This is a genomic window from Acinetobacter sp. AG3, assembly GCF_022343575.1.
Taxonomy (GTDB): domain Bacteria; phylum Pseudomonadota; class Gammaproteobacteria; order Pseudomonadales; family Moraxellaceae; genus Acinetobacter; species Acinetobacter guillouiae.
The window spans coordinates 2,940,120-2,997,790 of the sequence record NZ_JAKQZD010000001.1 but is presented as its reverse complement, the minus strand read 5'-3'; the positions used below and the strand labels follow the sequence as shown (position 1 = coordinate 2,997,790).

The window sequence follows — 57,671 nt, the reverse complement described above, 5'->3', positions numbered from 1 at the left end:
TATCATTTAAAACTATTGTTTAATTCAAATTAATAGATTTTTTAATCAAATATTCACTTTTTTATATTGCAATAGCAAAAAACCGTGCATAAGCACGGTCTTTATACTCATCAAAAAATTATTTAAACTGGATCGAACCATTGGCATTGACCGTGATTTTTGATTCACCAGCGGCCATGTTCTGACCACCGACTGCATCGGCAGCTTCGAACTTAGCCATAGATGCACGCGCTGCATATACTGGTTGCGGATAAGAGTTGCTGGTATTGATGTTGATATTGACCAAGTTATAAGACGATTTATTCCATGCTTGCGTTAAAATTTGCGCACGTTGTTGGAAGTTCTTTGAAGCCTCAACCATCAATTCATTTTCAACTTTTTTACGTTGTTCATCAGACACTGTAAAATTAATCGATTGTGTTTGGAAGCTGGTTTGCAACTCGTTGATTAATTGGCTTGCTGCTTTAAAATCTTTACTTTCGATTTGAATTTCTGCACGACCACGCCATTCTTTCAATTTTTGGTTGTCATTGTCATAAACAGGATAAGTGGTTTGTGAGCCTGTTTCGACTTTAACTTGTGGATACTTTTTCGAAATGCTAATCGCTTGATTCATTAACTGAGTAATTTGAGAAGATAACTCAGCAGGTTGCTTGTTGTTTTTCTCAATAAAAAGTACAGCATGCATTTCATCATTAGACACTTGACGTGTCGCATCTGCTTGAACATTGACAATATTGTAGTTTAACGGGTCATTTTCTGCTGCCATCGTCATTGTGCTCAGTGTGGTTCCCAAGAGTAAAGTAGTTAAAGCTAAATAACGCATAATGAATCCTTAAAATTGTTTGACTAAATTTTATGACCGAAAGATATATTGTATAAATTGAATCTGTTTTTAATCATAAATCTGGTTTGCGGAAAACTATGGCAGATTTTGTGGTGCATTTGTAATAATTTGCATATAAATTGCAATTTTGTTTTGATTAAAATATTTTAAAAATTAAAAGCTTATCGAGATTGGTTGTGATAAAAAGTGATCAGAAGGGTTAAGATTTATAAAGTGATTTTAATTATCGGCTTTTCTTTGCTTTGTCACATAGTATGATGATAATAACAAATTAGATTTAGCTAAATGTTTTTTTCGATAAATGGAGTGTGGATAAGTACATAAAAGATATTTATTTTCTTGTAAAAAACTGTATTATCGCGCTCCTAGTTATGAAGATTAAAAGCACTCTAACTAGATTTCTATAAAGCACCGAGTCAAAGGACCACAAGTCACCCGACTTATTTCTTTCAACCCATATCAGAGATGGTAATTCGATATGAGCGTTACTTCTGTAAATCCTGCTGCCACTTCCACAAACGAATACTACTTGACTCGCCAAAGTCAGATGGAATCGAATGTTCGTAGTTATCCACGTAAATTACCGTTAGCGATAGCGGAAGCACATGGTTGTTGGGTTACCGATGTTGAAGGTACAAAGTACCTCGATTGTTTAGCTGGGGCAGGAACATTGGCATTAGGCCATAACCATCCTGCGGTGATTAAAAGTATTCAAGACACTTTAGCGAGTGGTCTCCCTTTACATACTTTAGATTTAACAACGCCTTTAAAAGATGCTTTCACTGAAGCACTGCTTGCACAACTTCCGGGTGGGCAAGAAGAGTATTGCTTACAGTTCTGTGGCCCATCTGGTGCAGATGGTACAGAGGCAGCGATTAAATTGGCGAAAACCTATACAGGTCGCAATACAGTTATCAGTTTCTCTGGCGGTTACCATGGGATGACTCATGGCGCGTTAGCGATGACAGGTAACTTATCTGCTAAAAATGCGGTAAATGGCTTAATGCCAGGCGTACAATTTATGCCATACCCGCATGAATACCGTTGCCCGTTGGGTGTTGGCGGTGAAGCAGGTGTTGATGCCTTAACTTATTATTTCGAAAACTTCATTGAAGATGTCGAAAGCGGTGTAACTAAGCCTGCAGCTGTGATTCTTGAAGCAATTCAAGGTGAAGGCGGTGTGGTTACAGCACCTGCGAAATGGTTGCAAAAAATCCGTGAAGTGACTGAGCGTCATAACATTGTGTTGATTTTGGACGAAGTTCAAGCGGGCTTTGCACGTTCAGGCAAAATGTTTGCTTTTGAACATGCTGGTATTGAACCTGATGTTGTGGTGATGTCAAAAGCAGTGGGTGGTAGCTTACCATTGGCTGTTTTGGGTATTAAACGTAAGTTTGATGCTTGGCAACCTGCAGGTCACACAGGTACTTTCCGTGGTAACCAACTTGCAATGGGTACTGGTCTTGCAACGATCAATACCATTAAAGAGCAAAACCTTGCACAAAATGCGCAACAACGTGGTGATTTCTTACAAGCTGAATTGAAAAAATTAGCGCAAGAATTCCCATGTATTGGTAATGTTCGTGGTCGCGGTTTAATGATCGGTATCGAAATTGTGGATGAGCGTAAGCAAGCGGATCATATGGGTTCTCTTCCTGCGGATTCACAATTGGCTGCTGCAATTCAAACGGCATGTTTTAACAATAAATTATTGTTAGAAAAAGGCGGCCGTAGCGGTACGGTGATCCGTTTACTTTGCCCATTGATCATTACTCAAGAAGAATGTGAAGAAGCTATTGCGCGCTTTAAGAAAGCGGTTGCAGAGGCTCTTATTGCAGTTCGAGGCGCTTAATTCATGGTAGATTTTGCAGAACATCGTAAAGCGTTACTCTGCAATGATGCTCAATCTATTGCTGACTATGAGTCAGCAATGGGTGAGGCGACTAAAGCGGTCGCAGCATGGTTGCAAAATGACAAAATGTATACAGGTGGGAGCATTAAAGAACTTCGTGAAGCGATTTCTTTTTCACCGTCTAAACAAGGTCTAGGTTTACACCAATCGCTTGAGCGTATGGTTGAGCTTTTTCTGAACAAAAGTTTAAAAGTACATCATCCGCACTCTTTAGCACATTTGCATTGCCCAACCATGGTGACAAGTCAAATTGCTGAAGTCTTGATTAATGCGACCAACCAATCAATGGACTCATGGGATCAAAGCCCAGCAGGTTCTTTGATGGAAGTTCAATTGATCGATTGGTTACGTCAAAAAGTAGGTTATGGTGCAGGTCAGGCAGGTGTATTCACTTCTGGCGGTACTCAATCTAACTTAATGGGCGTATTGTTAGCGCGTGACTGGTGTATTGCCAAGAACTGGAAAGACGAAAATGGTCTGCCTTGGTCTGTGCAGCGTGATGGTGTTCCAAGTGACGCCATGCGTAATGTCAAAGTGATCTGTTCTGAAAATGCACATTTTTCTGTGCAAAAGAACATGGCGATGATGGGCATGGGCTTCCAATCTGTGGTGACTGTTCCAGTCAATGAAAATGCACAGATGGATGTTGATGCGCTCGAAAAAACCATGGCGCATTTACAGACTGAAGGCAAAATTGTTGCTTGTGTCGTTGCGACTGCCGGGACAACCGATGCAGGCGCGATTGATCCATTAAAGAAAGTGCGTGAAATCACCAATAAATATGGCGCGTGGATGCATATCGACGCAGCATGGGGTGGTGCACTGATTTTATCGAATGACTACCGTTCAATGCTTGATGGTATTGAATTGTCTGATTCGATTACATTGGATTTCCATAAGCATTATTTCCAAAGTATTTCATGTGGTGCGTTCTTGTTGAAAGATGAAGCGAACTATCGTTTTATGCATTATGAAGCTGAATATTTAAATTCTGCTTATGATGAAGAACATGGTGTACCGAACCTAGTGTCTAAATCTCTACAAACTACACGCCGTTTTGATGCGTTGAAATTGTGGATGACGATTGAAAACCTAGGTGAAGAGCTTTATGGTTCAATGATTGACCATGGCGTTAAGCTAACTCGTGAAGTGGCAGATTACATCAATGCTACTGCTGGTTTGGAAATGCTGGTTGATCCACAATTTGCATCGGTATTATTCCGTGTAATACCTGACAATTATCCAGTTGAATTACTTGATACTTTGAATCAAAACGTTGCAGATGAATTATTTGCGCGCGGTGAAGCCAATATTGGTGTGACTAAAGTTGGACAGGTTCAATCTTTGAAAATGACGACTTTAAGTCCAGTTGCAACTTTAGAAAACGTGAAGAATCTTCTTGCCTTGGTATTAGAAGAAGCTGATCGTATTAAAGATGCGATTGCTGATGGTACCTATACGCCTGCAATTGACTAGATTGATATCCAGTTGATTGACGTTTGAAATAGATTAATTTTATTTCAAAAAACGCCCGATGAATTTTATTGGGCGTTTTTTATTTAAGGCTGTTTTGATCTAAAATATAATCAATGATCAAATGCTTGGTCATAAAAAAAAGAGATCTTATTGATCTCTTTTAAATTGAATATGGGGTATTAAAAATTACACATTGAGCTATTACGGGTGAGATCAGGTCCCCAAGTACGATATCCTTGAGTATCAATATGGATTTGCCCTGAAGCATACAGTCCCAAGCCCATGTTTAAGCTTTGGCCATACTGCGACCAGAACTGGCATAATTTGAATTTGGTATGTTCAATATACGCATAGTCTTGAGGTTGCGGATTTTCTGGCCCAATACGGAAATCAATGGCTGAATTGAATAAGTGACGTGAAGATCCAGCACCACCGGCACATTGGTTTAAAGGTAAGTCTCGATATACCGAGGTTACAGTAAAATCAGTCAGAACTTTAGAGGCAACCAAGTATTTAAATACTTTTAATGTTGGTAATTGATTACTCCAAAGCTCACGGCTTGGAATCATATATTCAGACTTACCACACTTGTCCCAATCACGCGCAGTTTTAAATAACTCAAAACTAGGAATAATATTTCCAGCATTATTTTGTTCAAGAAAACGTTCATAATCACGTGCACGTGACTGATTGTCTCCATAGATCAGCCATTGGCGATAAGATGAAGGCATCGTTTTAGGAGGAATGGGTCGCTCAATCGTAATTTTTTCTTCGGGGATGTAAATACGCTGACCATGCGACGTGCTAATTGTTGGATTCTTTTGAGGGGAAGATGTACATCCAGCCAGAATCATTGTAGTAACACCGACAGCAAGTAAACCTTTCAAAATAAATTTCATTCTCAATATTAGCTAAAGCAAGTAACGGGCTATTTTAGTCTAGTTTGGCGCGTGTATTATGGATAAATTGCAAATAAATGTACAATTTACATATTAAAATGCAAAAAGATCAGCCTAAGCTGATCTTTTTTATACAATACTTATTTTTCTAAGTATTGTAATTTATCGGCTTTACCATTCCACTCTTCACGATCTTCAGGTTGATCACCAATTTGAGTAATGTTTGGCCATTTTTGAGCAAGTTCAGCATTTAGTTCAATAAATACTTCTTGACCTTCAGGGAGTTCATCTTCAGAGAAAATTGCATTTGCAGGACACTCAGGTTCGCATAGCGCACAGTCAATGCATTCATCTGGACTAATGACTAGGAAATTTGGACCTTCATAAAAACAGTCTACTGGACATACTTCTACGCAGTCTTGATATTTACACTTAATACAATTTTCAGTGACAACAAAGGTCATGGCGTCAGCTACCTAAAAATATGGTTCTAATTAATAATGCTGTATTTTAGGGAAAACGCCGCAAACTAACAATTGCTTTTATTGATATTTAATATAGAAGAACCTGCTAAATCAATTTTTTTTATAGAAAATTCTCCTAACTTGTGAAGAATTATGCATTTTTTAAAATATGCGCTGTTATTTTGATGTGGCCATAGGTGAAAAAATGCTAAACATATTCAAAAAAGAACATAAATATAAGACTAAATCACAGAAGCGAAATGGGGTTATTACCTTCGTGTGCTGGTTTTTTAGTCAGCCATCATCTTTAGAATTATTTAGACCTGTATTTTTAGTATCCGTTAGATCATGACAATGTATAGATAAGATGAATATCTTCGGGTTCTAATTCCCATAATTGCTGATCAGGTTTTTCTAAGACCTGCGCGCCTTGTTTAAGATAAAAGTCGACAGTACGCTGGGTTGGTGTTGCTGAAATATACAGTTGTTGTGCACCAAGTTGCCCAGCTGATTTTATCGCAGAGTGCATGAGCTGTGTACCAAGACCAAGACCTTGATGATTTGCATCGACATAAAAATATTGTAATAGCTTCGCATCTGGATAATCTCTGATGACTTGATTGGATACCAGTTGCACACCAATTAATCGATTCAATTGATTGAATGCACCCACACATAGTCCACCTTGAATAAGATGCTGCTTTAACAACGGGGGATCATTTTCTAAATGATATTCACCCCAGCTTTGCACATCATAAAAACAATCGACCAAATGTAATTTTTGCTTTTGTTGTAGATACATTTGAGTGATTAATTCACGTCGATCAATATGTTGCCAAATGAGATCTATATCGGAAAGCTGCAGGGGCTTGAGTGAAATATTGATATTATTCTCCTAAAACTTAGCATTCAATTACTCATTATGGAGTGCTTTAAATTATCGTCTAGATTGCTATTTAAAGATCAATAGACTCAAGTTATTTCCAGCCTAAGTAGAGAATTTCAAACTTACTTAGACTGGAAAGCTGTTACTGCTTATGCATTTAGTGCTGCTTTTAATGCATAGAGGTGATCTAGCGCTTGGCGAGGGGTTAAATCATCGACATCAATATTTGCTAAAGCATCGAGTACAGGTGATGATTTTTCAACTTCAACGACTTTTTCAATCTCAATGATGTGTTCAAGCTTTTCAGGTTCAACGGTTTCAACTTCTGCAAATAAGTCATTTTGCACAACGGATTGCAATTGTTGCTGTTGTTGTTTCTCTAAAATTTTTAAACGCTTTTGCGCTTCTTTAATCACCCCCGCAGGGATCCCCGCAAGTTTTGCAACTTGTAAACCATGACTTTGACTGGCAGGACCTTGTTGAACTTTATGCAATAGAATCAAATTACCATTTAACTCTTTGGCCGTCACATGGTAGTTATCAATTGCCACTTCTTTTGAAAGCTCAGTTAATTCAAAATAGTGTGTGGCAAAGAGGCATAGACATTTGATTCGTTTGGTTAGATCAAGCACACATGCCCAAGCTAGAGATAGTCCATCATAAGTACTTGTACCACGACCAACTTCATCCATAAGCACCAAAGACTGATTGGTTGCATGGTGCAAAATTTGAGATGTTTCGGTCATTTCCACCATAAAGGTAGATTTACCCGTAGATAAATCATCAGCAGAGCCAATTCGAGTAAATATACGGTCAATCGGTCCTAACTTCGCTGTTTTAGCAGGGACGAAACTGCCGCAATACGCCAGCAAACTAATCAGTGCAGTTTGACGCATAAAGGTCGATTTTCCGCCCATGTTTGGCCCTGTAATGATCGCCATACGATGATTGAAATCGAGTAGGGTATCGTTGGGGGTAAATGGCGTTTTACTGAGTGATTCAACTACAGGGTGTCGACCAGCGGTAATTTTGATCCCGATTTCTGGGCTGTATTCAGGTCGGTTCCAATTATTCAAACGGGCTTGATGGGCAAAGTTTGCCAATAAATCGATATGGGCAATCGATGCACTCATCATTTGTAAATTGGCAATATCTGCTCTTAATTCTTCCAGTAACATTTCAAAGAGTAGTTTTTCTCGCGCAAGTGCACGTGATTCACTGGAAAGTACTTTATCTTCAAAAGATTTTAATTCTGGGGTGATATAACGCTCGGCATTTTTCAGTGTTTGACGACGGATGTAATGATCAGGCGCTTGTTCAGCTTGAGCACGGGTGAGTTCGATATAGTAACCACTAACACGGTTATAACCAATCTTCAGGGTATTGATGCCCGTGTTTTCTCGCTCTTTGATTTCTAAATCAATCAGAAATTGGCCTGCGTGATCACGGATTTTACGCAGTTCATCGAGCTCATCATCAAAGCCTTCTGCAATTACATTGCCATCACGCAATAATACAGGTGGGTGTTCAACAATCGCAGACAGTAAACGTTGGTGTAATCCATTAAAATCGCCCAATTCTTCATTCAATTGTACAATCAATTTAGATTGCTGAGTCTCAAGAATCGGTTGGATTGCATGTCTTAAGAATGGGATTTGTGCACATGCTTGACGAAGCTGCACCAAATCACGAGGACGTGCACTGCCAAGTGCAACACGGCTTAAAACCCGTTCAATATCGCCAATTTCTTTTAAGACTAAGCGAACAGGACTTTCATGGTAGCCTTTGAGTAAAGTATCCGTTGCATCTAAACGTGCATCTAAGATTTGAGTATCACGAATGGGCTGCATCAAGGTACGTGCCAGTAATCGTCCGCCCATTGCGGTTTGGCAGTCATTGATTAAGCTAAACAGCGAAGTGCCGTGCTCGAATAATGGATCAATAATTTCTAAATTACGGCGTGTAACAGGATCAAGTGCAATAAAATCTGAGCTTTGTTCTAATTTAATTGAACGAATATGTGGTAACGCAGTTTTTTGAGTTTCTTTGGCATAGTGAATCAATGCAGCGGCAGCTGCTTTAGCCAAGGGGAGATGGTCAATACCAAAACCAGAAAGTGTGGAAACTGCGAATTGGTCACATAAGGTTTTTTGTGCGTTATTTAAATTAAAATCGACATTAGGTCTTTTGGTAATTGGACATTCAATTTGTCGTTTAATATCTTCAATAATATTCGGGTCGACTATGTCTTCATCGACCAATATTTCGCTTGGCATTAAGCGAGCTAATTCAATCGCCAAGCTTTCAGATTTAAACTCTTGTTGTTGAACTTTAAAAATACCCGCACTTAAATCCAGCAGTGCCATACCAATTTGGTTTTGTTGGAAGCAGATCGCAACAAGATTCGATGCTTGTGTTGCGGTTAACAGGGCATCATCGGTCAATGTTCCAGGGGTAATAATTCGTACTACACCGCGTTCAACAGGTCCCTTACCTGTGACTTCACCAATTTGCTCACAGATGACAACCGCTTCGCCTTTTTTAACCAAACGCGCCAAATAACCTTCTGCAGCATGGTATGGAACACCCGCCATTGGAATAGGTTCACCATTGGCTTTACCACGATGAGTGAGGGTAATACCCAAAAGTTTTGCGGCTTTTTTTGCATCGTCAAAGAATAGTTCGTAAAAATCGCCCATGCGATAGAACATTAAAGAGTGTGGATGCTGCATTTTTACTTTTAGATATTGCTGCATCATAGGGGTGTGGGAGGATAAGTCAGCCATTGTTTCCATGCTATTCATGTATATTAAATCTCTAAATTTAAATAATAAATAAGTTTGTTTTGAAAGTTTGGCAATCTAACCAATTCTAACAACTTCTGTGCAAATCTGACCTAAGCAAAGGAAAAAGCATAGCTTTAGTGTACTTTTGTTCGTGCCAAAATTGAGTCAACAATGTGTGAGGAAACAAATTGGTTTCTCTCGGTCGCCATCTTAACAAATTGAGGCTGATTCACAAAAAGGAATCCGAAGATGAGTGCGGAAATTAGCAACAAAAAGAAAATGGCATGATCTGCTCGTGCTATTGATAAGATGAAGAAGGGGGATATCTTAAAAAGTGATATTGTTAAAATTGAGACTTGGACTGCTCAGTTTTATCTTTATATAAGGGCTAAATAACCATATATTGCTCTTTCAACTCGTCGCTGTAGATCTTCTACATCAAATTCACCAGTCATACCCGCTGTATTAATCATCCCTTTACTGATGGCGATAATGTCTCTTGCAGTCTTGAGTGCATTAGTAATTTGAAATTTAGATAGAAGATTAGACAATATTTCCTCTAATTTGTATTGAAAAGACTCTTCTTCATAATCTTTTCCGATAAATATTGAGGCAGATTCAAGTATTAACGCTAAATTAGGACGACTCAATTGATGAAATACTGCTCTTTCTATAATCATTTTCAATAGCGTTTTTAAATCTAACCGCTCATTTTGTTCAATAATTTTTAAGACACTATTATAAAGTTGATCTCTTTCTCGTCTTATGAGTTCAACAATTAATGCATTTTTTGAAGGAAAGTATTGATACAGACTACCAATACTCACTCCAGCAGTATCTGCCACAATATTGGTATTAAATCCAGAGAATCCATCTGATTCAAGAATGCGAGCTGCTGCCTCCAGAATTATATCAAATGTGATTACTGAACGCGCTTGTCGCGGCCTTTTACGTGGGTTTGGAAAGGTTTCTGTCATGGTAAAAAATGCGAGTATTAAATGTGAGTAATGACTCATATAATGATTTGGTCACTCACTCATTACAAGCAAAATCATATATCAATTGAAATCAATAATTAATGGAGAAACTATGTCTAAAATATTTACTTTTTTTATTCATTTAAAGGCATTGCCCACTTGGCTTGCACTGCCCAGAGAATATCGTAATAACTTAGGTGAAAAGACAATTCAAGAAATATTGAAAAAATATAAATCTGTTAAAGTCCGTTGGTATGATGCAGAGGCATTTAATGCTCGTGCTAGCGATATTGCAGTTTTCGAGACATCATCTTTACAGGAATACTATTTTGTAATAGATGCACTTAGAGACTCAGAAATATTTTCGACTCCATATTTTGAGCTTGTAGAAATTATTCCTGCAGTAGAAGATGGCTATATAGAATATGGAGAGTCTTTGTAACTGCCTAAAAAGCCCTTAAGTGAGGGCTATGAAGTTTTTACTATATCGATTGTTTGATTAATCTCTATCACCTAGCGTGATTCTTAATCTATTTAATGCTCCCATCAAAGAAATGCTTGCCGTTAGGTCAACTAGCTCTTTCTCATTAAAATGATCAGTTAAACTCTCTCTAACCGTTTCAATTTTTTCAGAAAAAAATTAATTGCTTCCGCATATTCTAAAATAAGTCTTTGTTTGTTGGTAAAGGCATTCGAATGTTTATAGCCTGGAATATTGTCAATGATATCTCTTGGGTGAATCCAATATCTCTTAATTCCTTGGAATGAAAAGTGCAGCAATCAATTTATCATTCTACGCACTTTGCAAATGGTCGAAATCATTTTTATGGAATCGAAAATTATTGGAGTTAAAATCAAAGGTTAGTATGAAAATAATGGTATACCGAAAAAGGTTATTTCCCTTATTTTTGAAGGAAAAGGATCAAGATTTACTACGGAAGTCCAAAACCACTATTGAGAATTTTGAGATCATGGACTGGAATTTAAAGCTCATCTAGTAGGACTCCGTTTTTATTATTAGATGATCAATATTTTTTAAAAACAATTAATTACGCTAAATTAAAGCATCTATATTTATTTATGTTTGGAAGTTAAACAATTGATTACTTAATTTGAAATGGTAGTATGATTAATGGTTTTAATGTAAGGTATTTATATTTATAGAATTTTTCTGATTATTTAGCATTTTTGTTTTAGATGATAAACAAAATGTTTAAGATGTAAAGAAAACAATAATCAATAATTTTAAACTTTAACGTCCAGTTTTTTTAAGTAATTATTGTTTTGTCAAAATCAAGCACAAAGGTTAAACGAAAATATAATCGAACTTATCTAAGGAAAGGTGATCATGCATTTATTCTCATTTCTATCTTCTTAACGAGAGTTAAATATCAAGGTTGGAATGATGGACAAATTAAAAAAGTATTGAAAGAAGCGACAAGTAAAGATTATGAATATTTATATTTTACTTTAAAAATGAGTTTAGATAAGGAAAATATTTAAGGTATATTGGAAATTCAGTTCAAAGGAACTGAATTTCCCTTTTTAATTATTGAGATTTTAATGTTTTTATTTCATTTTCTAAGGCTTCAATTTTACGTTCTTTCTTTTTAATCTTATTTAAATTTCCAGATTTTTGCTCTAGTTGTATTTCTGATTTAAGTTTTTGTATTTTAATTTCTTTTTCTTTGATTTTAGTGTCTGTTTTTTGCTTTAATGTCACATTATTGCAATGTATCTGATTTTCTTTTAGTGCTTTTTTAAGACCATTTATTTCGTATGTATTATTATGTTGTATTGCAATTTTTAATTTACTTTCGATTTCTTGTTGTTTTGATTCGCATGATTGAAAATTTTGAGCATTTGAAGTGTTAATTGATACGAAGATTATTGAGGCTGTAGCAATAGATTTATAAAAATTCATTCAGGTTATTTCCTTTTTAGCGTTTGATTGTTTTTATTTTAGTTTGAAAAATATTTATTTATCAAGTTATTTGATAAATAAATTTGAATAATAAACTGATAAATATGATTGATTTCATTTTATTTCTTTAAGTCATTATTAAAATTCAATAATTTGTCTTGTATTGGGTATTTTATTATTTTTGTTAAACTTATCACTCTTTTTCTTGTGGGTTTTGAGTAAATTTATCTAGTTGAATTAAATAAATAATTTTTTAAAATAATAAATTTATATTTAAATTTTTAAGAAAATTTGTTTTAAATGTATAAGTAATTTGTGTGAAATGTAAAGAATTGTTTGTCGCTTAAAGATTATTATCCTCATAGTTTCATTTGGTTTTATTTATCATTTAAAGGTGTATTTATGAAATTAGTAAATCGTTTTCTAGCAATAGCAACTATGAGCATTATGGTTACAGGCGTTGCAAATGCTGCGCCTACAGTAACATTTCAAGGGGAAGTTACAGATCAAACTTGCCAAGCTTCAATCAATGGTGGAACCAATGGCGTGGTTTTACTACCTACGGTATCAGCAAATACGCTAACTTCTTCTGGTGCCACAGCAGGTTTGACACCTTTTACGATTAATGTCACTGGATGTACTGCACCTAGCTCAGATCTTGATATTAAAACAAAATTTTTAGGTCACTCAGTAACTACGAGTGGCAATTTAGGCAATGTAGCAACAGTTAATCCTGCTACTAATGTTGCGATTCAGTTGACTAAAGAAGCTGCTGGAACAACTTCAGTTGTTCTAAATGGGCCAACAGCTGTTGAAGGTCTGAAATTACTCAATGGTGCAACAAGTGCCAGCCATGATTTTGGTGCGCGTTATATTTCTGAAGCTGGTGGTGCAACACAAGGTGCTGTGACCTCAGTTATTGAATACACCTTAAGCTATCAATAAGGTTTTATCTGATCTGCTACTTAAGTAGCAGATCAATCAATTTTTTGGTTGGAGTGGTAAAAATGAGTAGGTGGATCGTCAATATTATAAAAAGTCATATTTTGATTGGTGGCTTAACCATAATGTCCGCTGCCTTCTCAGGTGTAGTTCTTACAGGAACACGTGTAATTTTTCCTGATGGCCAAAATGAAAAGACGATTTACTTACAAAATAAAGATCAATATCCAAACCTTGTACAAATTTGGCTAGATGAAGGGGATGAAGATTCTACTCTTGAAAAAAGCAAAGCTCCCTTTGTTGTTAGTCCGCAAATTTTTCGGATAAATCCAAATACTGGACAAACTGTGCGCTTAATATTTACGGGTGAGGAAAACGTCTCAAAGGATGTTGAGTCACTGTTTTATTTAAATTTTTCTGAGTTTCCTGCACTAAAAAAACAAGACAGCGATAGTAGCCGTTTAATGATTGTATTTAAGAATCGTGTCAAGGTTTTTTACCGTCCTAAAAATTTGAAAGGTTCTACAGCAGATGCTTATAAAAAAGTTCAATTTGCCTTGGAAAATGATGGAACAAAAAAGCAATTAAACATTCAAAATTCGTCTGAATATTATGTGAATATTAAAGAATTAAGTTTAGTTGCTGGAAATAGCGAAATCGTGGTGAAAAAAAATGACTTAATTGCTCCAAAAGCTAAAGTTAATTGGGTAATAAATAATAATACGCATAGTTTAAAAGATTCAAAAATTAAACTTACCCTTGTTAATGATTATGGTGCTTTAGTCGTCCACGAGATTCCTCTGAATAAATAATAAGCGAGTATAATATTATGTTTGCTGAATATTTTGGCCGTAGAAGCTTATTGTCTATATTTTTAGTAGGTTACTTGATTGGTGGTAATAATTCTGCCGATGCAAATGATCATGTTAATAACGATGGTGAATATATATTTGATCAAGCATTATTCCGTGGACAATCTGATCATCAAATTAAGCTATTAGAACGTCTAAGTGAAAAAGAAGATATATTGCCAGGCTTTTACAAAGTGGATGTTTTTGTTAACAAGCAAATTATTGAACGTATGGATTTAAAGTTTGTAGAAGACCAACAAAAAAATATTTCACCATGTTTTGATTTAGTTGCTATAGAAAAATTAGGAATTTCAGAGCAAATTTTGATAAATATTAAAAAACAGCAAGATCAATGTGTACTCTTATCAAATTATATTCAATCCAGCTCAATAAATTTTAATTTTGAAAAGCTTCGACTTGATATTAGTATCCCTCAAAATGATATGCATAATATTCCACGGGGCTATGTTAATGCATCCCAATGGGATGCGGGTGAAAGTATTGGCTTTATCAATTATCTGGGTAATTATTATCATACTTCATATCAATTACAGGATCATTCGCAGACTCAATCTGCTGCATATGTATCATTAAATGGTGGTGTAAACATTGGAAAATGGCAATATCGTCAACAGTCTAATATTAATTATAGTCCAGAAATAGGGACAAAATGGACCAATATTCGTAGTTATATTTCTCGCCCTATAGAACCTATTCAAGGTGTACTGACTTTAGGGCAGACCTATAGTTCTGGAAAGTTTTTCTCAGGGTTAAGTTTTAATGGATTGAGCCTTAGTTCCGATGAAAGGATGTTACCTGATTCATTACGAGGCTATGCACCAACGATTCAAGGTATAGCTAAAACCAATGCAAATGTTTCTATATTGCAAAATGGAAAGGAGATTTATCAGTCAACAGTAGCGCCAGGCGCGTTTAAAATTTCTGATTTATATCCTACAAATTTTAATGGTGATTTAATCGTTAAAGTTAGAGAAGCTGATGGAACGATTTCTCAGTTTAGTGTTCCATTTTCAGCTGTACCTGAGTCTCTACGTTTAGGTGCTTCACGTTATAACTTAGATGTAGGGAAAACTCGTGATATTGGAGAGGACACTTTTTTCTCTAATCTTACTTATCAACGAGGAATAAGTAATAGCGTCACGTTAAATTCAGGATTACGTTTAGCAGATGGTTATCAAGCTGGCCTCTTAGGCGGAACATATGCATCAAATATCGGTGCTTTTGGTGCTAACTTAACTTACTCTAGAGCAAGTTTACCTGATGAAAATATAATAACAGGTTGGATGACTAACCTCACCTATAGTAAGACTTTTCAGCCTACCAACACGACAGTATCTTTAGCAGGCTATCGTTATTCAACTGAAGGATATAGAGATCTAGGCGATGTTATTGGGCTGAGGAATTCTTATAAACATGGTTATCGTTGGGAGTCATCGACTTACCAACAACGCTCCCGTTTTGAAATTACGCTGAACCAAAGCCTTGGTGATTACGGGATATTATTTTTATCAGGGTCAGCACAAAACTACCGTGATGGTCGTGATAATGATGTGCAGGCACAAATTGGATACGGCAAAGCATTTCAAAACGGTTTGACGCTCAATCTGGCTGTAATGCGACAACGTTATGCTTATGACAATATCATCAACAATAGATTTGATGAAATAGATTCAAAACTACTTGATAATCGTCAAGATACCTCAGTGAATCTTTCTTTGAGCTTTCCTTTAGGACGATACAAAAAAACAAATTTACCGAATTTAGATTTAGCTTACTCACATGCTGAAAACGCTAAAGAGTTTTATCAAAGTACATTGTCTGGTTCCTTAACTCAGGATCAATCACTGAATTATGCAGTAGGTCTCAGCCATGATCGAAATATGCAAGTGACGACTTGGAATACAAATCTCAATAAACGTCTAGACAATAGTAATTTAGGTCTAAATGCTTCAATGAGTGATAACTACTGGCAAGTTTCAACTAATCTGCAAGGCGCATTAGCGGTGCATTCTGGAGGGATCACATTTGGTCCATACCTTGGTGAAACTTTTGCTTTAGTTGAAGCCAAAGGTGCTGAAGGTGCAAGACTCTTCAATGGTCAAGGTACACGAATTAATCATCAAGGTTATGCGCTGATTCCTGCAATTACACCTTATCGCTATAACAATATTTCATTAGAACCAAAAGGCATTTCTGATCGTGTTGAGATTGAAACAAATGATCAACGTATTGTTCCCTATGCTGGTGCAGCGGTAAAAGTAAAGTTTAAAACCAGAATGGGTTATCCATTACTCATCCAAGCAAAATTGGATGCTGATGAATTTGTTCCTTTAGGTGCTGATGTAATTGATTCGCAAAATAATGTGATTGGAATGGTGGGGCAAAGTGGTCAAATGTATGTTCGTACTTCAGCAAAGCAAGGGGTTCTAACTGTCAAATGGGGCGAAGAATCAGATCAGAAATGTGATGTTCATTATCAGCTGAATGATGAACTTCTTAAACAAACGATTATTCGTCTGGAAGAAACGTGTAAATCTGGAGAGTTGAAATGATCCGCACACAATTCAAAATATTAATTTTATTGGGATTCTTTTTATCTATCTTTGCCCATGCTAACTGTACAAAAGTGGGAAATTTTCTAGCAACTGATGGTACTACTGCGCCCATTGTGTTTGGAAAAGTAAACTTAACAAGTTTATATTTACAACCTGTTGGGAGTTTAATGGGGAGTGCTGTTGTCCCTCCAACAAGTTATACCTATGGTGGAGCGAATGCCTCGACAGTATTTTGGGAGTGTGACCTTACAGATTTACCGAATATCCAATTCTTGGTAGCTACAAATGGCGATGATCGAGTAGGGGGCTATTGGGATTTGGGTGGACTCTATGATGGGCTTCCCAATGTATATGCAACTTACTATAAGTATGTTGGTCTTAAACAAACAATGGATGGGGTAGTTTTAACTCGCTATTGGAAATCCTTGCCGGTCAAAAATTATCAAACTGTCGGAAGTAAAATACGAATTAGACTACAAGATATCCCATCGCTTTATGCAGAACTCTATAGAGTTAGCCGTTTAGCACCTCAGTCTGGTTCAGGTAGCGCTTATTGTGGAACTGGTATAGACAATCAAATCACGGTGGGTTCATATACTTGTATACAGCCTAATGCATATATTCAATTAAAAGGACCAGGTTTAACCAGTGATAATGTTGGAGAAGATTCGAATACAAATTATAGATTTTGGGGAGTAAATAATGGAATAGGCTATGGAATGCGCACTGGAAACTCACTTTCGAATCAGCCAACTTGTGTTGCTCGCAATGCGACTCCTATTGTTTTTTTCAATACGATTAATACTCTAGCGCTTGGTGCAAATCAATCTGTACAAGAGAACTTTAATGTATCTATTGAATGTTCCAATCAAGTTACTTCAGGTACAGCAAGTAATCAGACTGCTATTGGAATACAGACTTCAAATGGTGCATTTGCAGCAGCACAACAATTAGGTTTAGTAAATGCCCAAAATGGTGTGACTGCTTTACTCTCAGATAATTATACTGATGCACAATCAGCAAAAGGTGTAGGAATTTTCTTAAAAAACACAAATACTGGGACAGATATGAATTTTGTTGGTCAGCCAGGTTTAGCAGGTGGGGGTACAGCTGCAGGTTGGTATCCTGTACTAAGTGGAGCACAAACAGGGGCATCAACAGAATCAGGCTATACGCATTATCTACATAATTTTACCGCAATCTTAAAAAAACTACCTGGAACTGAACCGATTAAAGCTGGAAAAGTTAATTCCACAGCATATGTATTAGTTAAGGTGCAGTAATGAAAATAACAAAATTTACACTATTATGTATTTGTTTGTTTTATTCATTTCTATGTCAAGCTGGGGTATTGGCTGCTAAAACACGGATAGTTTTTAAGGACGGTGAGCATGAGCAAAGTCTAATGTTAGCAAATACTAATGACTATCCTATTATTCTACAAACATGGGTTGATCAAGGAGAAGGGGATCCTGATATTAATAATATGCCGTTTCTAATATTACCACCTTTTGTAAAACTCGCATCAAATGACATTCACGGGCTTAGAATTTTGTATAATGGCAAGGCTCTACCAAACGATAGAGAGACTGTTTTTTGGTTAAATCTATATGAAATACCAATGATTAAGCGCCATAGCGATCAAGCTGCGTATATGAATTTAGCAATGAATACTCAGCTTAAATTATTTTATCGTCCTAAACAGATCGCAAAAATGTTGCCTGAAATGATTGTAGAAAAAATACATTTCAAAATCGTTGAACAAGATAAAAAAAATTATATCGAGTGTGAAAATCCCACGCCTTATCATGCTTCATTGATCAACTTAAAAATTGAAAGTTCTTCTCAAAAAATATATATACAATCAGAAATGGACATGATGTGCTACCCGTATTCAACTAAACGTTATGAAATAGCTGGTGAACTTAATAAAAATGATAATTTATATACACTTAGCTTTGATTTCCTTGATGATGATGGTAATGCAATTCACTTTCAGAGAAATCTGAACCCATTTAGCTAATGATATAGAACCTTGGTATAGTTCTATATGTTCTAATAAAATCTGATGCTTAGCGATTAATCTTTTTTAGATGTACAGGGAAAATTAAAGATGAAGCGTATTTATAGTTTAAAGTCTGTGACGAGCGGTTTAATTGATTTGTTAGAGCTTTTTATTTTAAAAAAAAATTTAAATGTCGCTAAAATTGCAAACAATTTGTATGAAGACAAACGAATTCCATTCACTGAATGGTTAGCAATGTTGAAAGCAATTGAAGAAAAATATAATAGACCATCTCTAGGATTAGAAATTGCTAGATATGTAAAACCTTCACATTTAGGTATTTTAGGATACATCGGCTTATCATGTGAAAGCTTATATGATGCACTGCCTTTTTTTATTAAATATCAAAGGCTTTGTTATGATTTTATGCAAATGGAAGTTTCTATTGAAGATGAAAGCCTTGTTGTGTCATGGGAGTTTGATGCAAACTTTAAAGCAGGTAAGTTAGCGGATGAGACGATGATTGCTATATTTTTTAATATTGTAAACATCATTGTAGCACCCAATGTTGTGAAGTTGAACAAAGTGGAGTTTGTATTCGATCGACCCAAAAATCCACGTACTTATGAAAAATATTTTGATTGTAATATTGAGTTTTCGAAAAATAGAACAAGAATGCTTTTTGCGAAAAGTAATTTAGAGTTGCCCATAAATAAGGCTGATCCTGTTTTAAAAAATATTTTAAATAGGCAAGCAGACATTTTGTTGATTGAGCTACCAGAAGTGAATTCATTTGATGAATTGGTGCAACAAAATATTATCAAAGCTATTCATCAAGGTAATATCAATATTGAATATGTTTCCAAAAAAGTAGGTCTTCCTACGAGAATTTTTCAATACAAATTACAAAAACAAGGTTATACATTTAAGCAACGTCTTAACCAAGTTAGAAAAGGACTGGCATTACAATACCTTGAGGACAGGTCATTGAACATTAATGAGATATCAGCTTTGCTCGCTTATAACGAACAAAGTTCTTTCAACCGAGCATTTAAAACTTGGTTTGGTATGAGCCCAATACAATGGAGAAAAGATTTTAATAAAGATGCTATTTGAAATAGGTAAAGTTAAAGAATTATATTTGTTTTGTTAAATTCACTAAGTTTTATTAGAAATGGCTCAGAAATTACTTCTGTTAAATTTACATGTACTCGCTCAAACCTGATCTGACAGTTACCCTTTTTTAGTGTGTCTGTCAGGTTAAATTTGAGCTAGATTCTTTTCAGGCTAAATTCGCTTCCCTTCAAGTAATCTTTCTAGTGGTGTGTGACCACTGCACATTTTTCTCCTGATAAGTTCGTTCAGTATTATAGAATTTTGCCAAACGTCTAGAGCCGCTTGTAATTCCTCTAATGTACTATATAGCTTCTTCCTAAATGTAATTTGATAAAACTCTTGCAAGATCGTCTTTATGGAAACGCTCGCATATTCCATTCGTTTGTGGGAGTGCTGGTTTTGTTTTTGTGTGATCAATATCATTGATGGCTAAACATAGCTCATAATTATGTTGTTCAACCTTACCGCAATATTCAGTACCTCTATCTGTCAGGATACGCAGCATTGGTAGATCCTGTGACTGATAAAATGGTATACAGGATCATTTAAAAAGATCTGCTGCTGTAATCGGTATTTTCGTTGTATAGAGCTTACGAACGACTTTGCTGTAGGTGTCGATGAAAGTTTGTTGAAAGATTCGACCAACACCTTTGAGATTGCCAACGTAAAAGATATCTTTTGCTCCAAGATATCCTGGATGGTGTGTTTCTATTATGTTTGCCTTTGCGTTGGTAAATACGACCACGTTTTGGATCAAAGAAGATTAAAAGATTTCATCGATTTATCGGGGCTTGGCAGTAGAAGATGAATGGCTTGTATGATAGGTTTTAGGTACGAGTTTGTTGATCTGTGAATGATATTGCTGAACAAGGCCATACGGACTGGTTTTACAACAAAGTTCAATAAGAAAGGTTGATTAGGCTTTGAATGAGCAAGTGTAGGGTACTTAGATTAGGCGTTATTGCTGGTTTTATCTATTTTTGCCACGCAACTTTAACGAAGCAAAACTGTTTTTAAGTGCTGAGAAATAAAACGATGAAGGTATCAAAACAAAGCTCTGTAAGCATAAGCTCTGAAACAAAAAGCCAGTTTGAATCTATTTTATCAGCACATTTACCTGAATCGAAATTAGTTGATCAGTTTCAAAGACACAAAAGAAAACTAAGAATTTCGTTGACTGATCGATGTAATTTTAAATGCAGTTATTGTATGCCTGATCATCCGACCTGGTTAGCTAAACAGGATATTTTAAGTTTTGAAGAACTTTATAGATTTTGCGAAGTGATGATTAAGCTTGGCATCACTCAAATTCGCTTAACGGGTGGCGAGCCGTTGATGCGAAAAGGGCTCGTTAATTTTATTTATACGCTCAATACGTTAAGACCCTTAGGTTTACAACGTGTCTCAATGACGACGAATGCTTATTATTTAGAAAAATATGCAGTTGAGCTAAAACAAGCTGGGCTTGATGATCTAAATATAAGTTTAGACAGTATTGATCCAGACACTTTTTTAAAAATGACTCAAAAACCCTTAACACCCGTATTAAAAGGAATTGAGGCGGCAAAAGCTGCAAATATCCCAATTAAACTCAACTGTGTTTTAGTGTATGGACAGAATCATCAGGAAATATTGTCATTAACTGAGTGGGCTTATCAAAATGACTTTGAACTACGATTTATTGAATATATGCCATTGGATCAACCTGAGCATTGGAAGCCTGAGAAAGTCGTGGTTGAGGATGACATTATCAATATACTTTCGCCACATTTTCGCATCGATAAATTAGAGCGAAATAATGACCCAGCCACAATATATACACTCAATCAAGGTTTTAAACTGGGTATTATTTCCACAATCAGTAAGCCTTTTTGCCAAAGTTGTGATCGTTTGCGTTTAACCGCGACAGGTGAGTTATTTACATGTTTGTTTGCCAATACAGGTATTTCTGTTCGACATTTATTGGCTAAAGCTCAGGGAAAACAATTGATAGCAACAATTCTGGAAGCCGTTTGGCAAAAAAAAGCAGGCTATATTGCTTACCAAGCTGCACCCATTCGTAAGATTAGTATGCATTCTATTGGAGGTTGATTTTATACATAGATATAGAATTGTATCTGCTTATTTTATTTGAAATGAATCGCTTATTGTGAAGCTGTATATTATTTAAATTGACAGGATTTTTTATGAAAAATGTAGGCATGAAGCCTGAGAGTTATCGTATTGCTACAGCAAGTTCAGAGTTATTCGCGCCTCCGCATTGTTTACAATTATTAGCAGAGGGCAATACTGAAAAAGGCGATGCACTAAAAACAGCACGAATTGCGGGGATTCTTGCAGCCAAACGTACCGATGAGCTTATTCCGCTTTGTCATCCTTTACCTATTTATCGAGCTGATGTCGATTTTGAAATACTAGCAGATCGCGTCAAGATTACGGCAACCGTAGAAACGATTGCACCAACTGGTGTGGAAATGGAGGCTTTAACTGCCGCAAGTCTGGCTGCGCTCACGATTTATGACATGTTGAAACCGCATTGTGAACCAGATGAACTGATGATCGGTCATTGCAAGCTTGAATTGAAAAAAGGTGGGAAATCGCACTATAAACGCCATCTTCGACAAGCTGTATCAGCTGCGGTCATTGTGTTATCAGATAGTGTTGCTTCTGGTAAAAAACCTGATACTGCGGGACGTTCTGTGGTTGAAACCTTAACTGAGGCTGGGTTTGATCCAATTCACTATCAAATCATCGCTGATGAGCCTTTGCAATTAAAACAATTGATTTTAGAATTGGTGCAATCTTATGGATGCATTATTACGGTGGGTGGGACAGGCATAGGTAAGCGCGATATTACTGTCGATACGATAGAACCATTATTGGAACGAGAACTGAATGGCCTGATGGAAGCGGCACGTGCTTTTGGGCAAAGACGGACACCTTATGCTGCAATGTCTCGTGGTGTAGCTGGTTTTATTGACCGATCATTAGTCATTACTTTACCAGGCAGTCGTGGTGGCGCATCTGAATCTATGGCAGCGATTTTACCTGCCTTAGTGCATATCTTTGATGTATGTCGAGACTTACCACACCCAGGAGGTTATGAATGAGTTGTTCTGGTCAAGGATTAATAGGTTTAGATCAAGCATTGGCAGCTTATTCTACGGTTGAATCGCGAGCGGTTCAGACTCTGCCACTGGTAGAAGCACATCAACATTATCTGGCACAAGATGTTCTGTCTGAGATTGCATTACCTCTATTTACTCAGAGTGCAGTAGATGGCTATGCCTTAAAAAGTGAAGATATTCTTGCTGGTATTACCGTGTTTGAATTGGTTGGAGAAATACGCGCAGGTATTGAAGAATATATCCAGATCGAGTCTGGACAATGTGTTCGAATTTTTACAGGCGGTAAATTGCCAGATTCGGCTGATACAGTTGCCAGACAAGAAATAGTATCTAAACTAGATAGCCGAATCAGCTTAAATCAAGCGCTTAACAAAGGGACGGATATTCGTTATCAAGGCGAAGAATTATCTATTGGGACAATATTGGCAAAGCAGGGCCAATATCTAAAAAGTGGCTTAGTTGCATCACTAAGTATGGCAGGGGTAAAAGAGGTCAGTGTTTTTAACCGTCCTCGTATTGCTGTATTGATTACAGGCGATGAAGTCAGCAAAAGTCTTGATAATAGCGCTCAGGTTTTTGATGCGAATTCGCCAATGGTTTTAACATGGTTGAAGGAAAGAGGTTTTTACTCGATCCATTTAGAACATGTGATAGATGACGAAATTGTCTTGAAAAAGGCTTTAGCAAATGCATTAGATCATTACGATTTAGTTATCACGACTGGTGGGGTTTCAGTTGGAGATTATGATTTGATTCGTCCTGTTTCTCTTGCATTAGGGGCAAATGAAATTTTTTGGCAAGTTGCTCAGAAACCAGGCAAACCGATTTATTTTGCTGAATATAAAAAACCAAACCAGACTTCCTATTTATTAGGGTTACCGGGTAATCCAGCAGCAGTATTTGTTTGTTTAGAAATCCACGTGTTCACTTTGCTTAAAGCGATGCAAGGTTTAAAAGAAGCCAAACCAGAATGGGAGAAGGCAAGCTTAAGTGAGGCTGTAAAAGGTGATAGTCGGGAGCAACTGTTGCGTATGAAATTGAATGTTAATGAGCAAGGGCAACTTAATGTTTCAAAACTCAAAAAACAGCAATCGCATATGTTAAGTAACTTAAGTGAAGCGAATGTTATTGGTCGAATTCCAGTGTTTAACAATACTGAAAATTGCCCCAAATTCATTGAGTTCATTCGTCTTTAGTATTTTGAGTCTAATACGCTTGGGTAACAATAAAAATGTCTCAATATCCAAATACTGACTTAGTCATTTTAGCTGGTGGTCAAGCTAGACGGATGCAAGGTAAAAACAAACTTTTGCAGCAGTTTGATCATGAAATGCAACTGCTTAAAATCTATCATCAATTTTGTGATGAGGTTGCGAAAATTTGGGTAAATAGTCATCAGGACTGTATTGTTTATCAGGAGATCATCGCTGAAATAGCCTGTTTTTCAGATGATCAGGCGGGATTTTTAGGGCCATTAATGGGAATGAAAAGCGCATGGGCACATGTAACTACAGATTATATTCTGTTCATTCCCTGCGATATTACTTTTATCCCTAAAGATGTCTTATCAAAAATGCATCAAACTTTATTGGAGGCAGAAAATTCTCAAGCTGTATTTATCTCTATAAACGAACAAAACCTTTACCCCTTTTGCTTGTTGAAAAGAGACAGCTTAGCTACGCTTGAAAAGCATTTGGCTAACGAGCAATTAAGTATTCGAAAGTGCTTTGATGATTTAAAGCCACAAGTCGTTAAATATGAAAACCCTATAAGTTTCCATAGCATTAATTCAGAACAGGAGCTAAGACTATACCGTGAAGAATTACACATATTCAGTCGTTCAAATTCAAGTTAGTTCGCCCTGAATATTCACTGTGGCGCTATGCTTAAGCAAAGGTGTTAAATGGCAGAGATTCAAATTAAGATTGAAACTTATGGTGCAATTGAAAGGCTGTTACCTAAAGATTTAATTTTTTCTTGTGTTGAAAGTAGTATGGTCTTAGAAATTTTGCAGCAAATTTCTGATCAATATCCTGATTGCGCTAGTCTTTTAGAGAAGTGCGCATGTGCGATTGGTGAAGAAATTATTCCCCGTCGACATCGATTAACAAACCATTGTACATTGGTTTTATTATCCCCTGTAGCAGGAGGCTAACATGACAAATGGATCTCGGATTAAGGAAACGGATCTGAGTTTAGATGATTTTAAAACCATCGATGATTTTCCTGAATGTGGTGGTATTGGAATTTTTATTGGAACTGTTCGAAATCACCATGAAGGTCGCAGTGTTAAGGCACTAAAATATACTGCTTATACGCCCATTGCTGAAAAAATGATTCGTGTAATTGAGCAAGAAATACAAAACAAATATGCAGTATCATATATTCAGGTCATTCATAGAATTGGCGCTCTAGAAATCGGAGGCAAAGCAATCATCGCAGTGGCTTATGCGCCGCATCGAAGAGAAGCTTTTATGGCGTGTGAAGAGGCTGTAGAACGTGTAAAACATGAAGTTCCAGTCTGGAAGGAAGAGTTTTACTCAGATGGTTCTAGTGAATATGTCGCTGGCTGTTGTATCCGAAAAGATGACGATGTTTCGCATAAACATCTTCATTTGAATTCACATTCTCATTAAGTCGTTGTAAATTAAGCTGCTTAAGTTATAAGAATGATTATTATGAAAAGTTACCATGTAAAGTAAATGAATTTTTTCTTGAGCTGATTTTTTAATCAGATAAGCCATTAAAGAGGGCACTCAAATGAACGATTTAGAACAAAATAAACCTGAAACAGAAGGCCAAGAACGCCATATTCAGGAAAATACCAATTTCGCGCGTATCGAACCCTATACGCACCCAGCTGGTGGTTGGGGCGCTTTGTTGAGTGTTGCCAGAAATTTAAAAAGGCAAGAAGTCTTTGCCAAAGGCTCAATTACATTAATGAATATTAATCAGCCGACAGGTTTTGACTGTCCTGGTTGTGCATGGCCTGAAAAAAAAGATACGCACGCATTTAACTTTTGTGAAAATGGTGCAAAAGCTGTTGCATTCGAAGCAACCAGTAAGCGAGTTACTCCAGAATTTTTTGCGCATCATACGGTAAGTTGGTTAGCTGAGCAAAATGATTTTTACCTCGAAGATTTGGGGCGACTCACAGATCCAATACGTTATGACGCGGCTACAGATAAGTACGTCCCAATTTCTTGGGATGATGCATTTAAGCTTATCGCTCAACATCTTCAAGCTTTGGATCATCCAGATCAGGCTGCATTTTATACATCTGGCCGGGCAAGCAATGAAGCGGCTTTCTTGTACCAGTTATTTGTCAGAAGTTATGGAACAAATAACTTCCCTGATTGTTCAAATATGTGTCATGAAACCACCAGTATTGGTTTGAAAGATTCAATTGGGCTCGGCAAGGGGACCGTTACTTTAGATGATTTTGATCAAGCGGATACGGTATTTAGCTTTGGGCATAATCCTGGTACCAACCACCCTCGAATGTTAGGAACTTTACGTGAAGTATCGCGTAGAGGTGGAAATATTATTGCGATTAATCCAATCAAAGAACGTGGGTTAGAGCGTTTTCAGGATCCTCAAGCAGCAATTGAGATGATGACGAATGGCAGCACGCCCATTAGTCGCTTTTATTTTCAGCCGAAAATTGGTGGAGATTATGCGCTTCTGTTAGGTATGATGAAGCATCTTCATGAATGGGATAAGCAGGCAATATTCGCAGGTAAAACGGGGGTATTTGATCGGCAGTATATTGCTGAGAATACCGTTGGTTTTGATGAAATGTTAAAAGAAGTTGACCGAACAGAATGGCGTGATATTTATCAGTATTCAGGCCTCTCTCCAGAAAACTTAGAATCAATTGCTAAAATGTTTTGCGAGTCTAAGCGTTCAATTTTTTGTTGGGGAATGGGCATAACACAACATAGACACGGCACTGCGAATGTTCATATGTTGGCTAATTTACTTTTGGCGAAAGGACAGATTGGTCGTCCGGGAGCAGGCCTATGTCCAGTTCGTGGGCACAGTAATGTGCAGGGTGATCGGACCATGGGGATCAATGAATTACCAAGTGAAAAAATGTTGGATGATATTGATCGTGTTTTCAACATTAAATCGCCACGTAAACATGGCTATGGTGTGGTAGAAACGATTAAAGCGATGTATGAGGGCGATGTTAAAGTCTTTATTGCTTTAGGTGGGAATTTTGCAGTTGCGACACCTGACACCCCATATACTCAAGAAGCGCTAAAACGCTGCTCGCTGGTGGTAAATATCGCAACAAAACTCAATCGTAGCCATCTCGTGTGTGGTAAAGACGCCTTGGTTCTTCCATGTTTGGGTCGTACCGAACTTGATAAGCAACTGAAAGGGAATCAGGCGATCTCAGTTGAAGATTCAATGAGTAATGTTCATTTGTCCGCTGGGCGCAATGAACCTGCATCAAAGAACTTGCTTTCTGAACCTGATATTGTTGCACGAATGGCTGACGCGACGTTACCTGACTCTAAAATTAAATGGCGTTGGTATGTTGAGGACTATGATCGTATTCGTGATTCTATTGAAGAGGTTTTTGAGGAATTTAAAGATTTCAATGGGCGAGCCTATCAACCGGGTGGTTTCCATCTTATTCATCCTGCCAATGTTAAAGTTTGGAATACCCCCGCGGGTAAAGCACAATTCCTGATTACGCCATTAACCCAAGTCTATAACGATCAAGAAAATCAATTTTCTGCCCAGTATACAAAGAGTAAAGTCTACACTTTAATGACGATTCGTTCGCATGATCAGTACAATACCACCTTATATGGCCTAGATGACCGCTATAGAGGTGTGTTTGGCCAGCGCCGTGTATTATTTATAAATCAACAAGATATTGAAGAAGCTGGTTTTGTTGCTGATCAATGGGTTGATATTGAAAGTGTATTCTCTGATGGGGTAAAAAGAGTCGTGAAAAGTTTCCGAATCGTTCCCTATAACATTCCACCAGGAAGTCTGGCCGCCTATTATCCTGAAACCAACCCACTGGTTGCGCTTTCAAGTCATGATCAATATGCCAAGATTCCAGCTTCAAAAAGTGTTCCTGTTATTTTACATGCTGGCGATGCACCTGAGCACTTCAATTTATTTACTGAAGTCGATCCTGAGAATGCAGAAAAAAAGGTTGAGATTTAATTATTTACTGGTTTAGTGCAGGAAACGTGAAATTGGATAGTAACCTATGGTTGCTATCCTGAATGGTAAGGAAAGCTCAAGTTGGAACCACAATTTTCAGGTTATGCGTCAGTTCAAATTACACGATTTGATCAAGATAAAACAGATGTTCAGTTTGATCAGGTTGTTCAAGAATATCCGATTGCATTGGTTTATAACGGTATATCTCATGCTGTGATGATGGCTACACCAACTGATATCGCAGAGTTTGCAAAAGGATTTAGTCTTTCTGAAGGAATAATTGCAAGTTTAAAAGAACTTTACTCGCTTGATATTATTCACAACAATTTTGGTATACAGGTTGAGATGAAAATTTCATCAAAAGCTTTTATGGCATTAAAAGTACATCGCAGAATGCTGATTGGTAGAACAGGATGTGGTTTATGTGGTATAGAAAGTCTTCAACAACTTCAATTTTCATTACCAAAAATTAGTTCTACAATTCAATCAGAATGGTTAAGAGAAATTCCTAACGCAATCAAACAATTAAAAAACCAGCAAAAGATTACCGCTGTGACTGGTGGAGCGCATGCTGCTGCTTGGGTTGTGGAGGGGATCATTCATGCTATTTTTGAAGATGTTGGACGACATAATGCGCTAGATAAATTACTGGGTCATATCTCAGCAGAGAACTTTGATTTGTCAAAAGGATTTGTGGTGATGACCAGTCGAGCAAGTTATGAACTGATTAGAAAATGTGTTGTATTAAATATCGCATTACTTGCAACAATTTCTGCGCCTACCAGTCTGGCAATAGAGATAGCACAAGCTTCAGGTCTCACATTGGCAAGCTTTTGTCGGGGTGACGGTTTCGTCCTTTATAGTCAGTAATGCTTAGCGAACAATTTTTTGTTATTCAAAGGAAGATGTCGATGAAAAAAATTTTATTTAGTTTAAGTTTGCTTGCCATGGGCCATACTTATGCAGAAGATACAATCACAGTCTACGCTGCAGCCAGTTTAACCAATGTTCTAGCAGAACTAGATCAAAAATATGAAAAGAAAAATAATATAAAAATTAAAACATCTTATGCAGGTTCATCGACACTGGCAAAACAGATTGAAGCAGGGGCACCAGCCAATTTGTTTATCTCTGCCGATGAGCAGTGGATGAATTATTTACAAGATAAAAAATTGATTGATCCTAAAAATAGAAAGAATCTACTTGGTAATCGTTTGGTATTGATTAGCCCGAAAAATCAAAACATAAAATTCAAAATGACCCCGTCATTTGACCCAACTACCGCATTTAAAGGCAAGCTTTGTACAGGCGATACCAAAAGTGTTCCTGTTGGAAAGTATGCGAAGCAAGCTTTGACCTCATTACAGTGGTGGGAAAAAATTCAGCCGCGTTTAGTGCAAGCAGAAGATGTTCGTGTCGCACTTAATTTTGTGGCACGTGGTGAATGTAATGTGGGAATTGTTTATTTAACTGATGCTGCAATTAGTCCAAACGTTAAGGTTATTGCTGAGTTTCCGTTAAACACGCATACACCGATTGTTTACCCAATGGGGATGGTAAAACCGACCCCTGAAACTGTTAAGTTTTATCAATATTTACAAAGCAATGAAGCTAAAACTATATTTAAAAAATATGGCTTTAGCGTTCTCAATTAGAAATCGGTTATGTTTGATGTACTGTCACCAGCAGAAATTGAAGTCTTAAAACTCTCTTGTAAAGTTGCTGGTTTTTGTCTGATTTTTAGCTTGATTCCAGCCATTATCGTTGGCTGGATTTTGGCACGTAAAGATTTTTTCGGAAAATCATTATTTGAAACATTGATTTTTTTACCTTTGGTGTTACCGCCAGTTGTGCCAGGTTTTTTACTTTTACAAGTTTTTGGTAATCGAGGCTTCTTAGGGAAATATTTAACGGAGTTCGGCCTAGATTTTGCATTTAATTGGAAAGGTGCAGTCTTGGCTTCGGCAGTGATGGGATTTCCATTATTGGTACAATCGATTCGTCTGGCGATTGAGCTTGTTGATCAAAAGCTAGAAATGGCTGCAAAAACTTTGGGCGCATCTGCATTTTCAACTTTTATGCATGTGACCTTGCCTTTAGCGAGTAGCGGTATTTTAATTGGTGCAATTTTATGTTTCTGTCGTAGTTTAGGAGAGTTTGGCGCAACCATTACCTTTGTGGGCAATGTTGAGGGTGAAACCAGAACTTTGCCGCTTGCGATGTATAGTTTGATGCAACAGCCTGATATGAATCATGCATTACAACGTCTGATTATGATTTCATTGACTGTGGCATTTTTGGCATTATGGTTTGCACAGTGGTTTCACCGCTATCAAAAGAAAAAACAGAGTTAACGTAATGCATTTTGATTTTAAAATAACCTTGAAATTTGATAAATTTAATTTAAATCAGCAATTTAAATCTGATGAAAGTGTTGTGGGATTATTTGGACATTCTGGTTCAGGTAAAACCAGTATTTTAAATGCGATAGCTGGCTTACGTACGCCACAACAAGGCTGGATCAAAGTGAACCGAGATACTTGGTTTGATCATGAAACAAAAATAAATATCCCCACTCAAAAACGCCGTGTGGGGTTAGTCTTTCAGGATGCCCAATTATTCCCACATAAAAATGTTATGGGGAATTTAAAGTTTGGATATAACCGAATTGATATTGATCGACGTCAGTTTGAGTTGGACTATATCATTGAATTATTAAAGCTGAGCCATCTACTTGATCGAATGCCAATACATCTGTCTGGTGGCGAAAAACAACGCGTGGCATTGGGGCGTGCGATTTTATATTCGCCGAATATTCTGCTATTAGATGAACCTTTATCAGCCTTAGATGCAGAGCATAAAGCTGAAATTATTCCATTCTTTCAACAAATAAAGAATGAGATTAAAATTCCTATGTTATATGTGACTCATGATATCGAGGAAGTCAAACTGTTAACAGATACCATTTGGCATTTATGATGATTATCGATTGAGTTTAATTTAATTCATCCTTTGAAATTTTGGTGATTTAAGTGGGGGATGTGAACGAATCAAACAAGAACTCTTATGACTCTTCTAAACATCTAAAATATGGTGTTATGTCATTTTAGCGCTTTGAGTACACTGTAATTGGCTGTTTTACAAGACGTTATACGGAATCAATTTATCCTGTGTATTCAGTTGCTAAAAGTAATTCTGATCTACTAGAATAGCTATAAACTTAATTTCTATTTTCATTAAAATACCAGATAACAATGACAGCATTAAAACCCTTAATAGCAATAGATCTTGGAACGAGTAATTCCTTAGTCAGTGTGTTTGAGAATGGTCAAGCACGAATTATTGAAAACGTTTATGGCACTAAATTAACACCCTCAGCAATTGCACTGGATGAACAGGGGCAGATGCTTATCGGTCAGGCTGCACTGGAACTGAGAAGTAGTGGAAGGGAGGTTCTCACCAGTTTCAAACGATTGATGGGAACAGCAAAACGGCTGAAGCTGGGGCAGCAGGATTTTTCTGCGACTGAACTTTCTGCGCTTATTTTAGGATCTTTAAAACAGGATGCTGAGCAGGTGTTACAATGTGAGATTGATGAAGCGGTGATCTCAGTGCCTGCATATTTTAATGATATCCAGCGACAGGCAACTATTGCCGCAGCAGAATTGGCTGGTTTAAAAGTCAGTCGATTAATCAATGAACCAACAGCAGCAGCACTTGCTTATGGACTTGGACAGACTGATGACAGTTGTTTCCTGATTTTCGACTTAGGTGGTGGCACATTTGATGTATCCATTGTTGAATTATTCGATGGTGTCATCGAAGTGCGTGCCAGTGCAGGAGACAATTATCTTGGTGGTGATGATTTTGTCCAGCTGTTGATAAAGCAGTTTTGGAAGCAACATGCGCATGTTTTTAATTTTACAGAAAGTACCATACCTCATGATATTGAGATCGCTTTAAAGGCGAGAGCGCAGCATACCCTCCATGTACTGAGTAAAGAGAGCCAAACCCAACTCACTTTTAAATGGGATGGTAAGGAAGCGAGTCTGGATATTAGCCAGCATGATCTGACCAATTGGGCTGAATCATTATTAATGCGGTTACGTCGACCACTTGAACGGGCTTTAAGGGATGCGCGGATTTTACCACAACAGGTTGATCAGATTATCATGGTTGGTGGAGCAACTCGAATACCTGCTGTTCGTAAACTTGTCACCAAACTTTTTGGTCGATTTCCATCCACCAGCATACAGCCAGATGAAGCAATTGTGCGTGGCGCTGCGATACAAGCAGGGCTAAAGGCTAAGGATCAAACGCTCAAAGAAGTTGTGTTGACAGATGTCTGCCCATTTAGTTTGGGTATAGCAGTGGGATCAGATGATCAGTTTTCTCCAATTTTGGAACGTAATATTGTGATTCCTGCGAGTCGAGTCAATACTTATACTGCAATGAATAAAGGACAGCGCGAGATATTCGTAAAGATATATCAAGGTGAGCATCGGCTATGCAGTGAAAATATTTTCTTAGGGGAATTAACAGTTGCTTTACCAGCCAATGATGAGTGCTTATCCATTGAGGTGCGTTTTTCCTATAATCCCAATGGTGTTCTTGATGTAGATGTTCATATCCCAGCCACAGGTGAGAATTTACAGAAAGTGGTTGTTAATCATCAGAGTACTATGTCTAAAGAACAAGTCGAAAAGGCCCGTAAACAGTTGCAGGATTTAAAGATTCATCCGCGTGAAAATTTAGTGAACAAAAGCCTATTACTTCGTGCCGAACGCTTGTATAGCGAACATACTGGCGATCTGCGTTTACAGATTGGGGAGCGCACTCAGCATTTTCACCAAATACTGAACCAACAGGATGATAGGCAGATCAGAGAAGTACGTCAGTATTTCGAGAAATTTCTCAATGAAATTGAAGACCTGAAGCTCTTTGATGAGTATTGATGATCAATCTTGTATGACATCAGCCAATTATACTGATGTCCTGTATTTCCTTATGAAATATTCTGTTCCCGTTTAGTTTTTATACTAAGAAACAGATAAGAACCTATGACCAAAGGGATAATATAGGTCATAAGGGTTAGGTACATTATCCCGAGATAGGATAGGTATTTTAAGCACGAAGAGAATTTTCTGGTGTTGAGGGTTGTTAGGAGTAAAGCAGCGAATCCGATACAACCTAAATACATATAGGGTTGGGATTGAGCAGATACGAGAAAATAGGTAAAACTAAACATCCAGATTAGGCGTAGACACACAATACCAATGCTTCTGTAGAAAATAGCCTTATCCGTTAAATTATGCTGTTGCTTGCGGTAACCAAAGATAGCGAACAGTGGTCTAAAAGAGTCTGGTAAAAGTAAAAAACCAACAGGAATTAAGCTATATACCAGTAACCAAGGATAGTTCGGATGCCCGACGGTATAATATATAAATGCGAAGCCACCACACAGAGTAGCCAGACCAGCCAACATCATCCATCTGTCGAAATGAATATAGCTACTTTGCAGCAGTTGATTCATATCAGGCCTTGCGACCAGTTGCAGGCAACCAAATAAAAAGACAGAAAGAAGTATCCAACCATAGCTCAGAACCTGATGTAGGGTAGGATTAAACCAATGGATAAAGCTGCACAAAACCAATCCGGTTAGAAACCAGATTTGACTGAATCGGATTAGTCGTGTTTCTTGATCTGAATCTGTCGTCATGATTGCATGAAAAGCTGGCTGAATCAGAAAAATAAAAAGTAAACTGAAGACTGCTGTGCTCAGTAAAATGGCTGCTCCTGTGAGCTGCTTTCCCCAAAATGTCTGCAAAAATACAAAGGTACTCATCGCAAATATTAGATCAATAACAATAAATTTTTTGTTTACAGCTAAACTTTTTAGAAAACTGAAATTAATATTCTGCTCAGTATTTGATAAATGAAACTGGTTAAGGAGATCCATTATTTTGAGCTGAGGATGATCTTTGCGAAGCTGTCTTTGCAATTTAAGCATGCGGAAAGGCTGAAATTTCTGTGTGCCTGACAGTAGCTGTAATAGTTGATTTCGCTCAGATGGTAAACTTTGCAGCAATAATTTGTTGCTCTGATAAGTATCCAATTTAGACTGCAAAACATTGCTATAGTAAGCATAATCGTAATGATGAATATCATCTGAATAGATAGTATTCCACAGATCAAGGAAGCGTGAATATTCGGGATTTAGCACATCAGCTTCAATTTCAGCAAGAGGTCCGAGGAGCTGATCCTTGATTTGAATCTGCTGGGCCAGCGTCAGCTCAGATTGCTCAGTGAGTAATTGGGTAAATTTATCAAATACAGTATCACTAATATTCTGATCCCAGAGTGCATCGCTAACCTGATGAAGCTGAGCTAAAGGTGAAGCACTTTCATGATCAGGGATATCCGTATCTGCTGAGGTCTGGTGATATGAGTATTCCTGATCATGATGAATTACAGTATCTTCTAAAGCAGATGGATCTGTAATAGCGGTACAACTGGCAAGCTCAAAGAAGTCTTCCAACTGAAACTGCTGTAATAAATATTTTAATCGTTCCAGATATTCTGTCTTTACACTTTGATCACTTACAGCCTGTAAGGCGATCCCAAATTGTATAATTGCATCCGTTATATTAAATTTAATATTTTGTGAGGTAATCTGTTGTTCAAGATCTACAAATAATATTTCAATTTGAGTAGATGTAGTTGAAGATATGTCGGTATCCGTCGTTACATTGACATCATAAATAATTGACGGTGTTACATCTTCTTCGTATTCAGATTCATAGGCCATCATTTCTGCTTCAGCCTGTGCTTCCTGAAGGGCTTCTCTTAGTAAAATGAAAGCCTCAGCTTGCGTATCCTGATCAATGGTTTTCAGTTGTCTTGCATAAGCCCGCTTTATTTCCCGTTGATCTGAAGTGGGTTCTATTGCCAGTCGTTGCCAGGCTGTCATTTATTCTACTCATTTTTCTAGTTAAGTATGCATCTTGGACCCAGATAAAGTAGGGGTAAGATGATTTTAGTTCAAACATTTTAATCATATTGGCTGAATTTACAATTAGTGTGGGCCTTAGAATAATGAAAAATAGATGATTGCTAAAAAAATACTCAAGCTCATTAGACGAAGGCTTCTGGTCGCTTAAAAATTATACATCTCAGGGTATTCTTTAAAAATTTTTAAAAATTACTTTGGTTCATGGTTTTAATATGTATTTAACTCAGCTATGTATAGAACTTAAATACTTAAAATTATTACAATCACAATGCGGCTTACCTCAGCGTTAAAAGAGTGGAAAAAACTAAAATTAAAAAAAATGAAATTGTTTAAATTTTTGATAAATAATAAATATTTAAAATAATGCTTAATCTTTATTTAAAGAAGAGCGAGAGGAGAAGCTTAATAGGTCTAGGTTTTTAATTACTCAAATGAAGTCAAAGTGAAAAAAGCATAAATTAAGCTAATCTATACAGCTTGTCCTATTTACAAAATGTCATAATTTCGAAATAATAAAACGTGAAATACATCACAATTACTATTGACATGAAAAATTTAGAATTAAATAAAGTTTCTTTAGCTGTTTTTTTAACGATTTTAGCAACAACGACTCAGGCTGCGGAACCACCATCAAATCCAACTTTGACGTTAAATCCTACTCAACGTCAGCAACAACGTGATGAAGCATTACAAAAGCAATTACAGCCCGAAGCTGTAGTGCAAACGGGACTAGAAAAACAACTTCAAACCCAAGCACAACTGCAATATCTAAAATCAAACAGCGAAGACGTGTGTTTTAAAATTAAAAAATTTGTATTGATTGGGGATGATGCACGTCAATTTACTTTTGCGATGCGTCCCGTCACGCAAGGCCAACATAATCTCATTGGCCGATGTATTGGGGTACAAGGCTTAAACCAAGCCTTAGATCTAATTCAAAACAGTATTATTAGTCATGGTTATGTCACCACCCGCATGCTGTTACCTCAACAGAACATTGCTTCAGGTGAGATTAAACTGCAAGTGATTGCTGGGAAAGTAGATCAAATTCAATTTGTTCAAGGGACGTCTAAGCGTGCTCACAAATTTAACGCCTTGCCTGTTCAGTCTGGGGATATTTTAAATATTCGGGATATTGAACAAGGTTTAGAAAACTTTAAACGCGTGCCGACTGTTGAGGCTGACTTTAAAATCAAACCCTCAGAACAGCGTAACCAACCTGGCTATAGTGATTTAGAGTTGGCATGGCAACAATCAAAACCCTACCGGATTCATTTAGGTGTTGATGATGCAGGCTCAGATTCAACTGGGAAATACCAAGGCACAGCAACCTTATCTTTAGACCATCTGTTTACTGCAAATGACTTGTTTTATGGCAGTTATAACCATGATTTGGGTGGGGGAGATCAAGGTAAACGCGGAACGGACGGCTATTATTTAAGTTATAGCATTCCACTCAAATATTGGTTACTCAGCACCAGTTATAGCCAGTCTGATTATAACCAAACGGTTGCAGGTGCCAGTGAAAGTTATAGCTATAGCGGCAAAAGCAAACTGATTGGGGCCGATTTATCTCGGGTACTTTACCGTGATGCCAAACGAAAAACCACCGCCAGTGTGGGAGGATGGTATCGGGAATCACAAAACTTCATCAATGATGTAGAAATTGAAGTACAACGTCGAAAAACCGGTGGCTGGAAAGCCAGTTTGGATCATACAGAATATCTAGCCAATGCGACTTTAACAGGCAATTTAACCTATAAACGCGGTACAGGTGCATTTAATGCAATGCATGCACCTGAAGAGCAATTTGGCGAAGCCTATACCCATGTCGGTATTTTACAAGCCAATGCCAGTCTGCAAGTGCCATTTAAAGTCGGTAATCAATCGCTACAGTATCTTGCTGAATGGCGAACACAGTACAGTAAAAAACCACTGACCCCACAAGATCGATTCTCGATTGGGAATCGCTATACCGTAAGAGGGTTTGATGGTGAACAAACTTTATTGGCAGATAATGGATTTTTAGTCCGTAATGAAATCAGTGGCTCGATGTTTAAGCTTCCGATGCAATGGTACACAGGAATTGACTATGGTGAAGTGGGGGGTAAAACCGCACATGAACCAAATCCATTGCTGGGAACAAGTTTAATGGGTGCTGCCTTTGGATTACGTGGGCAAGTCTTAAAATCGGTCAATTATGACGTTTTTGTTGGGACGCCGTTAAAAAAACCAGACCACTTTAAAACAGACAATGTGACTACAGGATTTAGCCTGAACTGGATGTATTAATCCATTACATCCCATGTCCATATGCAACTTTCAATCTTGAAAAAATATTAAAACATTTAGGTAAAACATTATGAATAAGAATCGTTATCGCATTATTTTTAGTCAAGCACGTGGCATGTTTATTGCGGTTGCTGAGATTGTAAAAAGCCGTACAAAAACAGCGGGGCAATCACATAGCATTGGTGAAATTGAAATAAAGGATGTCACGGGTGCATCTTCAATCACCTATAAAAAACTCAATCCTGTCAATTTTGCTGTGGTGAGCCTATTAGGTGCAGCAATTTACACCTTGCCGATGGTGACCATCGCTGAAAGTCAAATTGTGGCAGATCGATCAGCACCAAGCTCACAACAAGCCACCATTCTAAACAGCAGTAATGGTTTGACCCAAGTTAATATTCAAACCCCAAGTGCCGGTGGTGTATCACGCAATACCTATACCCAGTTTGATGTGGGTCAGGAAGGTGCGATTTTAAATAATGCACGAAATAATACCCAAACCCAATTGGGTGGTTGGGTACAAGGTAATCCATGGCTCGCCAAAGGTGAAGCCAAGGTGATCCTGAATGAAGTGAACAGCAGTAATCCGAGTCAATTAAAGGGTTATTTGGAGGTTGCGGGTAAACAAGCGCAAGTGGTAATTGCCAACCCATCTGGCTTGATCTGTGATGGTTGTGGGGTGATTAACGCAGATCGTTTTACCTTAACCACAGGTCAAGCAGTAATGCATCAAGGTTATCTTGATTCATTCCGAGTACGTGAAGGGCAAGTCACGATTGAAGGGAAAGGCTTAAATGGAAGCTTAACCCCTTATACCGATATTTATGCACGTGCTTTAAATGTCAATGCGGGTCTATATGCCAATGAGCTAAAAACCGTGTTGGGTCAAAACGACATCAATGTTCAAGATCAGAATTCAGTAAAGATTACTGCAACGACAAGTACCACGTCTTCACCTACACCGAGCTTTGCTCTTGATGTTGGAAAATTAGGTGGCATGTATGCTGGAAAAATCTATTTGGTTGGTACTGAAAAAGGTTTAGGGGTGCGTAACGCAGGGTCACTCAATGCCACGACAGGTCAGATGCGTTTAAATGCCAATGGTGACTTAACCAATACAGGCAATATGATTGCCAATAAAGATCAAATTCTAATTCAGGCAAGCAATGTAAAAAACAGCGGTAATATCAGTAGTACACAACAACAAATACAGATTCAAGCCGACAATATTCAAAACACTGGGCTGATTGCGACTCGTGATGAAATTAAACTCAATGCTCAAGGCAAGATTGATAATAATGAGGGGGTGATCAACGCAGGACGAATTGATTTTACTGCGCAAAACTTAACCAATAACAAAGGTAAAATCGAGCAAACAGGTCAGCAACAACTCAACATTGCTGCAAAAAACTTAGACAATACTCAGGGCTTAATTGGTCAGGCAACCGTCGATCCTAGTGGGACAGGGCAAACACCGGGTGGAACCACATCGCCAAGTGTGACTGATCCAGAGCAACAGTCTTCAGCGCAAGACTCAAGTACGGTTGAAGTTGCACCCACAGACCTGACACCAAAAACTTTTGAAGCAGGAAATATTCAGATTGCTCAAGATATTGCCAATGTAGAAGGTGCAATTGTCAACAATGCTGAAATCAATCTTAGAGTTGAAGGCAGTATTAAAAACAATGGTGGTGAAATTCAACTGCCTGAATTGCAATTTAATGGGCAATACTTTGACAACCAACAAGGTAAACTCACTGCGAATGTGGTGAATATCACTGCACAACAGGTGGATAATCAAAAAGGTGTAATTAATGCCAATCAAAGCTTTGATTTAACCGCACAACAATTAAATAACGATCAAGGCCGTTTACAAAGCGCCAAGACACTCAACTTAAATTCAGCTGAGATTGATAATCGCCAAGGTCAAATTCTTGCTGCGGATGCATTAACTCTAAATTCTGCGAATACTAATAATACCCAAGGCGTAATTGGTTCAGTCAATGCGGATGCCAAGCTGTCTATTCAAACTTTAGACAATACTAAAGGAGAGATTTCGGCACAGAATGTACACCTGACAGGTCAGAGTTTAAACAATCAACAGGGTACAATTCAATCTAAAACTGCTGATTTGAACATTCTGGTCGAGCATGTTGATAATGGTACGATGCAGGATTCAGCAGGTAATCTGATTGCTGCGCAAAATCTTAAATTGAATGCTCAGCAGTTACAAAGTACTGGGCAAATCTATGCTGGCAATAGTGCTGATTTAACTGTGAATCAGTTACAACAGCATGGTCAATTAGCGGCACAGAACAAAATCAAGGTTCAAGCAAATACCATTGTCAGTGATAAAAATGCAGTATGGGTCGCAGGTCTTGATCAAGATGGGAAACTAAGCAATACAGATGCCACACTGAATATTGATGCGCAACAGGTTCAACTGGCAGGGAAAATTTTGGCAGGTGCTGAGTTGCAAATTAAAGCAGCTCAAACAGCAGACTTAAGTCAAAGTGAAAGCCAAGCCAAAAATATCAACATTGCAACAACCCAACTGAATACCAGCAATGCAAAAATTATTGCAGATGAGCAACTGGATTTAACCGCAACACAAAGTATTGTCAATGAAAAAGGGCAATATAGTGCAAAACAGGTCAATCTTAATACAGCACAGTTGAATAACAACCAAGGTTTAATTCAACACACAGGTAAAAATGATTTTATTCTGGATGTGGCAAATCAGATTGATAACAATGCAGGGCAGATTATCAGTAATGCTACAGGTACTGTAATCAAGACCAATACACTGAACTCGGTTGCAGGTGAGATTTTACATGCAGGTGATCAACAGTTAAAAATCACAGCACAAAACCTACAAGGACAACAAGGCAAAATCCAAAGTAACAGCCATCTACAACTCGATCTAGGCATTGCTAATTTAGACCAAGCGCTTACATCTGCACAAAATATTGATCTGAATGCGGTTGAACTGAGCCATCAACAAGGACAATTGCTTCAAAGTGATGCCAATGGGCAGTTGAAAGTGAATGTTGCACAAACATTGAATAATAGCTCAGGTGTGATTAGTGCTGCTGGTAGCGCTCAGCTGAATGTTACTCAACTGAATAACAGTGCAGGTAAGCTTCTTGTAGATAAACAACTGGGGATAAAAGCTGATGATATCAACAATACACAAGGTACTGTATATACAGACGATTCGCTTAATATCATTGCAAAACATGGCATTAATAATCAGCAAGGTATCTTAGCAGCCAAACAAGCGGTATATGTAAAGGCGCAATCATTAAATAATACAGAAGGTACAGTTCAATCCGAACAGTCAAATCTTGATCTCAGTATCACTGGGGCGCTGGATAATCAACGTGGAAAACTGCTGTCTAATCAAGATATCAGTATTCAAAGTCTAAGTTTAAACAATGCATCTGGAACAATTTTTTCTAATCAAGGCTTAAACTTAGATATAGACGGGGGAATTGAAAATCACTCTGGTACAATTGCTGCCAATAACAATATCTCAGTTAATGCTCAATCATTAGATAATACTTCAGGGCAAATACGCTCTGAAAAACAACATTTAAATATTATTACTCAGCAAAATTTAAACAATGATTCAGGCATTCTTGTGGCAGCAAAAAATGTTGCGATCACTGCACAGGATCTATCTTCTCAAAATGGACAAATTCAAGCAGGTCAACATGCTGATTTAACCGTTCAATCTTTGGATAATACTGCTGGTACACTCTATGCAGAGGGTCAATTAAAATTAAATGCTTTAGCGCATATTAACAATCAAGATGGTGTGATCGCGGCTAACCAAGGATTTAATTTAAATGCAGCTTCATTATCAAATAATGCTGGTAAATTAATTGCACAGCAATCTGCAATGCAGCTCGATATTGCCAACGAATTAAGCAATATCAAAGGCGAGATTTCAGCCGCGCAAGACTTAACAATGAATAGTGGTCATTGGAATAATGTTGAAGGTAAAGCTGTAGCGGGTCAAAAATTACACCTAAATACCGCTACATTAGACAATCATCTTGGTGTGATTTATGCACAAGACCAGTCTAAGATTGTAGCCACTGGTCAAGTGAATAATACTTCAGGGGTTATTGCGTCTAAACAGATTGATTTAACCTCACAGTCATTGCTTAATGATTTGGGTAAAATCAGAGCAGAACAAGGTTCGTTAAATTTATCTGTAGACAATGAGCTGAGTAATCTGTCAGGTGAAATATTTGCGCAACAAGAAGCGAATTTAAAAGCGCAGCAAATCAACAATCAAAAAGGTAAAATACAGAGTATTTTAAAAACCAAGATTGAAACAAACACTTTAGATAATCAATCTGGAACAATCTATAGCCAAGATCAACTACAACTGTTGGCACAGTCAGCAATTCAAAATCAGCAAGGTACAATCGCTGCACAAAAAGATCTACAGATAAACAGTACAGATTTAAATAATGAGCAAGGCATTATTCAATCAGAACAGGGACGCGCAGATTTAACTGTACAAGGTGCATTGAATAATCATCAGGGCGAATTATTTGCAAGTAAAGGATTAAATGTTGTTGCTCAAGGGATTGATAATCGCTTAGGGCAAATCTCATCACTAGAAAAATTGAATTTAGACAGTCAATTACAAACATTGAATAATGAATCAGGTAAAATTTTAGCAGATCAAATTTTGCTAAAAACTGGCTTACTTAACAATAATTCAGGTTTGATCCAATCTAATTCTGAATTAAGCATCGATACCAATCAGCATGATTTGTTGAATCAAAATTCTGGTGCTCGTGGTGGAATACTCAGCCAAGGAAAACTTAATTTAACCCATGTCCAACAGTTATTAAATGATAACGGCATTCTTGCTTCAGCAGATGATGTAGAAATCAGCGCACAGCAATTATCCAATCAAAAAGGACAAATCAATAGTCAAGGCAATCTAACAATTGCTCAACAACAGTCAGGCGGGGTACTGAATAACCAAGGTCAAATTCAAGCATTAAAAAATATTCAAATTCATACCGACCAATTGAACAACAGTGGTCAAGGCAGCCATATTGTTGCTGCTGAGGATTTATCAATCCAAGCGCAAGTGATCGATAATCGACAAAATTTAGATGATACGATTTTGGGTGGTTTAGATGCTCAAAATATCCAATTAAATGCACGTGAGTTAAAAAACCAATCTGGTGGAATTAGAGCAAGCAAAGATGCATCACTTTTGATTCAGCAGAACTTTGATAATCAACAAGGCAGTGTGACCAGCCTAGGGACATTATTGATTGGTGATTCTCAAAAAACCTTAAATATTAATAATACTCAAGGGGAACTCATCGCGCAAAATCGGTTAGTAATCAGTGCGAACAATTTAATTAATCAAGGTAAAATCATTAGCCTTGGTGATGCTGAGTTGAATTTAAAGCAAAGTTATACACATCAGCAAGGTGATGAACTGAGTGCCAATGGTTTACTCAAAATCAATAGCGAACACGATTTCATCAATCAATCTGTCTTAAGTGCAGGCAAAGGCCTTACCGTAAATGCTCAGAATATTTTAAATCAAACTGGGGCGAGTATTAGCAGTATTGAAACACATTTAATCGCCAACGATGTGCTACATAATCAAGGTTTAATTAATGGTGAGTTAACCCACTTAAAAGCAAATTTAGTCTGGAATGATGGTGCTAAAATTTATGGTGATCATATTGCTATACAAGCACAGACTTTAAATAACAAATCGAACGGATCTTGCGTCGGAGCAGAGCAGTGCTCTGCTCGTTCCTCCTCAGGCGCAGTTATTGCTTCACGTGGAGATATTGATTTAGGGATTGATATTTTAAATAACCAAGCAGGAGGTTTGATCAATAGTGACTCAAAAGACAATGCTTGGATATTGAGTATGGGGCAATTAAATGTTGGGGGCTCACTGGATGGTAATTATCAAGCACAAGGTCAAGCCCAACTGATTAATAATCGTAGTGCAACCATTGAGTCTCAAGGCAATATGCGACTCACTGCAAAAGAAATTCAAAATTTAAATGATAATTTTTCAGTACATCAAGTATTAGAGTCATCCAAATTTGTACATAGTTATGAGGATAATCGACATCCTGGGATTGATGTTGCGGATTTGCTTGTTGAGCTGGAGAGAGACGGCGGTTTTTACTGGCTTGTGTTAAGTGATGGGCGACGTTTACGTACCTATAATATTTTTGAATATGATAAAGAAACCTATGTTCCCGAAGTATTAACCAGTACTCCTGGTCAAATATTGAGTGGGGGCAATATGTTGCTTCAATCTGATCATATCGTAAATGATCAGAGCCAAATACTTGCAGCAGGAGTATTAAAGGTAGAAGGAACCGATATTGATAACAAAGCCTATTTAGCAAATAAACTCATTCAATTTAAAAATCCAAAAAAATGGTTTTATGATTCTGGTCGAAAGAGTTCAATGGCCTATGCGCCTGCTGATGAGACACAGCCATATGAGTTAAGTGGCCTTTATGGTGGCAATAAAGTTATTGCTGTTCCAACGACAGAGATTAAAGACAAGACCAATGACACTGTTCAAGTGCATGTAACAGGTTCCAAACAAGCGCAAGCACTTGAATATGCCAAACAACAGGCTCAACAAAAGCAAGTTGCAGTGGATGCTGGACAACAGGTCAATGTTAAACAATCAGAAAATGCACAAAATCAGCAGCTTGGTGAGCTAGATCCGAATGGTTCACAACAGCAAGTCCAACCAACTGAAAATCAAAAAGTTGATTCAGCTCAACAGCTAAATGCTTTAGACAAGCAGGTGTCTGGAGTAGACAAAGCATCTGACTATGAAGTGCGTAGTGTAGAACAAAAGACAATTACCTTACCAAGTAATGCATTGTATAGCACAACCAAAGATAGCCAAGCGCAGTATTTGGTAGAAACTGATCCAGCATTTAGCCAATATAAAAAATGGCTATCATCCGATTATATGCTGAGTGCACTTGGTTTAGATCCAGCAAATCAACAAAAACGTCTAGGTGATGGTTTTTATGAGCAACGTTTGGTGCAAGATCAAATTGCACAGTTGACAGGGCATCGTTTTTTATCTGGTTATGGTAGTGATGAAGAGCAATATAAAGCTTTAATGAACAACGGCTTAACCTTTGCTAAAAGTTATAATTTACGTCCTGGAATTGCTTTAACTGCTGCTCAGATTGCACAGCTTACCAATGATATTGTGTGGTTAGAAGAAAAAACTATCACATTGGCAGATGGGACAAGCAGTAAAGTATTGGTTCCACAAGTTTATGTTCGAGCAAGACCTGGTGATTTAAAAGGTGATGGTACTTTGATCAGTGCTGATCAAGTGCAAATGAATATGAACGGTGATGTGCTTAATCAAGCGACGATCGCTGGCCGTGAAGCACTGATCATCAATGCAAATAATGTCAACCAATTGGCTGGACGAATGGAAGCCAATCGTGTTGGGATTAAAACGCAAAATGATTTAAACAATATTGGCAGCCAGATTGTTGCAAAAGAAGCAGCATCTTTTGATATTGGCGGAAATTTAAATGTAAATAGTACATTGACCAGTAATAATAAACAAAAAGGCCAGAGTAATTATGGTTTTACCGCTATAGATCGCAAAGCAGGGATCTATGTGGGTAATAACCAGACTAGCTCAGTGGAAGGCAGTGATAATTTCAAAACGACTTTAAATATCAAAGTGGCTGGTAACACCACATTGAAAGGCGCAGAAATTTTAAATAGCAATGGTTCAACCATTCTACAAACGCAAGGGGATGTAAATTTAGCGACATTACAAACAGAGCGGATTAACAATAGTTATAAAAATAATAAAAATTATGACTTTAGTACAACGCAACAAGATGTAGGTAATCAAATCGTTGCAAAAGGTGACTTAACCCTGACTGGGAAAAATATTGATATTACAGGCTCTCAGGTCAGTAGTGTGCTAGGTCGGACGACTTTAAGTGCTGAAGAACAACTGAATATTCAAGAAGGGCGTGCTCGTAGTACAGTTGAACATGCAGATGAAGTGAAGAAAAAGAGCTTTTTAAGCAGTAAAACGACTCAAACTTACCGAAAAGATAAGTCAGATGAGGGCATAGCCAGTACTGTTGATGGTAAGCAAGTCATTTTAGATGCCAAAAATATCAAAATACAAGGCAGTAAAATAATTTCAGATGAATTAACGCAAATTCAGGCCAAAGAAAATGTCAGTATTACTGCTGCTGAAAACCAATACCTAAATGAGTCAGAAAAGCGTGTTAAAAAATCTGGTTTTACTGCAAGCCTCTCAGGTGGTGTAGCCAGTATTGGTTATGGTAAATCAAATGTAAAAGCTCAGCAGGATAATCAATCAACTGAGTTACTGCAAAGTAAAATTATAAGTACGCAAGGAAATACCAATATTCTAGCAGGCAAGGATTTAACTGCAGAAGCCGCTATTTTGGGTGCAGGCAAAGACCTGAATCTACAAGGTGCTAATGTTAGTCTAAATGCAGGATATGAAAGTAGTAAGCAACATACAAACGTACAGAGTAAAAACTCAGGTTTTTCTGTTGGGTTAACCTATTCACCTGCAACAGCAGCGGCTTCAACCTATAAGAAAAATGCCGATAATGGTCAATTTAGTGATAGTGCTGTAGGTCAGGTGATGTCACGAGCGGATGCTGTTGATAAAGCATTGATGGCCGCACAAACGCCTATTGTGCTGACTGCAGGAAATCAAAAATCCAATCAAAGTAGTAACTATACAAATACTCAAGCCGTTGTGACTCAAGCAGAAGCGAAAGGTAATTTAAATATCATTGCAACAGGCGGAAATATAAATAGCCAAGGTGCACAACTCGCTGCTGAAGGCGATGCACTGTTACATGCTAAAGATAACATTAACTTGAACTATGTGACTGATCGTCAAGATCAGACTGCAAATAGTAAACAAAGTGGGTTTAGCGTTGATACACGAAATTGGACTGCGCCTGCAGGTGTTTATAATAATAAAGACAAAGGTCAAGGAAATGTAGATAAGGTTACAGGTACCCAACTTTCTGTGGGTGGAAAAACCACATTACAAACAGAAAAAGGTGACATCAATATCCTCGGCAGTTCAGTCGCTTCACAAGGTGATGTGAAGATCAATGCTGCGAATGATGTCAATATTAAATCAGCACAGAGTAGTCAAAGCCAAAGTCAAAGCAGTTCCAATAAAGGCATTGGTAGTGCTCAGATTTCAGATACTGAACAATTTTATGGCTATATGAAGGGTAACAACCAAAGCAATAGTCAAAGTATTGAACAGCAACGTAGCCAAGTCGGAAGTTTAGAGGGCAATGTCAATATTCAGGCAGGGAATCACTATAATCAGCAAGTTGCAGATATTGTTGCCAATAAAGATATCAATATTACTGCAAAACAAATCAGTGTATTGGATGATTACAATACTGGAAGCTCAGACAGTTCATCGAAAGATTTAAAAGTCGGTGTATTTAAACGGATAAGTTCACCAATTTTAGATTTGCTGGGTTCGGTAGACAAAGCCGCTAAAGGCAATGCTGCAGATGATCGTACCCAAGCTTTACAGGGATTGGCAGCGGGTGCGCAAGCCTATCAAAGTTATAGTGACATCAAAGGCGGTTCAGTTGCTAAAGCTGAGGCTGGTATAGGTTTTAGTACCAGTAAAAATCAACAAAGCAATAGCTATGCAACTTCACAACCAAACCAGATCAGTGCGGGTGGTAATGTTAATCTCACCAGTACAGCAGGTGATATTCATTTACAGAATACTCAAGTCAAAGCGAAAGAAACAATAAGCTTAGATTCGGCTAAAAATATTCTTTTAGAATCAGGACAAAGCCAAGAAAAGGCACAGGGTAAGAACAGTAATGCTGGATTAAGTGTCGGTGTAGGTGCATCGGTCGGAGCTCAAACAGGTGCGTATATCTATGCTGAGGCAGGCTATGGTAAAGGCAGTAATCAGCTTGATCGTAATACGCATAGTCAAACAACATTAGAAGCCAATAAAGTGAGTTTGACGAGTAAGGGTGATACAACTTTGGCTGGCGCTAAAGCCACAGCAAATCGTATTGATGCGGATGTGGGTGGCAAGCTCAGTATCATCAGTCAACAAGACCAAGTTGAACAAAAGATAGATCAAAGTGGTGCAGGAGCACGTGTCCAAGCTTCATTAGGTACAGCATGGCAAGCGTCTGGAAATTTATCCAGCAGTAGTGCAAACGGTTCATCTAATAGTGTGAATCAGTAAGCAGGCCTATTCGCTGGTGATGGTGGTTACCATGTCAAAGCCGATCAAGTTGATCTCAAAGGTGGTGCAATTGTTTCTACCGCGAAGAAAGAAAATAATGATTTAACTGCAAATCATTTGACGTTTAGCGATATCAACAATAAGAGCAGTTATGATGCGACTTCGGTGAGTTTATCTGGTGGAACACGCTTTGGAGAAGAAACCAAAACAGATAATCAGGGAAATAAATATACCAATAACGTCAATTGGCGAGATAGCACGACCTTTAGCCCAAGCTTACCACAGCATGAATCTGACAAAGACAGTAGTGTCACTCGTTCAACCTTAAGCGAAGGTAATATCACGATTGGTGGTCAAGCCACAACGACCACAGCGTTAGGGATCCATAGTGATGCGAGTACAGCACATCGAAGTGTAGACACATTACCAAATCTACAAGAGATTATAGACAAGCAAAAAACTGTAGCAGATGCGACTTCAACCATTGTGGCAGCAACAAGAACCTATAGTCAAAATCAGCAAAAACAAGCGGAACAAGAGAAGAAAAACACTGAACAGACAGCGATAGCAGAACTACAAGCCAAAGGTGGCGAAGATTGGAATAAGTATCAAAACTCAAACAATGAAGCTGAAAAACAAGAACTTCTGAAAAATAATTCGCCTAGTTATAAACAAGCTTCAGAAACAGCCCAAGATTGGGGTATGGGTGGAGATAAGAGTCGAGCAGTCAATGCGGTAGCTATGGCAGTTACAGGTGCATTGGGAGGCCAAACAGATTTACAAGTTGCAGCCAATGCTCTTGCACCTTATGCAGCAAATATTATTGGAAAAGAGTTAGGTCATGGAGAGGACAAAAACAAAGCTGCTCAGTTGGCTGCCCATGCGATATTGGGAGCAGCACTTGCCTATGTAAATGGCGGTAACCCAGCAGCAGGGGGCAGTGCGGCAGTTGCAAGTGAAGCAGCAGCGGATTATCTCACCAATCAATACAAAGACAAAAAAGAATATCAAGATGTCAATGGAGAGTTCCAAGCAAATCTTTTACCTGAAGATGTGAAGACTCAAATTCGAGATCTGACTGCAGCGATAGGAGCTGTGGTTGGTGGAACAGTTGGAGATTCAGCGTTTAATGCGCAGCTTGCTGGCGTTGTTGGGCAGAATGCGGTAGAGAATAACTTTTTATCTCCTGAAGAATATAAACGTAAAGTTGAGCTCATTAATAAAGCACAAGGTGGAGCAAATGGGCTGAATTTTAAAGCGCTCGCAATTTTAAATAATGGTTCACTGAATGAAAAAGAAGCAAGAGAATTCTTGGCTTTAGTTGCAATGGATAAATATTCAGATCAGTTGTTAAAACAATATCAAAAAGATCCGAACTCTTTAACTCCACAACAAAAATATGATTTAGTATATTTGATTAATCAAGCATCAAATGGAGATCCAGTCAAGGCACAACAAATCTACGATAGTGGAAGGTATGGAACAATAGATCCGTACACAGGTGATGACTTGAATAAAGCAATCACAAAAGCAAAACAATCTTTAAGTTATGCAAACTCAACGGATAAGCAATTAGCTGAAGCAGCAGAGCCAGCATTATTTGGATTGTCTGGTAAATTAGGTACAGTTATTCGATATGTTGGAGCTTTAGCTGGTTCTTATAATGTTGGGCAAGGCACAGAAAAAATTGTTAATGGTAAGTATAGCGAGGGTGCAGTCCAAGTTATAGGTGGTGTATTGACAATTGTTCCTGCTGTAAGTAAACAAGGTATAAACACCTATAATCATAAATTAAGTGAAGAAAAAGCTACTAAATTATTATTGGATACTATTAATAGTTTTCCTTCAAAAACTCAGGCGGGTAAAAGTGCTGCTATGATTGGTGCGTTTGATCCAGTAACTGGAAAAGTAGCCATAGGCAGTAGTAATGCTAAAATTTCAGCTGATGTACTGGATCCAAGAACAGTTAAACATATTGAAACACAACTAGGTGTTAAAATTGGAGAGTTTACAAGTTTTTGTAAAAATGTAGCAGGTGCATGTGCTGAAGTCTCAGCAGCAGATAAATTAGTAAGACAAGGTGTAAATCCAGCGAATATTCAGTTTACAATTGCAGTTAGGCCAAAAGTTGTTTTTCAGGAAAGAGTAGTTACACCTGAAGCTATTGTGAAAACTTGTGATAATTGTAATGTTACATGGCCAAAAGGAACAAAATAATGAATGATTTAAATTTGAGTTGGACACCAAGCTTTGGTCAAATTTATACGTGGATTGCAATGGATAAATTTGGGCATTTAGCTTTTATGGTAAATAATAATTGGGGGAATATCCCAAAAGTCATTTTGCAAAAAGAGAATCCAGAAAATGAATTGGATATGATTAATGAATATATTTGGGAAGAATCATCTGAGTTCTTTAATTATCCTAAAAATAAAATGGGTAAAACGAAACTTGATATGTATTCTCATTTAGCGTATGCAGATTTTTTGGATAGAACAGCTGTCGAAAATTGGGTTGATGATCGTTCAAAATATAATGGGGAGTTAAGAGAATATAGTTTACCTGCTATAAAAGGATTATTCGTTTTTTATGCTGTAGAAGGATCTAAACCTAATGAAGATTTTCCCGTTGGATGCAATATAAAAACAGAAATGGGCGATTATTATAGTTTTTTAGTTCCTACTATTTATGGAAAAATAGATGACTTTCCTGAAAGGTTGAAAAAAATTATTGCTGTATCTGATTCTTTAGACTTTAGAATTGATAAAATTATAAAGAATGATCAGATAAATGTACATTTTACTCGTTTAGCAGCTTAAAAGGCCTATGATTAAAAAATAAATAACTAAGCATTTTAAAAGGAAGCGATGAAAAAATATGTCAAACTTATTTCGATTCTGGAGAAATAAGAGTGTTTCCTGATGGTAGAGTGATTATTTCATTACCTAATCGTAGAGATAAGTAAAATGTTTAAAGGTAATTATGAGTACAATCTATATTGGGAGACATACATATAAAGATCATCTTTTTGATGTGCTAGAATGTGAAATGAGTTCGACATATTGGGATGCCTTTGGTGTGTTGCTAGAGGAGGTTTTCTTATTAAACTATCCTGAATTATATGATGGAATAGCAAGAGATGAGTTTTCATTATTTGAATATTATACATTTACAGAATTATCTTCTAATGATTTTAATTTAGTAATTAAATTGATTCGTGCATATATGCCTATGTTAAAAGAGGCGGTATGGGGGAAAAAAGATTGGATTACTGATGTCCAGTTAGTTAAATCTAGAGCTCAGCAAGTTTGGTTTGAGTTACTTGAGCCGTTAGTTACAAAAGATGATCGATATGATGATACACTATCTATACCAAGACAATAGGGCTATTGCGAATGTAATCTTTTAGATAATTTTAAATAAGATTAAGCTTTATAAGTCATGAAACTTATTTATTCTATTCTATAGAATGAATTTATATGATTGTAAATTGTGTAATGTCACAGCTTGTATTTAAAGTTTAAATAGATGTACACATACATATCATCACATGATAGTAAGACCTCTATGATTTATTAACATAAAAGCTGGTCAACTGATATTTAGACCAAATATGGATTGGCACAGAATACGCATTTTTTTGACTAATGCAAGAAGTCTAAAGTAAGTTATTAACCATATAATCCAAAAAATAGTAGATTTTAATGATAGATTTTTACATTAAGCAAAATTTAGATCTAGATAATCTAAGGAGTATCTTAATAGATATTTTAAATTTAGAAATAGATGATCTTTGTCTTATTGATTATGAAGAATTTACTCCAGAAAATAAAGTTCAAGATTTTAATAAGTTCAATGTAATATGTACTTATCAATTTTGTAAAGGGGATGTTTCTTTATTAGTAAATATAATTGATGGAGATAAACTGGATAATGATATTATAATTAAGAATTTGGAAACTATAGCAAAAAAAGATAAATTAGATTTTTATATTCCAGATGAAGATGATATGGATATGGGATCTTTTGTTCTTTATTCATCAAATGGGAAAATAATAAAAAACTTAGAAATACAAGAGGAAGAAGATAGTTATGTTTTTTTCTTATAGTTAAAACACTAAGAGGTTTAGAAAAAGTATGAACTGCTATGAATAATTGGCTTGATAATAATTGGGATGATATTTTACAAAAATACCCAGAAGCAAAACCTTTATTATCATATTTTATGGATTATTTTAGTACATGTGCTGGAAAGGATAATTTTATTGATATGATTAAGTTAGCTATCCGAAAGGAAGGAGCTAGTATTCAAGAGGTGGCAGATTATTCATTCACGAATGATGTTACAGATGATGGGGAAAGAGTAGATATTGTAGAGTTCTATTTTAATGAAGAATTGGATGGTACAGTACCTGTTAAGATGTTTGTTGAAGTCTTTGAAATAATAGCATTAGCATATGCTGAATATAATCCAGAGGATAAAGAACAGATTATTTATTTTATACCACGCCTCAAACAAGCTTATAGTATTTAACTGGAAATTTATCTATTGTTTTCTTCCTTAAACTATTTCTTGTTTGGATTCTAATGCTCAGTGATATGCAAAGAAACTTACATACACATTGTGAAGAAATTAAAGAGTCTATAAATTCTTTCTTTAAAGTCCATTTTATACAAGATTTCTTAGTATAAAATGCAATAACCTCAGTAATGCATCTGCCTAACAGGGTAGAAGCATTATTTTTATGCTGTTTTATTGGTTACAAAACTCAGCCCAGTCTGCCATAAGTGCTTTACGTTTCTCAATATAAGCACCACATAAATAAGCTGCTTCAACAACTGTATCATATCCCACCCAATAAGGTCCTTAATAGGTGAAATTATGAATATATATCAAATAACATTTTTTTTAAGTCGTAGTTGTTTAGGTGAGATTTCTGATAATTTTAGAAGAATTTACTTTTCAGTTGATAAAAACATTTTGACATTATATTTCTTATTGAGGGAAAAAATGAAAATGATCTGGAAAATATTCAGTATGAGATTCTATCAAATTTTGAAATGTTACTAGAGGATGAGTATGAAGATTACATAGTCAATTATGAAATTATTATTGGTGATGAGAAATATTTAAAAGATTCTGATTTTAATATTCTTGTTGAGTTTTATAGAAAAAAAGAAAATTACTAAAATTATAGTAACCTGAGTTCGACCTAAAAATAGGTACAAAAAAGCCTTGATAGAGGGGGGAGTATCTAAAATTTTATACTTTTGAAGATTTAAGCAAAGATGATTTTAACCTGTCTGTTAAATTGATTAGACAACATCTTCAATATATGAAACCAGAGGATTGGGGGGCACGAGATTATATAAATGATATGGCTAAATGGCAGAGCATGGCACGTCAGGTATGGGCGGAAGTTGCTGAGCCATTTGTAGTATTAGATAGTCGTTATGATACTCAACTAAGTAAATTTTAAATCAAACTTTTTTGCACCACTTTTTTCAAAACGATCTTCGAATTTATATTCATAATGCCTTTAATCTTATTAAGCTTATTGATGATAAATTGAGAAAAAGAATCTAGGTCTTTTGTTGTTACCCACAAAACATAGTTAGATTCGCCAGTAATAATATAAACGTTGATTACTTCATCAAAATCCCTAATTTGAGTCATAAAGGTGTGATGATCTTCATCTGTGAGATGAGCCAACTTGATTTCAACCATTGCCTCTATTTTGATACCTAATTTTGCATAATTTATTTTCGCTTGGTATTTTTCAATAATTCCATTTGATTCCAAAATCTTTACTCTACGATGACAAGCAGAAGCAGATAAGTGCACAAGATCAGCCAGATCTTGATTGCTTAAGCGTGCATCTTCTTGCAACAGTTTTAGAATTTTAAGATCAATAACATCTAAATCCATGATGGGATATCCTTCAAATATAATCCAATTAATTAGAATTATATATCAAAATATAAGAAAATGACTAGATACTATCGAATAAATCATATTTTCATCATGATAATATTTAACTAAATAAAGGACGATTTCCAAAAGGAGAAAATATGATTACACGTGAACAATGTCAAGTTTGGGATAAGGAAGACCCACTAGCACAATTTAAAAACGAATTTTCACTTCCAACAAATGTTATTTATCTTGATGGTAATTCATTAGGTGCTCGACCCGCCAAATCATTAGATTTAGCACAACACGTCATTTCTCAAGAATGGGGCAATGACCTGATTAATAGCTGGAACACCGCAGATTGGTGGGGATTATCTACGCGTCTGGGAGATAAAGTTGCTGAATTAATTGGTGTAAATGCTGGTGAAACAGTTATTTCCGATTCAACGACATTAAACCTTTTTAAGGTCTTATCTTCAGCTGTGAAAATTCAAGCAGAAAAGGATGTTTCACGTAAAGTAATTATTGCTGAAAAGGATGCCTTTCCAACGGATATTTATATCATTGAAGGATTTTTGGATCTTATTCATCAAGGCTATCGTTTGGAATTAATTGAAAACGAAAATGACTTAGATGTACTCTTAAATCAAAACGATGTTGCTGTGGTGGTGCTTTCACATGTGAATTATCGTACTGGCTATTTGTATGACATGAACGAAATTAACCAAAAGATTCATGCTCAAGGTGCTTTGATTATTTGGGACCTTTGTCATTCTGTTGGTGCTGTTCCGATTGAATTAAATCAGACAGATAGTGATTTTGCGATTGGATGTACTTATAAATATTTAAATGGTGGCCCTGGCTCTCCAGCTTTACTTTGGGTTAATCCGAAGCATCACAATACGTTCTGGCAACCCTTATCTGGATGGTGGGGGCACAACAAACCTTTTGATATGGCTCAAAACTATGAACCAGCCGTAGGTATTCGTCGTTATTTATGTGGCACTCAAAGTATTATTTCAATGAGTCTCATTGAGTGTGGTTTAGATATTTTCCTCAATACCAGTATGGATAAAATTCGAACAAAATCTTTAAAGCTGACAGATTTATTTATGGCTTTAGTCGAGCAAGAATGCACTGATTTTGGATTCGAAATGATTACCCCAGTTGCGCATAAACATCGTGGTAGTCATGTGAGTTATAAACATCAATTTGGTTATGAGATTATCCAAGCATTAATTAAGCGCGGGGTAATAGGTGATTATCGAGAACCTGAAGTATTACGTTTTGGAATCACCCCTCTATATCTCGGTTTTGTTGATATTTGGGATGCTGTACAGCACCTAAAGCAAGTCATGATATTAGGTGAATGGGAGAACAGCGAATATCAAGTTCGCGGGCAAGTCACTTAATCTAAGTTGCTTTATAAACAAAAATACATTTACCCAGGAGGGGTTTATGAATAATTTTGATGAAATTCAAACTAGGGAATCGGGCCTACATAAAAAATTGACTGCAAAGCAAATGAGTATGATTGCCATTGGTGGTGCGATTGGTACTGGCTTATTTATGGGAAGTAAGTTTGCGATTAGTTATGCGGGTCCTGCTGTTATTGTCAGTTACGCTATCGGTGGATTAATCGCTTTTGCACTGATGGCATGTCTTGCAGAAATGACGGTTCAACACCCAACCTCAGGATCTTTTGGAGCTTATGCAGAACACTATATTAGTCCATTAGCTGGGTTTTTAGTGCGTTATAGTTATTGGGCTTGTATGGTTCTTGCAGTTGGTACTGAAATTACCGCTGTCGCTGATTATATGAAAATGTGGTTTCCAGATGTTCATGCTTGGTTCTGGATCATGTTTTTCTCAGGCACTTTGCTCGCGGTTAATGCTTATAGTGTCAAAGCCTTTGGATTGGTTGAATATTGGTTCTCTACCATTAAGATTTTTGCCATTATTGTATTTATATTACTCGCAATTGGAATTCTCACGCAAAATACTGAGCAAAGCCATATCACGGCTCATTTAACTGGTCATGGGGGATTTTTCCCAAATGGTTTTAGTGGGGTCTGGATTGGTGTCATTATTTCTATTTTTAGTTATCTCAGTATTGAAATGATTGCTGTGGCAGCAGGTGAAGCTGCTGATCCAGAAAAAGCGGTAAAATATGCATTTAAGAGCACGGCTGTACGGTTGATTCTATTCTATTTACTGTCACTATTTTTAATTGTGACGCTAGTACCATGGACTGAATTGATTGGGAAAGATGCAACCAGTCCGTTTGTCACAGTCATGAGACTGGTCGGTATCCCATATGCGGACAGTATTTTAAACGCTATTGTTGTTGTGGCCGCACTTTCAGCGATGAACAGTATGCTCTACATTTCAACCCGTATGCTTTTTAGTTTATCACGTGCAGGAGATGCTCCAAAAATCTTTGGAGAAATCCGCAGCAATGGTGTGCCCATAAATGCATTAATGCTCTCTGCAATAGGGATTGGAGTTGCGAGTGTCGTTTATAGCATCAACCCTGAGTCAGCATTTCCTATCATGATTGCACTTTCCATGTTTGGTGCATTATTTACTTGGGGAAGTATTTTTGTAACACATATATTTTTCCGAAAACATCTTGCAAGCCATCAAACAGTACTGAAATTTAAAATTCCAGCAAGTCGGCTTATCTCATTATTAGGTTTGATCAGTATATGTAGCATTACGATTACCACTTGGTTTACCGATGAGTTTAAATCAACATTGCAGTTTGGTATTCCATTTTTAATGGTTCTATTAATAATTTATTGGTTTAAAAAGAAAATTTCTTGAACGAATGGAATAATATTAAAACAATTCGCTGTCTATTAAAGCGTGAAATGGGGGATAAACAATAGCCTTATAACAATGCAAGATCGCATGTTAAACATCAAGCAAATTATTGAGGTCTAATGACATTAAGTTTTTATATAGCTGAGTAGCATAATGTGAGCTAGACCCAGTGAATAGGATGGCGTTTATAAAATAGAATATAATGAGTAATTTCTCATTATTATTTAAATTTTATTCAAAATATCGTTGTAATTAACCTAAAAATTAGAAAGATTGTTCAAAAATGATTGTTAAAATTATGATGAGTAAAATGTAAAACCTTAAGTGAAGGATTCTCTTACTGGCTGAGATTAATAGAAAACTAACGCTATTAATTCAATAGTTTTGCTTTGAAAATACCGTAATCGATGAAATTACAGGAAATGATGTGCTGTGATTTTTAAAGACTGTTTTATATAAAGGGAATTAATATGAAAAATTTAAAAAAATATTTGTGTGTTGCTATTTCAACTTGTTTTATTGGCCAATTGAGTTTTGCAGCAGATGAACAAGCGTTTAATCGTATTGATATACAACTAAAGAGTGCGACACCAAGTTATTTGCAGCGTCAAGCTAAACGAGTTAGAGCGACTCCACCGCCACGCACTGGAATGTACCTTGTTATGTTGGGGACTAGAGCAGGACCTTTCCCAAGTCTAAGGGCTGCGACATCAACAGCGCTGGTTGTAGATGGTCAAGTCTATGTTATTGATGCAGGATCAGGTTTGGTACAACGCTTTTATGAAAGTGGTCTGAATTTTGGCGATGTGCGTGGGATTTTTATTACACACTTGCACTCTGATCATGTGGATGATCTGTATCCATTTGTGAATGTTAACTTCCCTAACTGGAAATATGGCAAACAAGAAATCGCATTGGTTGGACCAGATCGTGCTGACTCGAATGGTAAATTAGGTGATGATGCTGGATTTGGTCATTTACCAAATACTAAATTAATCCATGCAGAAGACCCAACGCCAGGCATTAAAGAATTAATGCAGCTGCATTTTGCTGCAAATGCTTATGACATGAATAATGCAATTCACACAGTACGTCGTGCAGATGATCATCCACGAGATTTGACCGGAACAAATGGGCAAGGGATGTTAAACATTATGGCATTACCTGCACCTAAAAATGCCAGTCCTAGCAATATGTCACCTGTGATGAACCCGATACAGGTCTATCAAGATGATTATGTAAAAGTGACCGCCGCATTGGCTCAGCATCCATTGGTATATCCAGCTTGGTCTTATCGTTTCGATACTAAATATGGATCAGTCACATTTAGTGGTGATACTGC

40 protein-coding genes and 3 pseudogenes (1 of these 43 only partly in view) are annotated in these 57,671 nt (G+C 37.0%); 31 read left to right on the top strand and 12 right to left on the bottom strand.

Going from position 1 to position 57,671, the window contains the following annotated elements:
- Nucleotides 1-118: 118 nt before the first annotated feature.
- Nucleotides 119-826 (bottom strand): SIMPL domain-containing protein, encoded by a 708-nt coding sequence (locus L3V46_RS13920; protein ID WP_004721692.1) that lies wholly within the window; start codon nucleotides 824-826, stop codon nucleotides 119-121.
- 499 nt (nucleotides 827-1,325) lie between these two features.
- Between L3V46_RS13920 and L3V46_RS13915 the strand changes: the two genes are divergently transcribed.
- Both L3V46_RS13915 and L3V46_RS13910 read left to right on the top strand, forming a co-directional pair.
- On the top strand, nucleotides 1,326-2,699 hold the full coding sequence (locus tag L3V46_RS13915; RefSeq protein WP_004721690.1) for a diaminobutyrate--2-oxoglutarate transaminase: 1,374 nt from the start codon (nucleotides 1,326-1,328) through the stop codon (nucleotides 2,697-2,699).
- A gap of 3 nt (nucleotides 2,700-2,702) precedes the next feature.
- Entirely contained in the window at nucleotides 2,703-4,235 is a 1,533-nt protein-coding gene (locus L3V46_RS13910; RefSeq protein WP_239046024.1) for an aspartate aminotransferase family protein, read from the top strand.
- A gap of 179 nt (nucleotides 4,236-4,414) precedes the next feature.
- On the opposite strand, the gene L3V46_RS13905 is transcribed toward L3V46_RS13910, so the two are convergent.
- The 5 genes from L3V46_RS13905 to L3V46_RS13885 form a co-directional block, all read right to left on the bottom strand.
- Nucleotides 4,415-5,134, bottom strand: a complete 720-nt coding sequence (locus L3V46_RS13905) for a D-Ala-D-Ala carboxypeptidase family metallohydrolase (protein WP_004721687.1) — start codon at nucleotides 5,132-5,134, stop codon at nucleotides 4,415-4,417.
- 140 nt (nucleotides 5,135-5,274) lie between these two features.
- The gene (gene fdxA, locus L3V46_RS13900; protein ID WP_004721686.1) at nucleotides 5,275-5,598 is read right to left on the bottom strand and encodes a ferredoxin FdxA; all 324 of its coding nucleotides are present in this window, start codon (nucleotides 5,596-5,598) and stop codon (nucleotides 5,275-5,277) included.
- 346 nt (nucleotides 5,599-5,944) lie between these two features.
- Nucleotides 5,945-6,484, bottom strand: a complete 540-nt coding sequence (locus L3V46_RS13895) for a GNAT family N-acetyltransferase (protein ID WP_343212686.1) — start codon at nucleotides 6,482-6,484, stop codon at nucleotides 5,945-5,947.
- A 149-nt stretch (nucleotides 6,485-6,633) separates the two neighbouring features.
- Complete coding sequence (mutS, locus tag L3V46_RS13890; protein ID WP_151803461.1) at nucleotides 6,634-9,288, bottom strand: DNA mismatch repair protein MutS; 2,655 nt, start codon at nucleotides 9,286-9,288, stop codon at nucleotides 6,634-6,636.
- 359 nt (nucleotides 9,289-9,647) lie between these two features.
- The gene (locus L3V46_RS13885; protein ID WP_239046023.1) at nucleotides 9,648-10,247 is read right to left on the bottom strand and encodes a TetR/AcrR family transcriptional regulator; all 600 of its coding nucleotides are present in this window, start codon (nucleotides 10,245-10,247) and stop codon (nucleotides 9,648-9,650) included.
- A 112-nt stretch (nucleotides 10,248-10,359) separates the two neighbouring features.
- On the opposite strand from L3V46_RS13885, the gene L3V46_RS13880 reads away from it, so the two are divergent.
- On the top strand, nucleotides 10,360-10,689 hold the full coding sequence (locus L3V46_RS13880) for a darcynin family protein (RefSeq protein WP_004820336.1): 330 nt from the start codon (nucleotides 10,360-10,362) through the stop codon (nucleotides 10,687-10,689).
- Nucleotides 10,690-10,746: 57 nt separating this feature from the next.
- Here L3V46_RS13880 and L3V46_RS13875 read toward each other — a convergent pair.
- Both L3V46_RS13875 and L3V46_RS13870 read right to left on the bottom strand, forming a co-directional pair.
- Nucleotides 10,747-11,026, bottom strand: a pseudogene (locus L3V46_RS13875) (carboxymuconolactone decarboxylase family protein); the annotation flags it as partial.
- 770 nt (nucleotides 11,027-11,796) lie between these two features.
- On the bottom strand, nucleotides 11,797-12,171 hold the full coding sequence (locus tag L3V46_RS13870; protein ID WP_239046022.1) for a DUF1090 family protein: 375 nt from the start codon (nucleotides 12,169-12,171) through the stop codon (nucleotides 11,797-11,799).
- Nucleotides 12,172-12,573: 402 nt separating this feature from the next.
- Between L3V46_RS13870 and L3V46_RS13865 the strand changes: the two genes are divergently transcribed.
- The 6 genes from L3V46_RS13865 to L3V46_RS13840 all read left to right on the top strand — a co-directional run bounded on the left by L3V46_RS13865 (nucleotide 12,574) and on the right by L3V46_RS13840 (nucleotide 19,661).
- Nucleotides 12,574-13,116: a fimbrial protein gene (locus L3V46_RS13865; protein WP_239046021.1), complete on the top strand. Its 543-nt coding sequence runs from the start codon at nucleotides 12,574-12,576 to the stop codon at nucleotides 13,114-13,116.
- 62 nt (nucleotides 13,117-13,178) lie between these two features.
- Nucleotides 13,179-13,925 carry a molecular chaperone gene (locus L3V46_RS13860; protein WP_056515329.1) on the top strand — a complete coding sequence of 249 codons (747 nt, stop codon included), beginning with the start codon at nucleotides 13,179-13,181 and terminating at the stop codon, nucleotides 13,923-13,925.
- A 17-nt stretch (nucleotides 13,926-13,942) separates the two neighbouring features.
- Nucleotides 13,943-16,537 (top strand): fimbria/pilus outer membrane usher protein, encoded by a 2,595-nt coding sequence (locus L3V46_RS13855; protein ID WP_239046020.1) that lies wholly within the window; start codon nucleotides 13,943-13,945, stop codon nucleotides 16,535-16,537.
- Nucleotides 16,534-17,823 (top strand): fimbrial protein, encoded by a 1,290-nt coding sequence (locus tag L3V46_RS13850; protein ID WP_239046019.1) that lies wholly within the window; start codon nucleotides 16,534-16,536, stop codon nucleotides 17,821-17,823. Before L3V46_RS13855 ends, L3V46_RS13850 begins: the two co-directional genes overlap by 4 nt.
- A complete protein-coding gene (locus L3V46_RS13845) occupies nucleotides 17,823-18,563 on the top strand; it encodes a molecular chaperone (RefSeq protein ID WP_239046018.1) in 741 nt (246 codons plus the stop codon). Before L3V46_RS13850 ends, L3V46_RS13845 begins: the two co-directional genes overlap by 1 nt.
- Nucleotides 18,564-18,653: 90 nt before the next feature.
- Entirely contained in the window at nucleotides 18,654-19,661 is a 1,008-nt protein-coding gene (locus L3V46_RS13840; RefSeq protein WP_004820352.1) for an AraC family transcriptional regulator, read from the top strand.
- Between the two features lie 171 nt (nucleotides 19,662-19,832).
- Here L3V46_RS13840 and L3V46_RS13835 read toward each other — a convergent pair.
- A pseudogene (locus tag L3V46_RS13835) lies at nucleotides 19,833-20,373 on the bottom strand (integrase core domain-containing protein); the annotation flags it as partial.
- A 323-nt stretch (nucleotides 20,374-20,696) separates the two neighbouring features.
- Between L3V46_RS13835 and moaA the strand changes: the two are divergent.
- The 12 genes from moaA to L3V46_RS13775 all read left to right on the top strand — a co-directional run bounded on the left by moaA (nucleotide 20,697) and on the right by L3V46_RS13775 (nucleotide 32,934).
- Complete coding sequence (moaA, locus tag L3V46_RS13830; RefSeq protein WP_239046017.1) at nucleotides 20,697-21,752, top strand: GTP 3',8-cyclase MoaA; 1,056 nt, start codon at nucleotides 20,697-20,699, stop codon at nucleotides 21,750-21,752.
- Nucleotides 21,753-21,847: 95 nt separating this feature from the next.
- Nucleotides 21,848-22,771: a bifunctional molybdenum cofactor biosynthesis protein MoaC/MoaB gene (moaCB, locus tag L3V46_RS13825; RefSeq protein WP_239046016.1), complete on the top strand. Its 924-nt coding sequence runs from the start codon at nucleotides 21,848-21,850 to the stop codon at nucleotides 22,769-22,771.
- Nucleotides 22,768-23,985, top strand: a complete 1,218-nt coding sequence (locus tag L3V46_RS13820) for a molybdopterin molybdotransferase MoeA (protein ID WP_239046015.1) — start codon at nucleotides 22,768-22,770, stop codon at nucleotides 23,983-23,985. The genes moaCB and L3V46_RS13820 overlap by 4 nt, the downstream gene beginning before the upstream one ends.
- A 35-nt stretch (nucleotides 23,986-24,020) precedes the next feature.
- Nucleotides 24,021-24,644: an NTP transferase domain-containing protein gene (locus tag L3V46_RS13815; protein WP_239046014.1), complete on the top strand. Its 624-nt coding sequence runs from the start codon at nucleotides 24,021-24,023 to the stop codon at nucleotides 24,642-24,644.
- 48 nt (nucleotides 24,645-24,692) lie between these two features.
- A complete protein-coding gene (locus L3V46_RS13810) occupies nucleotides 24,693-24,944 on the top strand; it encodes a MoaD/ThiS family protein (RefSeq protein ID WP_154130229.1) in 252 nt (83 codons plus the stop codon).
- A gap of 1 nt (nucleotide 24,945) precedes the next feature.
- Nucleotides 24,946-25,425: a molybdenum cofactor biosynthesis protein MoaE gene (locus L3V46_RS13805; RefSeq protein ID WP_004820364.1), complete on the top strand. Its 480-nt coding sequence runs from the start codon at nucleotides 24,946-24,948 to the stop codon at nucleotides 25,423-25,425.
- Between the two features lie 124 nt (nucleotides 25,426-25,549).
- Complete coding sequence (locus L3V46_RS13800) at nucleotides 25,550-27,979, top strand: FdhF/YdeP family oxidoreductase (RefSeq protein WP_239046013.1); 2,430 nt, start codon at nucleotides 25,550-25,552, stop codon at nucleotides 27,977-27,979.
- Nucleotides 27,980-28,060: 81 nt separating this feature from the next.
- Complete coding sequence (gene fdhD / locus L3V46_RS13795) at nucleotides 28,061-28,849, top strand: formate dehydrogenase accessory sulfurtransferase FdhD (RefSeq protein ID WP_239046012.1); 789 nt, start codon at nucleotides 28,061-28,063, stop codon at nucleotides 28,847-28,849.
- A 41-nt stretch (nucleotides 28,850-28,890) separates the two neighbouring features.
- Nucleotides 28,891-29,634, top strand: coding sequence for a molybdate ABC transporter substrate-binding protein (gene modA / locus L3V46_RS13790; protein WP_239046011.1), 744 nt, complete (start codon nucleotides 28,891-28,893; stop codon nucleotides 29,632-29,634).
- Nucleotides 29,635-29,643: 9 nt separating this feature from the next.
- Nucleotides 29,644-30,333 (top strand): molybdate ABC transporter permease subunit, encoded by a 690-nt coding sequence (gene modB, locus L3V46_RS13785; RefSeq protein ID WP_004820372.1) that lies wholly within the window; start codon nucleotides 29,644-29,646, stop codon nucleotides 30,331-30,333.
- 4 nt (nucleotides 30,334-30,337) lie between these two features.
- Complete coding sequence (locus L3V46_RS13780) at nucleotides 30,338-30,958, top strand: ATP-binding cassette domain-containing protein (RefSeq protein ID WP_239046010.1); 621 nt, start codon at nucleotides 30,338-30,340, stop codon at nucleotides 30,956-30,958.
- Nucleotides 30,959-31,233: 275 nt separating this feature from the next.
- Nucleotides 31,234-32,934: a molecular chaperone HscC gene (locus L3V46_RS13775; protein ID WP_239046009.1), complete on the top strand. Its 1,701-nt coding sequence runs from the start codon at nucleotides 31,234-31,236 to the stop codon at nucleotides 32,932-32,934.
- A 50-nt stretch (nucleotides 32,935-32,984) separates the two neighbouring features.
- Here the strand turns inward: L3V46_RS13775 and L3V46_RS13770 are convergent, their stop codons facing one another.
- Nucleotides 32,985-34,949: a molecular chaperone gene (locus L3V46_RS13770; protein ID WP_239046008.1), complete on the bottom strand. Its 1,965-nt coding sequence runs from the start codon at nucleotides 34,947-34,949 to the stop codon at nucleotides 32,985-32,987.
- 588 nt (nucleotides 34,950-35,537) lie between these two features.
- Between L3V46_RS13770 and L3V46_RS13765 the strand changes: the two genes are divergently transcribed.
- The 7 genes from L3V46_RS13765 to L3V46_RS13730 all read left to right on the top strand — a co-directional run bounded on the left by L3V46_RS13765 (nucleotide 35,538) and on the right by L3V46_RS13730 (nucleotide 52,123).
- Nucleotides 35,538-37,283, top strand: a complete 1,746-nt coding sequence (locus tag L3V46_RS13765) for a ShlB/FhaC/HecB family hemolysin secretion/activation protein (protein WP_239046007.1) — start codon at nucleotides 35,538-35,540, stop codon at nucleotides 37,281-37,283.
- Nucleotides 37,284-37,353: 70 nt separating this feature from the next.
- The gene (locus L3V46_RS13760; RefSeq protein ID WP_343212653.1) at nucleotides 37,354-47,589 is read left to right on the top strand and encodes a hemagglutinin repeat-containing protein; all 10,236 of its coding nucleotides are present in this window, start codon (nucleotides 37,354-37,356) and stop codon (nucleotides 47,587-47,589) included.
- A 117-nt stretch (nucleotides 47,590-47,706) separates the two neighbouring features.
- Nucleotides 47,707-49,806: a VENN motif pre-toxin domain-containing protein gene (locus L3V46_RS13750; protein WP_343212652.1), complete on the top strand. Its 2,100-nt coding sequence runs from the start codon at nucleotides 47,707-47,709 to the stop codon at nucleotides 49,804-49,806.
- A complete protein-coding gene (locus L3V46_RS13745; protein WP_239046006.1) occupies nucleotides 49,806-50,408 on the top strand; it encodes a hypothetical protein in 603 nt (200 codons plus the stop codon). The genes L3V46_RS13750 and L3V46_RS13745 overlap by 1 nt, the downstream gene beginning before the upstream one ends.
- 163 nt (nucleotides 50,409-50,571) lie before the next feature.
- The gene (locus L3V46_RS13740; RefSeq protein ID WP_239046005.1) at nucleotides 50,572-50,973 is read left to right on the top strand and encodes a hypothetical protein; all 402 of its coding nucleotides are present in this window, start codon (nucleotides 50,572-50,574) and stop codon (nucleotides 50,971-50,973) included.
- A 320-nt stretch (nucleotides 50,974-51,293) separates the two neighbouring features.
- The gene (locus tag L3V46_RS13735) at nucleotides 51,294-51,698 is read left to right on the top strand and encodes a hypothetical protein (RefSeq protein ID WP_239046004.1); all 405 of its coding nucleotides are present in this window, start codon (nucleotides 51,294-51,296) and stop codon (nucleotides 51,696-51,698) included.
- Between the two features lie 38 nt (nucleotides 51,699-51,736).
- Nucleotides 51,737-52,123 (top strand): hypothetical protein, encoded by a 387-nt coding sequence (locus tag L3V46_RS13730; protein ID WP_239046003.1) that lies wholly within the window; start codon nucleotides 51,737-51,739, stop codon nucleotides 52,121-52,123.
- A gap of 219 nt (nucleotides 52,124-52,342) precedes the next feature.
- On the opposite strand, the pseudogene L3V46_RS13725 reads toward L3V46_RS13730, so the two are convergent.
- Both L3V46_RS13725 and gigD read right to left on the bottom strand, forming a co-directional pair.
- Nucleotides 52,343-52,426: pseudogene (locus L3V46_RS13725) on the bottom strand (integrase); the annotation flags it as partial.
- 639 nt (nucleotides 52,427-53,065) lie between these two features.
- Nucleotides 53,066-53,518, bottom strand: a complete 453-nt coding sequence (gene gigD, locus L3V46_RS13720) for an Lrp/AsnC family transcriptional regulator GigD (RefSeq protein WP_239046002.1) — start codon at nucleotides 53,516-53,518, stop codon at nucleotides 53,066-53,068.
- A gap of 143 nt (nucleotides 53,519-53,661) precedes the next feature.
- Here gigD and kynU point away from each other — a divergent pair, with 143 nt between their 5' ends.
- The 3 genes from kynU to L3V46_RS13705 all read left to right on the top strand — a co-directional run.
- On the top strand, nucleotides 53,662-54,915 hold the full coding sequence (gene kynU, locus L3V46_RS13715) for a kynureninase (RefSeq protein ID WP_239046001.1): 1,254 nt from the start codon (nucleotides 53,662-53,664) through the stop codon (nucleotides 54,913-54,915).
- A gap of 46 nt (nucleotides 54,916-54,961) precedes the next feature.
- On the top strand, nucleotides 54,962-56,329 hold the full coding sequence (locus tag L3V46_RS13710; protein WP_239046000.1) for an amino acid permease: 1,368 nt from the start codon (nucleotides 54,962-54,964) through the stop codon (nucleotides 56,327-56,329).
- Nucleotides 56,330-56,799: 470 nt separating this feature from the next.
- Nucleotides 56,800-57,671 carry the 5' portion of an MBL fold metallo-hydrolase gene (locus L3V46_RS13705; protein ID WP_239045999.1) on the top strand. Its footprint extends 391 nt past the window's final position, so 872 of the gene's 1,263 nt are visible here — the first part of the coding sequence; the start codon lies at nucleotides 56,800-56,802; its stop codon lies off the right edge, out of view.

Coding starts and splice junctions, on each gene's coding strand:
- L3V46_RS13770 (WP_239046008.1), bottom strand. CDS start 34,949: ATGACAGCCTGGCAACGACTGGCAATAGAACCCACTTCAGATCAACGG.
- L3V46_RS13860 (WP_056515329.1), top strand. CDS start 13,179: ATGAGTAGGTGGATCGTCAATATTATAAAAAGTCATATTTTGATTGGT.
- L3V46_RS13850 (WP_239046019.1), top strand. CDS start 16,534: ATGATCCGCACACAATTCAAAATATTAATTTTATTGGGATTCTTTTTA.
- modA (WP_239046011.1), top strand. CDS start 28,891: ATGAAAAAAATTTTATTTAGTTTAAGTTTGCTTGCCATGGGCCATACT.
- L3V46_RS13710 (WP_239046000.1), top strand. CDS start 54,962: ATGAATAATTTTGATGAAATTCAAACTAGGGAATCGGGCCTACATAAA.
- L3V46_RS13905 (WP_004721687.1), bottom strand. CDS start 5,134: ATGAAATTTATTTTGAAAGGTTTACTTGCTGTCGGTGTTACTACAATG.
- L3V46_RS13910 (WP_239046024.1), top strand. CDS start 2,703: ATGGTAGATTTTGCAGAACATCGTAAAGCGTTACTCTGCAATGATGCT.
- L3V46_RS13840 (WP_004820352.1), top strand. CDS start 18,654: ATGAAGCGTATTTATAGTTTAAAGTCTGTGACGAGCGGTTTAATTGAT.
- moaCB (WP_239046016.1), top strand. CDS start 21,848: ATGAAAAATGTAGGCATGAAGCCTGAGAGTTATCGTATTGCTACAGCA.
- L3V46_RS13760 (WP_343212653.1), top strand. CDS start 37,354: ATGAATAAGAATCGTTATCGCATTATTTTTAGTCAAGCACGTGGCATG.
- L3V46_RS13920 (WP_004721692.1), bottom strand. CDS start 826: ATGCGTTATTTAGCTTTAACTACTTTACTCTTGGGAACCACACTGAGC.
- L3V46_RS13810 (WP_154130229.1), top strand. CDS start 24,693: ATGGCAGAGATTCAAATTAAGATTGAAACTTATGGTGCAATTGAAAGG.
- L3V46_RS13885 (WP_239046023.1), bottom strand. CDS start 10,247: ATGACAGAAACCTTTCCAAACCCACGTAAAAGGCCGCGACAAGCGCGT.
- mutS (WP_151803461.1), bottom strand. CDS start 9,288: ATGAATAGCATGGAAACAATGGCTGACTTATCCTCCCACACCCCTATG.
- L3V46_RS13845 (WP_239046018.1), top strand. CDS start 17,823: ATGAAAATAACAAAATTTACACTATTATGTATTTGTTTGTTTTATTCA.
- L3V46_RS13815 (WP_239046014.1), top strand. CDS start 24,021: ATGTCTCAATATCCAAATACTGACTTAGTCATTTTAGCTGGTGGTCAA.
- L3V46_RS13880 (WP_004820336.1), top strand. CDS start 10,360: ATGTCTAAAATATTTACTTTTTTTATTCATTTAAAGGCATTGCCCACT.
- L3V46_RS13800 (WP_239046013.1), top strand. CDS start 25,550: ATGAACGATTTAGAACAAAATAAACCTGAAACAGAAGGCCAAGAACGC.
- L3V46_RS13805 (WP_004820364.1), top strand. CDS start 24,946: ATGACAAATGGATCTCGGATTAAGGAAACGGATCTGAGTTTAGATGAT.
- gigD (WP_239046002.1), bottom strand. CDS start 53,518: ATGGATTTAGATGTTATTGATCTTAAAATTCTAAAACTGTTGCAAGAA.
- moaA (WP_239046017.1), top strand. CDS start 20,697: ATGAAGGTATCAAAACAAAGCTCTGTAAGCATAAGCTCTGAAACAAAA.
- fdxA (WP_004721686.1), bottom strand. CDS start 5,598: ATGACCTTTGTTGTCACTGAAAATTGTATTAAGTGTAAATATCAAGAC.
- L3V46_RS13735 (WP_239046004.1), top strand. CDS start 51,294: ATGATAGATTTTTACATTAAGCAAAATTTAGATCTAGATAATCTAAGG.
- L3V46_RS13775 (WP_239046009.1), top strand. CDS start 31,234: ATGACAGCATTAAAACCCTTAATAGCAATAGATCTTGGAACGAGTAAT.
- modB (WP_004820372.1), top strand. CDS start 29,644: ATGTTTGATGTACTGTCACCAGCAGAAATTGAAGTCTTAAAACTCTCT.
- L3V46_RS13740 (WP_239046005.1), top strand. CDS start 50,572: ATGAGTACAATCTATATTGGGAGACATACATATAAAGATCATCTTTTT.
- L3V46_RS13745 (WP_239046006.1), top strand. CDS start 49,806: ATGAATGATTTAAATTTGAGTTGGACACCAAGCTTTGGTCAAATTTAT.
- L3V46_RS13865 (WP_239046021.1), top strand. CDS start 12,574: ATGAAATTAGTAAATCGTTTTCTAGCAATAGCAACTATGAGCATTATG.
- L3V46_RS13915 (WP_004721690.1), top strand. CDS start 1,326: ATGAGCGTTACTTCTGTAAATCCTGCTGCCACTTCCACAAACGAATAC.
- kynU (WP_239046001.1), top strand. CDS start 53,662: ATGATTACACGTGAACAATGTCAAGTTTGGGATAAGGAAGACCCACTA.
- L3V46_RS13820 (WP_239046015.1), top strand. CDS start 22,768: ATGAGTTGTTCTGGTCAAGGATTAATAGGTTTAGATCAAGCATTGGCA.
- L3V46_RS13765 (WP_239046007.1), top strand. CDS start 35,538: ATGAAAAATTTAGAATTAAATAAAGTTTCTTTAGCTGTTTTTTTAACG.
- L3V46_RS13780 (WP_239046010.1), top strand. CDS start 30,338: ATGCATTTTGATTTTAAAATAACCTTGAAATTTGATAAATTTAATTTA.
- L3V46_RS13870 (WP_239046022.1), bottom strand. CDS start 12,171: ATGAATTTTTATAAATCTATTGCTACAGCCTCAATAATCTTCGTATCA.
- L3V46_RS13855 (WP_239046020.1), top strand. CDS start 13,943: ATGTTTGCTGAATATTTTGGCCGTAGAAGCTTATTGTCTATATTTTTA.
- L3V46_RS13730 (WP_239046003.1), top strand. CDS start 51,737: ATGAATAATTGGCTTGATAATAATTGGGATGATATTTTACAAAAATAC.